This window comes from Streptosporangiales bacterium (assembly GCA_009379825.1).
In the GTDB taxonomy this organism is placed as follows: Bacteria; Actinomycetota; Actinomycetes; order Streptosporangiales; family WHST01; genus WHST01.
Map to the genome: position 1 here is coordinate 1 of WHTA01000005.1, position 56,573 is coordinate 56,573.

At 68.9% G+C, this 56,573-nt stretch carries 60 protein-coding genes and 6 pseudogenes (1 of these 66 running past the window's edge); 32 read left to right on the top strand and 34 right to left on the bottom strand.

What is annotated here, in order from left to right; translation table 11 throughout:
* From GEV07_03730 to GEV07_03740, 3 genes are all read left to right on the top strand, one after another.
* Positions 1-157 (top strand): IS4 family transposase (locus tag GEV07_03730; GenBank protein MQA01862.1); only part of this gene is annotated, 157 nt, incomplete at its 5' end.
* Positions 141-362: a hypothetical protein gene (locus tag GEV07_03735; protein ID MQA01863.1), complete on the top strand. Its 222-nt coding sequence runs from the start codon at positions 141-143 to the stop codon at positions 360-362. The genes GEV07_03730 and GEV07_03735, both read left to right, overlap by 17 nt.
* A 12-nt stretch (positions 363-374) precedes the next feature.
* Positions 375-662, top strand: a complete 288-nt coding sequence (locus tag GEV07_03740; GenBank protein ID MQA01864.1) for a hypothetical protein — start codon at positions 375-377, stop codon at positions 660-662.
* A gap of 10 nt (positions 663-672) precedes the next feature.
* Here GEV07_03740 and GEV07_03745 read toward each other — a convergent pair.
* Positions 673-1,449 (bottom strand): annotated as a pseudogene (locus tag GEV07_03745) (ATP-dependent DNA ligase).
* 185 nt (positions 1,450-1,634) lie between these two features.
* On the opposite strand from GEV07_03745, the gene GEV07_03750 reads away from it, so the two are divergent.
* The 5 genes from GEV07_03750 to GEV07_03770 all read left to right on the top strand — a co-directional run bounded on the left by GEV07_03750 (position 1,635) and on the right by GEV07_03770 (position 4,829).
* A complete protein-coding gene (locus tag GEV07_03750; protein MQA01865.1) occupies positions 1,635-2,495 on the top strand; it encodes a DUF4352 domain-containing protein in 861 nt (286 codons plus the stop codon).
* Position 2,496: 1 nt separating this feature from the next.
* On the top strand, positions 2,497-3,039 hold the full coding sequence (locus GEV07_03755; GenBank protein ID MQA01866.1) for a hypothetical protein: 543 nt from the start codon (positions 2,497-2,499) through the stop codon (positions 3,037-3,039).
* A 180-nt stretch (positions 3,040-3,219) separates the two neighbouring features.
* Positions 3,220-3,456, top strand: coding sequence for a hypothetical protein (locus GEV07_03760; protein ID MQA01867.1), 237 nt, complete (start codon positions 3,220-3,222; stop codon positions 3,454-3,456).
* Complete coding sequence (locus GEV07_03765; GenBank protein MQA01868.1) at positions 3,434-3,943, top strand: hypothetical protein; 510 nt, start codon at positions 3,434-3,436, stop codon at positions 3,941-3,943. The genes GEV07_03760 and GEV07_03765 overlap by 23 nt, the downstream gene beginning before the upstream one ends.
* 28 nt (positions 3,944-3,971) lie before the next feature.
* Entirely contained in the window at positions 3,972-4,829 is an 858-nt protein-coding gene (locus GEV07_03770) for a helix-turn-helix domain-containing protein (GenBank protein MQA01869.1), read from the top strand.
* Here the strand turns inward: GEV07_03770 and GEV07_03775 are convergent.
* Both GEV07_03775 and GEV07_03780 read right to left on the bottom strand, forming a co-directional pair.
* Positions 4,818-5,234, bottom strand: a complete 417-nt coding sequence (locus GEV07_03775; GenBank protein ID MQA01870.1) for a type II toxin-antitoxin system death-on-curing family toxin — start codon at positions 5,232-5,234, stop codon at positions 4,818-4,820. The genes GEV07_03770 and GEV07_03775 overlap by 12 nt on opposite strands.
* Positions 5,231-5,461, bottom strand: coding sequence for a toxin-antitoxin system HicB family antitoxin (locus tag GEV07_03780; GenBank protein MQA01871.1), 231 nt, complete (start codon positions 5,459-5,461; stop codon positions 5,231-5,233). Before GEV07_03780 ends, GEV07_03775 begins: the two co-directional genes overlap by 4 nt.
* Before the next feature lie 493 nt (positions 5,462-5,954).
* Here GEV07_03780 and GEV07_03785 point away from each other — a divergent pair, with 493 nt between their 5' ends.
* Together GEV07_03785 and GEV07_03790 are read left to right on the top strand one after the other, a co-directional pair.
* Positions 5,955-6,167, top strand: a complete 213-nt coding sequence (locus tag GEV07_03785) for a DUF397 domain-containing protein (GenBank protein ID MQA01872.1) — start codon at positions 5,955-5,957, stop codon at positions 6,165-6,167.
* 275 nt (positions 6,168-6,442) lie between these two features.
* Positions 6,443-6,745: a hypothetical protein gene (locus tag GEV07_03790; GenBank protein ID MQA01873.1), complete on the top strand. Its 303-nt coding sequence runs from the start codon at positions 6,443-6,445 to the stop codon at positions 6,743-6,745.
* Positions 6,746-7,192: 447 nt separating this feature from the next.
* Here the strand turns inward: GEV07_03790 and GEV07_03795 are convergent, their stop codons facing one another.
* From GEV07_03795 to GEV07_03825, 7 genes and pseudogenes are all read right to left on the bottom strand, one after another.
* Entirely contained in the window at positions 7,193-7,939 is a 747-nt protein-coding gene (locus GEV07_03795; protein MQA01874.1) for a phage antirepressor Ant, read from the bottom strand.
* A gap of 324 nt (positions 7,940-8,263) precedes the next feature.
* A complete protein-coding gene (locus GEV07_03800; GenBank protein MQA01875.1) occupies positions 8,264-8,491 on the bottom strand; it encodes a hypothetical protein in 228 nt (75 codons plus the stop codon).
* Positions 8,492-8,545: 54 nt separating this feature from the next.
* Positions 8,546-8,710 (bottom strand): annotated as a pseudogene (locus GEV07_03805) (ATP-dependent DNA ligase).
* Positions 8,711-8,753: 43 nt separating this feature from the next.
* Positions 8,754-9,143, bottom strand: a complete 390-nt coding sequence (locus GEV07_03810; GenBank protein MQA01876.1) for a hypothetical protein — start codon at positions 9,141-9,143, stop codon at positions 8,754-8,756.
* A 62-nt stretch (positions 9,144-9,205) separates the two neighbouring features.
* Positions 9,206-10,114, bottom strand: a complete 909-nt coding sequence (locus tag GEV07_03815) for an AAA family ATPase (protein MQA01877.1) — start codon at positions 10,112-10,114, stop codon at positions 9,206-9,208.
* Positions 10,115-10,125: 11 nt separating this feature from the next.
* Positions 10,126-10,386, bottom strand: a complete 261-nt coding sequence (locus GEV07_03820) for a hypothetical protein (GenBank protein MQA01878.1) — start codon at positions 10,384-10,386, stop codon at positions 10,126-10,128.
* A gap of 3 nt (positions 10,387-10,389) precedes the next feature.
* Positions 10,390-12,126: a carbon starvation protein A gene (locus GEV07_03825; protein MQA01879.1), complete on the bottom strand. Its 1,737-nt coding sequence runs from the start codon at positions 12,124-12,126 to the stop codon at positions 10,390-10,392.
* Positions 12,127-12,227: 101 nt separating this feature from the next.
* On the opposite strand from GEV07_03825, the gene GEV07_03830 reads away from it, so the two are divergent.
* The 4 genes from GEV07_03830 to GEV07_03845 all read left to right on the top strand — a co-directional run bounded on the left by GEV07_03830 (position 12,228) and on the right by GEV07_03845 (position 16,215).
* Positions 12,228-13,028, top strand: coding sequence for a hypothetical protein (locus GEV07_03830; GenBank protein MQA01880.1), 801 nt, complete (start codon positions 12,228-12,230; stop codon positions 13,026-13,028).
* Positions 13,029-13,348: 320 nt separating this feature from the next.
* On the top strand, positions 13,349-14,713 hold the full coding sequence (locus tag GEV07_03835; GenBank protein ID MQA01881.1) for a glutamine synthetase: 1,365 nt from the start codon (positions 13,349-13,351) through the stop codon (positions 14,711-14,713).
* Complete coding sequence (locus GEV07_03840; protein MQA01882.1) at positions 14,694-15,437, top strand: gamma-glutamyl-gamma-aminobutyrate hydrolase family protein; 744 nt, start codon at positions 14,694-14,696, stop codon at positions 15,435-15,437. Before GEV07_03835 ends, GEV07_03840 begins: the two co-directional genes overlap by 20 nt.
* Positions 15,438-15,450: 13 nt before the next feature.
* Complete coding sequence (locus GEV07_03845; protein MQA01883.1) at positions 15,451-16,215, top strand: 3-oxoacyl-ACP reductase; 765 nt, start codon at positions 15,451-15,453, stop codon at positions 16,213-16,215.
* Here GEV07_03845 and GEV07_03850 read toward each other — a convergent pair.
* The 14 genes and pseudogenes from GEV07_03850 to GEV07_03915 all read right to left on the bottom strand — a co-directional run bounded on the left by GEV07_03850 (position 16,202) and on the right by GEV07_03915 (position 30,601).
* Positions 16,202-17,068, bottom strand: coding sequence for an LLM class flavin-dependent oxidoreductase (locus GEV07_03850; protein MQA01884.1), 867 nt, complete (start codon positions 17,066-17,068; stop codon positions 16,202-16,204). The two genes, GEV07_03845 and GEV07_03850, sit on opposite strands and share 14 nt — an antisense overlap.
* Positions 17,069-17,610: 542 nt before the next feature.
* Positions 17,611-19,236, bottom strand: coding sequence for a restriction endonuclease subunit R (locus GEV07_03855; GenBank protein MQA01885.1), 1,626 nt, complete (start codon positions 19,234-19,236; stop codon positions 17,611-17,613).
* A gap of 188 nt (positions 19,237-19,424) precedes the next feature.
* A pseudogene (gene potA, locus GEV07_03860) lies at positions 19,425-20,530 on the bottom strand (polyamine ABC transporter ATP-binding protein).
* Between the two features lie 21 nt (positions 20,531-20,551).
* A complete protein-coding gene (locus tag GEV07_03865) occupies positions 20,552-21,340 on the bottom strand; it encodes an ABC transporter permease subunit (protein MQA01886.1) in 789 nt (262 codons plus the stop codon).
* Positions 21,337-22,206, bottom strand: coding sequence for an ABC transporter permease subunit (locus GEV07_03870; protein ID MQA01887.1), 870 nt, complete (start codon positions 22,204-22,206; stop codon positions 21,337-21,339). The genes GEV07_03865 and GEV07_03870 overlap by 4 nt, the downstream gene beginning before the upstream one ends.
* A complete protein-coding gene (locus GEV07_03875) occupies positions 22,203-23,300 on the bottom strand; it encodes an extracellular solute-binding protein (protein MQA01888.1) in 1,098 nt (365 codons plus the stop codon). The genes GEV07_03870 and GEV07_03875 overlap by 4 nt, the downstream gene beginning before the upstream one ends.
* A 69-nt stretch (positions 23,301-23,369) precedes the next feature.
* The gene (locus tag GEV07_03880; GenBank protein MQA01889.1) at positions 23,370-24,800 is read right to left on the bottom strand and encodes an FAD-dependent oxidoreductase; all 1,431 of its coding nucleotides are present in this window, start codon (positions 24,798-24,800) and stop codon (positions 23,370-23,372) included.
* A gap of 59 nt (positions 24,801-24,859) precedes the next feature.
* A complete protein-coding gene (locus tag GEV07_03885; GenBank protein MQA01890.1) occupies positions 24,860-25,432 on the bottom strand; it encodes a cupin domain-containing protein in 573 nt (190 codons plus the stop codon).
* Positions 25,433-25,557: 125 nt separating this feature from the next.
* Positions 25,558-26,220, bottom strand: coding sequence for an FCD domain-containing protein (locus GEV07_03890; protein ID MQA01891.1), 663 nt, complete (start codon positions 26,218-26,220; stop codon positions 25,558-25,560).
* 63 nt (positions 26,221-26,283) lie between these two features.
* Positions 26,284-27,651: pseudogene (locus GEV07_03895) on the bottom strand (MFS transporter).
* A 26-nt stretch (positions 27,652-27,677) separates the two neighbouring features.
* Positions 27,678-28,310: a hypothetical protein gene (locus GEV07_03900; GenBank protein MQA01892.1), complete on the bottom strand. Its 633-nt coding sequence runs from the start codon at positions 28,308-28,310 to the stop codon at positions 27,678-27,680.
* On the bottom strand, positions 28,300-29,097 hold the full coding sequence (locus GEV07_03905) for an FAD-binding protein (GenBank protein MQA01893.1): 798 nt from the start codon (positions 29,095-29,097) through the stop codon (positions 28,300-28,302). The genes GEV07_03900 and GEV07_03905 overlap by 11 nt, the downstream gene beginning before the upstream one ends.
* Positions 29,063-29,716 carry a hypothetical protein gene (locus tag GEV07_03910; GenBank protein ID MQA01894.1) on the bottom strand — a complete coding sequence of 218 codons (654 nt, stop codon included), beginning with the start codon at positions 29,714-29,716 and terminating at the stop codon, positions 29,063-29,065. Before GEV07_03910 ends, GEV07_03905 begins: the two co-directional genes overlap by 35 nt.
* 51 nt (positions 29,717-29,767) lie before the next feature.
* Positions 29,768-30,601 (bottom strand): SIS domain-containing protein, encoded by an 834-nt coding sequence (locus GEV07_03915; GenBank protein ID MQA01895.1) that lies wholly within the window; start codon positions 30,599-30,601, stop codon positions 29,768-29,770.
* Between the two features lie 113 nt (positions 30,602-30,714).
* Between GEV07_03915 and GEV07_03920 the strand changes: the two genes are divergently transcribed.
* Genes GEV07_03920 through GEV07_03930 form a run of 3 tightly spaced genes read left to right on the top strand, consistent with a single transcriptional unit; the run spans position 30,715 to position 34,591 of the window.
* On the top strand, positions 30,715-32,166 hold the full coding sequence (locus GEV07_03920; GenBank protein MQA01896.1) for a sodium:solute symporter family protein: 1,452 nt from the start codon (positions 30,715-30,717) through the stop codon (positions 32,164-32,166).
* Entirely contained in the window at positions 32,163-33,404 is a 1,242-nt protein-coding gene (locus GEV07_03925; protein MQA01897.1) for an amidohydrolase family protein, read from the top strand. Before GEV07_03920 ends, GEV07_03925 begins: the two co-directional genes overlap by 4 nt.
* Entirely contained in the window at positions 33,404-34,591 is a 1,188-nt protein-coding gene (locus tag GEV07_03930) for an amidohydrolase family protein (protein ID MQA01898.1), read from the top strand. The genes GEV07_03925 and GEV07_03930 overlap by 1 nt, the downstream gene beginning before the upstream one ends.
* Here GEV07_03930 and GEV07_03935 read toward each other — a convergent pair.
* Together GEV07_03935 and GEV07_03940 are read right to left on the bottom strand one after the other, a co-directional pair.
* Complete coding sequence (locus tag GEV07_03935) at positions 34,582-35,037, bottom strand: hypothetical protein (protein MQA01899.1); 456 nt, start codon at positions 35,035-35,037, stop codon at positions 34,582-34,584. The genes GEV07_03930 and GEV07_03935 overlap by 10 nt on opposite strands.
* Positions 34,866-35,339, bottom strand: a complete 474-nt coding sequence (locus tag GEV07_03940; protein MQA01900.1) for a TetR family transcriptional regulator — start codon at positions 35,337-35,339, stop codon at positions 34,866-34,868. Before GEV07_03940 ends, GEV07_03935 begins: the two co-directional genes overlap by 172 nt.
* Positions 35,340-35,354: 15 nt before the next feature.
* On the opposite strand from GEV07_03940, the gene GEV07_03945 reads away from it, so the two are divergent.
* Together GEV07_03945 and GEV07_03950 are read left to right on the top strand one after the other, a co-directional pair.
* On the top strand, positions 35,355-36,326 hold the full coding sequence (locus GEV07_03945; protein MQA01901.1) for an ATP-binding cassette domain-containing protein: 972 nt from the start codon (positions 35,355-35,357) through the stop codon (positions 36,324-36,326).
* 71 nt (positions 36,327-36,397) lie between these two features.
* Positions 36,398-37,149 (top strand): annotated as a pseudogene (locus GEV07_03950) (ABC transporter permease).
* Here the strand turns inward: GEV07_03950 and GEV07_03955 are convergent.
* Positions 37,139-38,119 carry a GNAT family N-acetyltransferase gene (locus GEV07_03955; GenBank protein ID MQA01902.1) on the bottom strand — a complete coding sequence of 327 codons (981 nt, stop codon included), beginning with the start codon at positions 38,117-38,119 and terminating at the stop codon, positions 37,139-37,141. The pseudogene GEV07_03950 and the gene GEV07_03955 overlap by 11 nt on opposite strands.
* Positions 38,120-38,137: 18 nt before the next feature.
* Positions 38,138-38,515 carry a nitroreductase family deazaflavin-dependent oxidoreductase gene (locus GEV07_03960; protein ID MQA01903.1) on the bottom strand — a complete coding sequence of 126 codons (378 nt, stop codon included), beginning with the start codon at positions 38,513-38,515 and terminating at the stop codon, positions 38,138-38,140.
* A gap of 183 nt (positions 38,516-38,698) precedes the next feature.
* Between GEV07_03960 and GEV07_03965 the strand changes: the two genes are divergently transcribed.
* Positions 38,699-39,109, top strand: coding sequence for a hypothetical protein (locus tag GEV07_03965; protein ID MQA01904.1), 411 nt, complete (start codon positions 38,699-38,701; stop codon positions 39,107-39,109).
* On the opposite strand, the gene GEV07_03970 is transcribed toward GEV07_03965, so the two are convergent.
* The 4 genes and pseudogenes from GEV07_03970 to GEV07_03985 all read right to left on the bottom strand — a co-directional run bounded on the left by GEV07_03970 (position 39,103) and on the right by GEV07_03985 (position 43,098).
* Positions 39,103-39,534 carry a hypothetical protein gene (locus GEV07_03970; GenBank protein ID MQA01905.1) on the bottom strand — a complete coding sequence of 144 codons (432 nt, stop codon included), beginning with the start codon at positions 39,532-39,534 and terminating at the stop codon, positions 39,103-39,105. The two genes, GEV07_03965 and GEV07_03970, sit on opposite strands and share 7 nt — an antisense overlap.
* Positions 39,435-40,619: pseudogene (locus tag GEV07_03975) on the bottom strand (oxidoreductase). The gene GEV07_03970 and the pseudogene GEV07_03975 overlap by 100 nt, the downstream one beginning before the upstream one ends.
* Before the next feature lie 280 nt (positions 40,620-40,899).
* Positions 40,900-42,345 carry a DHA2 family efflux MFS transporter permease subunit gene (locus tag GEV07_03980; protein MQA01906.1) on the bottom strand — a complete coding sequence of 482 codons (1,446 nt, stop codon included), beginning with the start codon at positions 42,343-42,345 and terminating at the stop codon, positions 40,900-40,902.
* A gap of 342 nt (positions 42,346-42,687) precedes the next feature.
* Complete coding sequence (locus tag GEV07_03985) at positions 42,688-43,098, bottom strand: MarR family transcriptional regulator (GenBank protein ID MQA01907.1); 411 nt, start codon at positions 43,096-43,098, stop codon at positions 42,688-42,690.
* 162 nt (positions 43,099-43,260) lie between these two features.
* Between GEV07_03985 and GEV07_03990 the strand changes: the two genes are divergently transcribed.
* The 9 genes from GEV07_03990 (at position 43,261) to GEV07_04030 (ending at position 53,278) form a co-directional block, all read left to right on the top strand.
* Positions 43,261-43,677, top strand: a complete 417-nt coding sequence (locus tag GEV07_03990) for a hypothetical protein (GenBank protein ID MQA01908.1) — start codon at positions 43,261-43,263, stop codon at positions 43,675-43,677.
* A gap of 655 nt (positions 43,678-44,332) precedes the next feature.
* Complete coding sequence (locus GEV07_03995) at positions 44,333-45,976, top strand: hypothetical protein (GenBank protein MQA01909.1); 1,644 nt, start codon at positions 44,333-44,335, stop codon at positions 45,974-45,976.
* Between the two features lie 14 nt (positions 45,977-45,990).
* Positions 45,991-47,226: an amidohydrolase gene (locus GEV07_04000; protein ID MQA01910.1), complete on the top strand. Its 1,236-nt coding sequence runs from the start codon at positions 45,991-45,993 to the stop codon at positions 47,224-47,226.
* 47 nt (positions 47,227-47,273) lie between these two features.
* Positions 47,274-48,218 carry an ABC transporter permease subunit gene (locus tag GEV07_04005; protein MQA01911.1) on the top strand — a complete coding sequence of 315 codons (945 nt, stop codon included), beginning with the start codon at positions 47,274-47,276 and terminating at the stop codon, positions 48,216-48,218.
* A gap of 10 nt (positions 48,219-48,228) precedes the next feature.
* Positions 48,229-49,062 (top strand): ABC transporter permease subunit, encoded by an 834-nt coding sequence (locus tag GEV07_04010; protein MQA01912.1) that lies wholly within the window; start codon positions 48,229-48,231, stop codon positions 49,060-49,062.
* A 5-nt stretch (positions 49,063-49,067) separates the two neighbouring features.
* Positions 49,068-50,093 carry an ATP-binding cassette domain-containing protein gene (locus GEV07_04015; protein ID MQA01913.1) on the top strand — a complete coding sequence of 342 codons (1,026 nt, stop codon included), beginning with the start codon at positions 49,068-49,070 and terminating at the stop codon, positions 50,091-50,093.
* A complete protein-coding gene (locus GEV07_04020) occupies positions 50,090-51,139 on the top strand; it encodes a dipeptide ABC transporter ATP-binding protein (GenBank protein ID MQA01914.1) in 1,050 nt (349 codons plus the stop codon). Before GEV07_04015 ends, GEV07_04020 begins: the two co-directional genes overlap by 4 nt.
* A 34-nt stretch (positions 51,140-51,173) precedes the next feature.
* Positions 51,174-52,541, top strand: a complete 1,368-nt coding sequence (locus GEV07_04025) for a CapA family protein (protein ID MQA01915.1) — start codon at positions 51,174-51,176, stop codon at positions 52,539-52,541.
* 17 nt (positions 52,542-52,558) lie between these two features.
* A complete protein-coding gene (locus GEV07_04030; GenBank protein MQA01916.1) occupies positions 52,559-53,278 on the top strand; it encodes an FCD domain-containing protein in 720 nt (239 codons plus the stop codon).
* A 55-nt stretch (positions 53,279-53,333) separates the two neighbouring features.
* Here GEV07_04030 and GEV07_04035 read toward each other — a convergent pair whose 3' ends face one another.
* On the bottom strand, positions 53,334-53,564 hold the full coding sequence (locus GEV07_04035; protein MQA01917.1) for a hypothetical protein: 231 nt from the start codon (positions 53,562-53,564) through the stop codon (positions 53,334-53,336).
* Between the two features lie 122 nt (positions 53,565-53,686).
* Here GEV07_04035 and GEV07_04040 point away from each other — a divergent pair, with 122 nt between their 5' ends.
* The 3 genes from GEV07_04040 to GEV07_04050 are packed head-to-tail and all read left to right on the top strand — an operon-like array spanning position 53,687 to position 56,363.
* Positions 53,687-54,127, top strand: a complete 441-nt coding sequence (locus GEV07_04040; GenBank protein MQA01918.1) for a hypothetical protein — start codon at positions 53,687-53,689, stop codon at positions 54,125-54,127.
* A 2-nt stretch (positions 54,128-54,129) separates the two neighbouring features.
* Entirely contained in the window at positions 54,130-54,948 is an 819-nt protein-coding gene (locus GEV07_04045; GenBank protein MQA01919.1) for an alpha/beta fold hydrolase, read from the top strand.
* Complete coding sequence (locus GEV07_04050; GenBank protein MQA01920.1) at positions 54,945-56,363, top strand: hypothetical protein; 1,419 nt, start codon at positions 54,945-54,947, stop codon at positions 56,361-56,363. Before GEV07_04045 ends, GEV07_04050 begins: the two co-directional genes overlap by 4 nt.
* Positions 56,364-56,372: 9 nt before the next feature.
* On the opposite strand, the gene GEV07_04055 is transcribed toward GEV07_04050, so the two are convergent.
* Positions 56,373-56,573: the 3' portion of a hypothetical protein gene (locus GEV07_04055; protein ID MQA01921.1), read on the bottom strand. It continues 927 nt past the right edge of the window; only the last 201 of its 1,128 coding nucleotides appear in the window; the start codon falls outside the window, past its right edge — the gene reads right to left on this strand; the stop codon is at positions 56,373-56,375.

The following is a 56,573-nucleotide window of genomic DNA, read 5'->3' on the forward strand; positions in this document are numbered from 1 at the left end:
AGAGATCTGGGGACACCTGTGCTGCCACTACGCAATCCGCTCCCTGATGACCCAAGCGGCAGCTCATTCCGGTCACGACCCCGACCGGGTCAGCTTCGTCGCCGCGCTGCGGATCACTCGCCAATCCCTCGCCCACCCGGGTGCCTTTCCCCCCTGACCAGCACGGCCACGCGCGCCGCGACGGTCCCGGCTGGCTCGCCTTTATCCAGCGTCTGATCGGCCGGCTCAACCCCGTACGACGCCCTCGCTCGGCACCAAGGGTCATCAAACGCAAGATGCCCAAGTGGCACGTCAAACGCGCCGTGCACGCCACCTGGCCCCAACCCCGGCATCCGCCGAAACCTTCCATCCTTCGACACTAACTGAACGGTATTGTGCCTAAGTCGTGCCCGTACGGCGCGCTCGTCGCGGTGCCGCGGGCGAGCATGCTGATCGTGCATCCGGTGATGTCGAACCGCGTGCTGCACTTTCTCCCCGAGTTCGCCGACATCGTCGTCGAGATGCACGACACTGCCACCGACGCGTGCTCGCACCGCACCTACTGGTGGGCCGACGACCAACTGCTCGACGTCCCCGTCTGCCCCGCCTCGGAGCACTCGCACACCCGCATCGAGATCCCACCTGAGTACGACGATCTCGTCCGTCGCCTCCCGCGCAAGTGAAGCACGTGGGTCAGGCGTCCCGGCGGCGTTCGCGGGCGCGTCGCTTGCCTTCGTGCATGGCCTGCACCCGCGCCACGGGGATGGCGTGGCCCTCCTCGGTCAGGTCGCTGCCCAACCGCTGCGGGGCTGGCATCAAGTCCAGCCACGGGTCGGCCGCGGCTACCAGCTCGGCCGCCGTGTGCACGGTGAAGTCGCCGGGTGCGACGGCGTCGAGGTCGTCCCACGCCACCGGGAACGACACCGGCGCACCTGGTCGCACCCGCGGGCTGTAGGCCGCGACGACGGTCGCGCCTCCGGCCCGCGTGGAGTCGAGGAACACCTTGTCGCCGCGGTCCTCCCGGATGAACGCGGTCGTCGCAAGGTCCGGGTCGAGCCGTTCCGCACGCGCGGCCAACGCCCGGGTCACCGCGGCGATGTCCTCGACCGGCGCGTCCGTGTCCACCGGCACGAAGATGTGCAAACCCTTCGCCCCGCTGGTCTTCACCACGCCCGCCAGGCCGGCGTCGCGCAACGCCTGCCGCACCAGCGAGGCGGCGCGCACGGCGAGGTGGAAAGAGTCACCGGCAGGCGGATCGATGTCGAGGACGAGGTGCGTCGGATGCTGCCACGCAGCGGCGCGAACCAACGTCGGATGATACTCGACGGCGCGCTGGTTCGCGAACCACAACAGGGTGCGCCTGTCGTCGCAGAGGGCGTAGTGCACGTCGCGCTTCGAGCTCTCCGCCCACAGCGACATCGTCCGCACCCAAGACGGGGTGTACTTCGGGACGTTCTTCTGCATGAACGGGTAACTCTCCTCTGACAGGGATTTGACCTGCATTGACACCGCATCGCAGGTGGCGGTGGTGAGCCCGTTGGTGAGCCAGTAGGCCGCGTGGTGAGCCACAGCACCAGACGCCGGTCCCGGGGCGGAGGGTCCTCTCCCCGGGGCCGGTCCAAGAGGACCCGAGGACCCCTGATCGGAGAACACCCATGTCTCATCAGTACCCGCACCACATGCCGCCCGAACCGCCGATGCACCACCAGGTCGCCCGGCCGGCACCCGAACCGAAGAACGGGCTCGGCGTCGTCGCGCTCGTCCTCGGCAGCACCGGCATCGTCTTCGGCCTCATTCCGCTGGCCTGGATGCCGGCACTCGCGCTCGCGGTCGCCGCCGGCATCCTCGTCATCTTCGCGTGGCTGCGGATCGGCCGCCGCCGCGCCACCAACAAGGTCGTCACCAGCATCGCGTCCGGCGTCACCGCCGTCGCGATGGCGCTGAGCCTCTACGGCATGTACGTGTTCATCGACGCGTTCGGCCAGCTCGGCGAAGACCTCGACAACATCGGGAAAGGCAAGCAGGCGACCGCCGCGCCGGCGAAGGACAAGCCGAGCGACAAGCCCAGCGAGGACGAGCCGTCCGGCCCGCCGACCGACGAGCCGGAGGCCTACGAGATGGGCGACACCGTGTTCATCTCGGCCGACGATCTCGACGACACCGAGGCATCGATCAAGGTCGGCGGGCCCCGGGTCCGCACCACCCCGATCGACTCGTGGTCCAGCGCGCCAGCGAACGGCCAGTTCGTGATCTTCACGGTCAAGGTCAAGTGCGAGACGGGCCGGTTCGATCTCGCCTCCGACGACTTCTACGTCCGCACCAAGGCCGGCGACCGGTACGACAGCGAGGACGGCAACGCGTGGGAGGCCACGTCCAAGGAGCAGATCTCGTACGAGGAGGTCAACGCCGGGGAGCGGAAGAAGGGCCCGCTCGCGTTTGACCTGCCGGTCGAGCACGGCGAGCTCGTGTACGACCCGAACTTCGAGGGCAAGCCAGTCGCGGTGTGGAGCTTCTGACATGCGCGCGCCCCTCCTCCTCGCGGCAGCAGCGCTCGCTGCGATCCTGACCGGGTGTGCCGGGCAGGCACCGGCCGACGAGCCGACCACACCGCCGGCCACGTCCCGGCCAGCGACCACCGTCACGGAGACCGCGGAACCTACCCACACGCAGCGGCCGCCGCTGGATCCGACGGAGACCCGCGACGTCAACCACCCGAAGTCCGAGATCCGCGCCGACGCGGAGGTCGAGCTGGGCCACTTCCAGGCCGATCGATGGGGCAAGGCGTGGGACGGGCTGACCTGGCAGTCGCGGCAGGTGATCTCCCGCGACGCCTGGGTGGCATGGATGTCCGCGTGCGACTTCGACTACAGCGGCATCAGTGTCGGCCGCGTCCAGACCGGCAACGACCTCGCCGTCGTTCGGTGGGTCAAGCCGGACGGGTACACCGACATGCTGATGCGCTACCAGCGCGACGCCTGGCGGCTCGAGCTGAACCGCGGCACCGTCGAGTACATCGAGTCCGGTGTCGACCTCGCCGCGGCGTGCGACACGGCGGAGTGATGGACGTGTCCTGGCGCACGGCTGGTCGTTAGCCAGGGCACTGAGAGCCCCTTGCCAACCCGGCCCGGTGGGGGGCTCTCAACTACTCCATGGTCCTTCGCTTGACGCGGCGCGGTCCGTCGTCGGACTATCACGGGACGCGCACAACCCACCGGCGCGTACTCGGGTGAGGAGATGACCATGGCGATCCGCTTCTACGGCCAGGACCCGGACACTGATGGCGGCCACTGTGCGTCCGTGTCGGTCGACGACAACGGCGACTTCCTGTTCGTCGCGCCGCGCGTGACCGACGAGGCGAAGCTGCGGGAGATTATCGCGCACAGCCCGATCGCTGATCACGAGGCGGCCGTGCGGATGCCGGCACGGATGGCACACATCATCGCGGAGGCAATGCGTGGCGGTACCCCCGTTCAGTGAGCTGCTCGCCAGCGCGACCCGCTCGGCGATCCACCTGGAGATGCGCGACGCGTACGTCCCGTCGGATCCGTCGTTCATCGCCTGGCAGGGCGGCCCGCCGTACGACCGGACCGAGCGTGAGCGGGAGTGGCATGCGCTGATCGGCGGTGCCGTGGCCCGCGGCGTCGAGGTGCGGCGGGCCCGGGTCGTCTCCGAGCCGCTGGCACCGTACATCCGGTTCGAGCACTCAGTCACCGACAGCATGAACATCGCCGCCGGCGAGCAGGTCCGCTGGCTGCCCCGCAGCCGCACGCTCGACCTGTGTCTGCCGGGGCTGGACTTCTGGCTGTTCGACGACCACACGATGCGTGCGCACCACTTCTCTGGGGAGGGGGAGCTCGTCGAGGACGAGCTCGTCACCGACCCGCAGGTGATCAAGCACTGCGCCGCCGCGTTCGAGGCGGTATGGGATCGGGCGATCCCGCATGAGGACTACCGCCCCGCCTAACCGCGCGCCGGCGCGGCACACTGGGGCGATGTCCTCGCCGTCCTCGTCAGCGCAGGCCGCGCTGCGGGCGCTCGCCACCCAGCTACGCGAGATGCGAAGCGACGCCGGCCTGACCGGGCAGGGACTGGCGACCCAGCTGGGCTGGCACCGCACCAAGATCAGCCGGATCGAGCACGCGGCCCGGCCGCCATCGGCGCAGGATGTGCGCGCCTGGTGCCGGGCGTGTGATGCCGAGGACCGCGCCGACGATCTGGTCGAGGCACTGCGCAGCTACGGGGACGCCTACGTCGAGTGGCGGCGGCTACAGCGCACCGGGCTCCGGCGGCTGCAGGACTCCTACGTGCCGCTGTACGAGCGCACCCGCCTCCTGCGGGTGTACAGCTCCATGGTGGTGCCCGGCCTTGTGCAGACCCCGGAGTACATCGCCGCCGTGTTCGATGTGGTCGGCCGGCGCCGCGGCACCCGTAACGACGTCGACCAAGCGGTCGAGGCGCGGATGGCGCGCCGCCGAGTCCTGTACGAGGGTGACCACCGGTTCGGGTTCGTGCTTGAGGAGTCCGTGCTGCGTTCCGGGCTCGGCGGCCGCGACGTGATGGCCGGCCAACTGCAGAACCTGCTCGAGGCGATGGCGCTGCCGTCGGTGTCGCTGGGCATCATCCCGGCCAGAGCGGACAGGCCACAGTGGCAGCTCGAGCAGTTCACGCTCTACGACCACGAGCAGGTCGAGGTCGAGCTGCTGTCCGCGCGGGTGACGATTACCACGCCGAGCGAGATCAGGCTCTACGCCGACGCGTTCGAAGACCTCGCGGCAACGGCTGCCTACGGTGCGGCCGCTCGTGAGCTGATCACGGCGGCGATCGTTGAGCTTGACCAGTCAGATGCCTAGCGCAGGGTCGTCGGGGTATTTGATCGGTTGCGCCCATCCTTCCAGGCGAGCGGTGACCTCCCCGTCTTCCTCGTCTGTGTACCCCTGCGCTACGGCGAGAGCTAGGGCGATGATGTCCTCAGGTTCAACTGCCAGGAAGTAGCCGTTGAACAGGTAAAAGGTGTGCGTCGCAAGGACGGCAGTGCGCTTGTTCCCGTCAGCGAACGCGTGGTACCTGATCAAGGCGGTGAAGAGCGCAGCGGCTTTGCTGTGGATGTTCGGGAACGCATCCTGCCCACCCGCCGAGGTCTGGCAGCGCATCACCGCTGCCTCAAGCAAATCTTCCCTGACACCCGCAAGGTCCGACGCCGTGACCTCTCGGTCGTGAAGGCGCCGGACCTCATCCGGGGTCAGGTAGACGGTCACAGGTCACGCAGCTTGTCGAGCGCGATCCGGTGAGTCTGCTGTCCATGCTCGGCGGCGGCGTCGAGCATGGCCGTCCTGCCCTGCTCCTTCAGCCATTCAGCGACCACACCGGTCACCGTCTCGTTGATCGACTGGCTGGTGAGGAAGGCGTACAGCCGGAGTTGCTCGTGCAGCTCCGGGGGAAGGCGCAGGGTCAGCGCTTGTCGTTCGCTGGTCTGCAGTGCCATAGCTACCACTCCTCTCAGATGCCATGGTGTCATGACACCAAGATTACGTAAAGGTGTCCGTGGTCACCCTGACCTCACGCCTACGTGGGGTGACCTGTCGCCAGCAATTCGGCTGGCACACTTTGGCACACTCATGGATCCGCGCTGCTCAGCGGCCATAGCGTCCTGGGCCATGAGGGGTCACGACGGGATAGAGCCCGCGCGCCGGATCGCGGCGGTCGAGCAGGCGCAGGCGTGGCGGGCGGAGCTGACACCCGCGCAGACCGCGGTCATGCAGACGCTCGACGACGCGGTGCGCGTCGGGGACGTCACCCCGAGGACGCGGCCGAGATCGAGGCCGTGATCCGTCGCGGCCACGTACACGGCGCCAGGAAGCGGCTCACCAAGGCTCGGCGACGCCACGCGTCGTCGTGACGGGCGGGGCCGGGCGTGCCGGAACCCCGAGCCGGCCCCGGTCCCGCCCTATCGCCCCCAACCGAGAAAGGGACCCACCATGAAGGATCAGCTCTACGCCCTGCCGGTCGACGACCTGGAGTGGCGGAAGTCGAGCTTCAGCAACCCGGACAACTGCGTCGAGGTCGCGCACCTGGCCGGCGGCGCCGTGGCGCTGCGGGACTCGAAGAACCCCGGCCGCGACCCGCTGCGATTCACCACCGGCGAGTGGGACGCCTTCGTCAGGGGCGCCCAAGCCGGCGAGTTCAGCTGACACAGACCCTCGGCAGGGGTGATCGGGACCCCTCGGAGCCCCTGCCGAGGCCGCCGCCGGCGGCGTTTCGCAGCACTGACTATGCGTAGACGTAGCGGCGGCCTGTGATCGCGGTTCAGCCGCTATGTGCGCAGCGGAGTGCCTCGGGCGCGCACGGTCCGTGCTTGACAGGTTACGAGCGCAGCCCGATCAGATTCGGGCTATTAGTTGAAAGCGAACATTCAAGGCGATCTGGACCCCTGTCGTCGGCCTCAGATGTAAGCAGGGATTGCGGCATGGACCTTGTCACGACTTCCCCCGCTAGACTTCCAGAAGATGACGCCGTGGAGCCGGCGGTGATGCTGGAGCGCGACCGGATCGCGTCGGAGCTGACTGCTCGGTTGGTGCACCGAATGTATGCGGTGGGCCTGACGCTGCAGCGAGCCTCTCAGCGCGTCGAGGATCCGGAGGTCCGTGCCATGTTCGCGACAGCGGTGGCCGAACTCGATCAGGCGATCGCCGAGATCCGCAAGATCGTGTTCGACGTCCCGACCGCGACGGCCAACTGGGCCGAAGAAGGTCGCAGCCGGGGAGCTTGACCGGAGTCGAGTTTCGAATTTATGTTCGAATTGTGAAGTTGGCTGACCACCCTCCTCGATCATGGCCGGTTCCGCAGACCTATCAGGAGTCCAGGCGACCGTCCCGCAGTGCTGTGTACGTGAGCTTGCCCGAGGGGCGAGTCGAGGGGCAGCTGCTGCGGTGGCTGCGCAGCGACCGGCACGGCTGGTACGGCTATCTCCATTGGGAGCGCCAGGGGATGTTGTACACCGAACCGGTTCCCGCCACCCGGCTGGAGCCGTGGCCGATGCGGTCCGGACAGTTGGCCTGACCGGTGGTGCCCGCCGCCGACGTATGCGGCACGTACGGCGACGGGGCAGGGGCGAGTGTACGTGGCCTTTCGCGGTCCGCGTCGCCGGTTATCCACAGACGTTGCCCACGTGCGTCAGGCCGTGGCGGTCAGTCCCTTCCGACGCTGCTGCCACAGTTCAACCACGAGGTCGACGCCCTTCGGCGTGGCGTACGCGACAGGAAACGCCCGGCCGTTCCGCTGCTCGGTCTTCACCTCGAAGTGGCCCGAGTTCTGGTGGGGGTGTCCGCGGCATGTTCCGGCGGCCGCCGGAACTAGAGACCTGCTTGCGGAAGAGGTTGATCTCCACGAGCCAGTTGGTGAGTGTCTGCACGTTGCTGTCGAGGATGTCTGCGAGTTCGGTCATTCCGATCAGCCCGTCGGCATTGCAGTAGGCGTCCCACTTGGTTGCCTTCGGCTTGGCGACTTCGAGCTCAGCCGTGACGGCGCGCTCCCGCTCGAGCGCTGCGACGTAGCGCCGAGCCATCTCGAGCTCATCGATGGGCTTCACGGTGGCAACTTCGGCTTCACGCGTCTTGATCGCGAAGTAGGTCTGGGCCGCCGCAACCGGTGGCTTGTTCGGGTCGCCGTTGAGCGCAACCAGGTAGGCTCCGTAGCGACTCAGGCGACAGTCACGGCGCGACGCGCCGCCGGTACCTTCTTCCTGGAACCAGGAAGAAGGTTGGTCAGAGTAGGTTCCACTGTTCTCCGAGGCGCGGATGGCCCGGCCAATCGCAACCTCAAAATTCTCCCACTTCGTGTAGCCCATCAGGGGCTGCATCTCGCGGGCAGACCACCACTCACCCTGCTCGTCCTCGTGGTGGATGGCGTCGAACTGAGAGCCTGGGGTTTCGTCGCCCCCGGTAAGATCGATAGTGTTACTCACGTCAAGCCTTTCTCCGCAAGGTCTTGGCCAGGCCCCCGGACGCTGGTACGTCGCGGGGGTCATCTCGTCTGTCGAACGACTGTTCGACCCGTGACCCAGCAAGAGTACCCGGCCTCCAGGACAGCGCGGACCCTGGCACGGCGAAAGCGCCCCCGCCACCGGTGAAGGTGACGGGGGCGATTCAAGCTGGTTCGGTCCGCGCGGCAGCGCTTCCGCGGAGCGCCTTCGGTTCCCGACTCCCGGGGGATACCTGGGCGCCGCTTACAGACCGGCGGTTACCACGATCCGGGGATGAGCTGGTGAGATAACCACGGAGTCAGCGTACTATCCGAGGTCGGCGACGACCGTGATCGTGAAGTTGCCGTCCTCGGGATGGGTGAGGGGGCCCGGCTGGGTCTCGACCTCCCCGAGGTACGTCTCACCGGCCACGAACTTTCCGGCGCTGTAGTCGCTGGTGGCGAGTGTGAACGCGACGATCCGGCGCGTGGGCGTGGTCCCGTCGGTGAAATCCTCGATCGTCCCGGCCTGGTCGATGATCAGGGGGTCGCCCACTCGGTGCGCGATGAGCACACGTGCGGACGTGACAGCCGACAGGTCACGACGCAGCACCCGCACAACGGACAACGGCCGGTCGCGCAGCTCGCCGAGGATGCGGTCGGCGACGGCATCCAGGTAGTCGACCAGGTCGCGCTTGGTCGCGCCCGCGTCCTTGAACAGCGGTTGGTCGAGGTTGGTCAGGGATACGCCGTCCCGCGTCTCCTCGGTACCGATGGCCGCCGCCTCCCCTCTCGATGCCCCTGGGTGGCCGCCGTGGTCAGGTCAGCCCGGGCGCGTGGCCGCCGGCCCTGGAGCCGTCGCCGCGGTCGCGGTCACGCAGCTGCGCCTGGGCACGATCGGGATGCCTGTCGCTGCCGCGCCGGGTCGCCGCATCGTCGCGTGCGGCGACGGCCGGTTCCTCGGTCACCATCCGGTAGAAGGCCTGGGACGCGGCGTCCTGGCTCGCCGTGCGGTGCTTGACGTCCTCTCGACCGCCCTTCACCTCGCCCATGACGTAGTTGCCGGACTCCAGATCCCACCGCAGGAACAGCGTGCCGTCGGCGTCGGGACGCGGGCCCCAGTGCTCACCCTCGATCCAGTAGCGGCTGCCGGGGCCGTGGCCCGCCTCCTCGCGTTCCTTCTCCCACGCCAACAGATCGGCGTGCATCTGAGCCACGTTCATGGTGCACAGCCCCTCTCGTGTGCTCACAGTACCGCGACCGGCCGACGTCAGAGGTCCAACAGCTCACCGAGTTCGGCCAGCTCACTCCGGTCGGTCAGGGCGCCGGGGAGCAACGGGATCTCGACGGTCCCCAGCTCATGGAAGCTGGCGCTGATGCGGCTGCGCATCTCGTCCTCGTGGCCACGCCTGGCCGCGAGCAACCCGTGTTCGCCGGCCGGCAGCACCCGGTTGACGAGCACCGCACCGAGCGGGATACCCGCGTCGGCGAGCGCCTGTGCCGTCCGCTCGGTCTCCATGATCGGCAGCCGTTCCAAGGCCGTCACCAGATGTACCAAGGAGTCGTCGGTCAACCGCTTCGCCAGCCGGGCCATCCGCCCACGGCGTTCCTGCAGGCGTTCCAACAGCGGGTCGGTTGCCTGCTGCGTCTCGCCCTCCATACCGGCGACCATCTGGTCCGCCGAACGCGCTCGTTTGCGTTGCGAGGCAAGTCCTTCGATCCACGGGGTGAGCAACGCCGGCAGGCTGAGCAACCGCAGCATGTGTCCGGTGGGCGCACTGTCCACAACGAGCCTGTCCCAGCGCGACGGCACCTGCTCGGCCAGGTCGTTCACCCGGTCGAGGAGAGCCGCTTCGACGGTGCCAGGGCTGGCCGCCGCGCGCTCCAGATGGCGGCGTACGGCCGGCATGATCTCGCGCGGCAGCGCCTGCTCGGCGTCGGCGACGATCTGCTCGATGCGCTCCCCCGCCTTCGCCTCACCGCTGATCTCCGCCGCCCACAGGCCGGCCGCCACCTCCTGCGGCGCGTCGCCGAGCGCCACCTGCAGCGCGTCGCCTAGGGAGTGCGCCGGGTCGGTGGAGACGACGAGGGTGCGGTGTCCCTGCTGCGCCCAGCGCAGGCCAAGGGCAGCCGACAGCGTCGTCTTACCGACGCCGCCCTTGCCGCCGATGAACCGCACCGCGGGTCGGCTCAACAGCAGACCCCGGGATCACCGAAACTCTCCTGCCCCATCCGCTGGTGCCACGCGTGCAGATCAGCGACGAGGTACGGCACCAGGTCGAGCGTCTCGTACGCGACCGGGTTCTCCACGCCGAGCGAGTCGAGCAGCACGAGCGCGCGGAACGTGTCGTGCTGCCGGCGCGCCTCCCTGCGTACGCCCTGCCGCCACCTGGCGACGAACACCGCATCGTGCCACGCCTCCAGCCGACGCCACGCGGACCGTACGTCCATCGGCTACTCGCTGCTCGCGCCGGTGTCCTCGACCACGTCCTCGGCCTCCTCCTCGGCACCGCGAGACTTCGCCGCCGCGACGAGCGCGATCGCCGCCTCGATGATCAGCCACACGGCCAGCACGAAGATGATCGCGTCCAGCGGCGCGAGCACCCACTGCTGCTCCGCGATGAAGTTGCGCAGGTTGAGGACCAGCGCCCACGTCGTCATGACGAGCAGGAACACCAGCGGCACGAGCACGGCGATCGGGTTGCGCCGCCGCCTCGTCACCCACACTGCGATCACCGAGAGCGCCAACCCGGCGGTCAGCTGGTTCGTGGTGCCGAACAGCTGCCACAGCACGCCGAACGTGTAGCCGGCGTCGCCACCACCTGGCAGCAGCGCCATCACCAACGGGAGCACCACGGCGATCACCGTGGCGAGGGTGAGGTTGCGCGCGAGCGGCCGGAGGCCGATGATGTCCGCGATCTCCTGGATGACGTACCGCTGCAACCGCACACCGGTGTCCATGGTGGTGGCGGCGAAGCTGACGACCACCACCGCGGCGAAGATCACGCCCATCGTCTCTGGCACACCGAGGTTGCCGGCGAAGGAGCCCACCCCGTTCACGAAGTTCCCCACCGCGCCTCCGGACGCCGTGGTGAAGTCCGCGTACAGCTTCTCCCAGTCCGCCGTCACGGCGGCGACACCGGCGGTGCAGGCCAGGATCGAGCCGAGCGCGAGCGAGCCTTCGCCGACGGCACCGAAGTAGCCGACGAACCGCGCGTCGGTCTCCTTGTCCAGCTGCTTGGACGTCGTGCCCGACGACACCAGGCTGTGGAACCCGGAGATCGCCCCGCAAGCGATCGTGATGAACAAGAACGGGAACCAGCTCGGCGACCCCTCGGGGACGTCGTTCACGGCCGGTGCCACGATCCGGTTCATGCCGACGATGATGCCGAGCAGGATGATGCCCAGCGCGATGAACAACTGGTGCGAGTTGATGTAGTCGCGCGGCTGGAGCAGCACCCACACCGGCAGCCTGGACGCGATGAACGTGTAGATGAAGAGCAGTACCACCCAGATGTTGCGGGCCTGTTCGATGCCCATCGCCTCGGCCAGCGGCTCGACCGAGATCGGGAGCATCTGGCCGAGCGGGATGGTCAGGTAGAGCACCACCACGCCGACGATGGACGGCACCAGGGCGGCAGTGCGCCTGCGGTAGATGTACTGGCCGATCCCGATCGCCAGCGGGATCTCCAGCAGGATCGGCAGCACGGCACCGGGGAACGCGACGAACAGGTTGCCGATCACGACGGCGAAGACCGCGTTCACCAGAGTCAGCAGGAAGAAGATGATCAGCAGGAAGAGGGTGCGCGCCCTGGCGTTGATGACGTCCTTCGCGAGCGTGCCGATGCTCTTCGCCCGGTGCCTGACCGACACGGCGATCGAACCGAAGTCGTGGACGCCGGCCGCGAAGATCGTGCCGAGGACGACCCAGATCAACGCCGGCAGCCACCCCCAGAAGACCGCGGCAGCGGGACCGACGATGGGCGCGGCCCCGGCGACCGACGTGAAGTGGTGGCCGAAGAGCACGTGCCTGTTCGTCGGCAGGAAGTCGACGCCGTCGCGCATGGCGTGCGCGGGGGTGACGAACGCCGGGTCGAGACCGTAGACCCGCTTGGCCAAGTAAGCCGAATAGAACCGATACCCCAGGAAGTAGACAACTGCGACGATCAGCGCCACTACGAATGCGGGCATGACACACTCTCTCCACAGGCAAGGAGCGGGGAACCTGCCGCCTGGACGAGGTCTTTTGTTTCGCGCAGATTAACTCAGAACCGCACTCCCGGAGAAGGATTTTGGCCGATGTGATCACCGCCTGGCGCCGCAGCCTGGTCGGCGAGATCTGCTGGACCACGGAGCGGGAGCGTCCCGGGGTGCTCGCCGCGGTGCCGTTGCTGCACGAGGGGCTGCCCTGCGTCGCGCTCCCGTACGCGCTCGCGGAGCGCGTCGATCGGCTACGCGCCGCGACCTCGGCCGCCTTCGTCATCACCGATGCCACCACCTCGACACAGCCCGCAGCCGCCGCAGTCGGCCCGGTCGAGGTGGTCGACGACTTGGACGGCGACTGGTTCACCGAGGTCCTCCTGCCACAGGAACTGGTGAAGCACCCGCCGTCGCGCACCTACGGCGACAGCCCACTGCTGCGCCGGGAGAACTGGTGGTGGTTGCCGCGGATCGTGGTGCGGCTGCGCAGCATCGAGCGGGTGGTCGAGCTCGCCGGCCGCGACGACCCCGCCAGGGATGCCCTGCTGGTCCGCGACGACGGCAGCGGGCTACGGCTGGACGTCGTCGCTCCGGCGAGCTCGGCGGACTGGTCGCGCCCGCGGTTGCCGCTGTCCTCACGGACCGGCGCGCTGCGCGGCGACGGCGCCCACGTGCTGGCCTTCGGACACGCGTACACCGTCGACCTGGAGCGATGGGAGACCTGGTCGGTGCGGGGCACCCTGCGCGGCGACGAGCTCGTCGTCACCGACAGGGACGGAACCCCCGACGGCGATCTGCAGCCGCTGCGCCTTGGTGAGCGGCTCAGGCGGCAGCGTGCGCTGGAACGTGCCTGCCGCCGCGGCATCAGCGCGGCCGAGCGGCGGCGACGATGACCCAACCATATCTCGCCATGTGAGACACCTGGGTCGCCTCCGACTCGACCAACCCGGGCATTCGGGGTAGAGGTTGAAGGAGGGGGTCATGATGAGCAGCTCGGATTTCGACCGCGAACACCGCACCCAACACCCGCACGTCGAGCCCAGCGTCAAACCGATCGTGGCGACGGTCGTCGTGATCGTCGGCGCGTTCCTGCTGATGATCACGATCTATCTGCTGGCTACCAACTTCGGCTGAGCCGTACGTCACTCGTCGTTTTCGCGCCGCCGCACCTCCGCATACGCTGAGCGCTGCACACTCAGCCACGGAGGTGTCGATGAAGCGGACTGACGCGCCGATCACGGTCGACGAGCTACGCGAGCTCGTGGACGCCGGCAAGGTCGACACCGTACTTGCGACCATCACGGACATGCAGGGACGGCTGCAGGGTAAGCGCTGCTCGGCGCGCTACTTCCTCGACGTGGTGCTCGCCGAGAGCGCGGAGGCGTGCAACTACCTACTCGCCGTCGACGTCGACATGAACACGGTGGCCGGGTACGCGATGTCGTCCTGGGAACGCGGCTACGGCGACTTCGCGCTCAAGCCGGACCTGTCGACGCTGCGGATCGTGCCGTGGCACGAAGCCACCGCGATGGTGCAGTGCGACCTCACGTGGGAGGACGGCAGCCCGGTGGTGGCTTCGCCCCGCCAGGTCCTGCAGCGACAGCTGGCGCGGCTGGCCGAACGCGACCTGGTCGCGTACGCGGGCACGGAGCTGGAGTTCATGGTCTTCCGCGACACGTACGAGGAGGCATGGCGCAACGGCTACCGCGAGCTGGAGCCGGCGAACCTCTACAACGTCGACTACTCGATCCTCGGCACCGGCAGGATCGAGCCGCTGCTGCGCGACATCAGGCTGGGCATGGAAGGCGCCGGCATGTACGTCGAGTCGGCGAAGGGTGAGTGCAACCTCGGCCAGCACGAGATCGCCTTCAGGTACGACGAGGCCATGCGCACCTGCGACAACCACAGCGTCTACAAGACCGGCGCCAAGGAGATCGCGGACGCCGCCGGCACGAGCCTCACGTTCATGGCGAAGTACGACGAGCGGGAGGGCAACTCCTGCCACATCCACGTCAGCCTCCGCTCCACCGCGGGCGAGCCGGTGCTCGCTGGCGACGGCGAGCACGGCCACGCGAAGCTGATGCAGCACTTCATCGCCGGCCAGCTGGCCTGCCTCGCCGAGTTCACGTACTTCCTCGCGCCGAACATCAACTCGTACAAGCGGTTCGTGCCTGGCAGCTTCGCGCCGACAGCGATCGCCTGGGGGCTGGACAACCGCACCTGCGCGTTGCGGGTCATCGGCCACGGACACTCGCTGCGGGTGGAGAACCGGGTGCCTGGCGGCGACGTCAACCCGTACCTGGCCGTAGCGGCCATCGTGGCGGCCGGCCTGCACGGCATCGAGAACGAGCTGCCGCTCGAACCCGCGCTGACCGCCAACGCGTACGAGTCGGACAAGCCGCACGTGCCGAGCACGCTAAGGGAGGCGGCCGGACTGCTCGACGACAGCAAGGTGGCGCGCGCGGCGTTCGGCGACGAGGTCGTCGACCACTACCTCAACGCGGCCCGCGTGGAGCTCGCGGCGTTCGACGCCGCGGTGACCGACTGGGAAAGGTTCCGTGGCTTCGAACGGCTCTGAACCCCGCGCGGCACGGCGGCCGCTGATCGGACTCCCCACGTACGGCGAACGCGCCAGGATGCTGGCCTGGGAGACCGAGTTCGCCATGCTGCAGCGCACGTACGTCGACGCGGTGGCGGCCGCGGGCGGCGTGCCGGTGCTCCTGCCACCGGTCGAGCACGGCGCCACCGAGGCGCTCGACGCGCTCGCCGGGCTGGTGCTCACCGGCGGCGCCGACGTCGACCCTGCCAGGTACGGCGAGGAGCAGCACGCAGAGACCGCCGGCTTGCGGCCGGACCGCGACAGCTGGGAGCTCGACCTCTGCACCGAGGCCCTCGCACGCGACCTGCCGGTGCTCGGTGTCTGCCGCGGGCTGCAGGTGATGAACGTCGCCCTCGGTGGCACGTTGACGCAGCACCTGCCCGACGCCGTCGGCAACGACCACCACCGCCCGCAGGTAGGGGTCTTCGGTGGTGTGCGGGTACGGCTGGCACCTGGCACTGGGCTCGCCGAGCTGCTCGGCGGCGAGCTTGCCGTGCGGTGTCACCACCACCAGGCGATCGACCGGCTCGCGGCCGACCTGACGCCGGTGGGCTGGGCGCCTGACGGCACCGTCGAGGCCGTCGAGCTGCCGACCCGCAGGTTCGCGCTCGGTGTGCAGTGGCACCCGGAAGAGGACCGCGACGACGTCAGGTTGTTCACCGCGTTGGTGACCGCAGCCGCCGAGGTGCAGAAGTGTCCCTGAGTACGGAGGATCGATGAATCGGTTGGAGAATCAGGTCGCCGTCGTCACCGGTGGCGGCAGCGGCATCGGCCTGGCGACGGTCAAGCGGCTGGCCGCCGAGGGCGCGCGCGTGGTGGTCGGTGACGTCGACGACGCCGCCGGCCAGGCGGCCGCGGACGAGGTCAAGGGGACGTACGTCCACGCGGACGTGACGGACGCGACCGACGTCGAGCGGTTGTTCCGCACCGCGCACGAGACCTACGGCTCGGTCGACGTCGCGTTCAACAACGCGGGCATCTCACCGCCGGACGACGACTCCATCCTGACCACTGGCCCGGACGTCTGGGCGAAGGTGCAGCAGGTGAACCTCACTTCGGTGTACCTCTGCTGCCAGGCGGTGCTCCCTTACATGCGGGAGCAGGGCAAGGGCTCGATCATCAACACCGCCTCGTTCGTCGCCGTGCTCGGCGCGGCCACCTCGCAGATCGCCTACACCGCGTCCAAGGGCGGGGTGCTGGCGATGTCACGGGAGCTCGGCGTGCAGTTCGCCCGGGAGGGGATCAGGGTGAACGCGCTGTGCCCCGGCCCGGTGAACACCCCGCTGCTGCAGGAGCTGTTCGCCAAGGACCCGGAACGGGCACAGCGCCGGCTCGTGCACGTGCCGATGGGCAGGTTCGCCGAAGCGGACGAGATCGCGGCCGCGGTCGCGTTCCTGGCCAGTGACGACGCTTCGTTCGTCACTGCGTCCACGTTCCTCGTCGACGGCGGCATCTCCAGCGCGTACGTCACACCGGAGTAGGTGGCCCGTGCTCGACCCTGCGCAGCATCGGCGCCAGCCGGTCGAGGTCGTCGCCGAACGGGATGCGCTCGTCCCACCAGGTGGCGCCCGCCTCGGCGAGCGCCGCGACCTGCTCACCGCCGCTCGGGTCGGTCGGCGTGGTGCCGCCGACCACGACGTCGAACGGTAGGTCCGTACGCCCGGACGCCGCACGCTGGTCGTCGACGTAGCCGACCAGGTCGCGCACCTCGGCCACCGGTGGCACGACGCCCTCCTCGGTGTCGGTGAGCAGCGGGATCACACCGTCCCACCGGGCGGCCCGCCGCATCGGCGGCTTGTTCGGCCACTTGCCCGCCACCCAGACGGGGACCCGCGGGCGCTGCACGGGCGTCGGCACGCACAGCACGTCGTCGAGAGTCACGTGCTTGCCTCGGTAGCTGGCCGGCTCCCCTGACCACAGCAGTGCCAGTGCGTCGAGCCCCTCGTCGAGGTGTGCGGCGAGCACTCTCGCGTCGGTGGGCTCACCGAACCGGCCGAACTCGTCCTCGATCGGCGCACCGAGGCCGGCACCGAAGACCATCCGGCCGCCGGTAAGCCGGTCGAGGGTGATCACCTCACGCGCCAGCTTTATCGGCCGCCTGCGGGCGAGCGGGGTGACCATGGCGCCGAGCTTGATCCGTTCGGTCGCCAGCGCCGCCGCGGTGAGCAGCACCCAGGGATCGGCGAGCTCGCGCGCCTGCGAGCGCTCGTGCAGCACGTGGTCCCACACCCACAGGCCGTCCCAGCCGGCCTCCTCAGCCCGCCGGGCGAGGTCGGCGACGGCACGCGGGTCCTGGAAGTCCCCGAAGTTCGGGATGTTAACCGAGTAGCGCATGCGAGCATCCTGTCAGCCCGCTGCGACACCGCTACGGGGACTGCTCGCCCGGCGTGGCCGCCGGCCGCGACTCCACCCGGGTCCAACGGGTTGTTGACACCCGTGACGAACCCGCGTTGGAGAACGAGCTTGGCCTTGCCACCCAACCCAGTCACCAGTCGTGGCCGGAGAGTGACGCTCAACTACCACTCCCTCTAGTGGTCGACGGCCGGTCATGTGAGCGGTCGAGCACCGAGAAATCACCCCGGACATGACACTGCCCCACCAGGAGACGGGGGAACACCTGGCGGGGCAATGCAGCTAAAGCTTATGCCGAAGGTCCCGAGGTTGTGCACCAGTGGTCCCACAACTCGTCCGCGGATGACGACAGCCAGTCACCAAGCTCGGGGAACGTAGCAGAAGATTGCACGATGAAAGCTTTAACCAATCGGTCGATCGAAACGCAAGCGATTCGCATCAAGGCACGGGCGGCTTTTCGCCTCTCGTAACCGGCGAGCAACCAACATACGGCATGTTGGTTTATAGCCGGCCGGGCGGCGCGGCTAGAGCTGGCCGAGGAGATGGTCCCTACGGGCCACCAGCACGTCCAGCGAGGCGCTCGCCGACGGCGGGCCAGGCACCGCCTTGCGCACCTCGACGTGCAGCACCGCGTGCGACTGTCCCGTACGAGCCGCCACCTGAGCCACCAGTGAGTTGATCTCCCTGCGCACCACCTGTGCCTGCTCCCACGCCGGCGGCGCCTCCGTCTCCGCGGGCGCATCGGCCGCACCCGTGCGCTTCCTGATCTCCTGGTCGCGCTGGGAGAGCAGCATAGCCGTCTGTTCCGGGGAGAGCAGGCCGGGCAGCCCCAGGAACTCCTCGTCCTCCTCCGACAGCTCCTCCGGTGCCCAGGTCACCGCGCGACCGCGGTGCAGTACGTGCGCGAACTCGGCCTCGGCGTCGAGCGCCTCGTGCTCGGTCTGGTCCGGCTCCCGCTCGGCCGGCGGCAGCGGGTCGAGGTCGTCGCCGCTCGGCTCAGGTGGCGGGATGACGTGGTTGCGTTCGTCCTCCAGCTCGGCGGCGAGTGCGAGCAACGGCCGCACGGCGGGCAGGAACACCGTAGCGCTCTCCCCCGGCCGCCTGGCCCGCACCACCCGGCCGACCGCCTGGGCGAAGAACAACGGTGTGCGGTACGACGTCAGCCAGGCGAGGCAGGCGGCACGCGGCACGTCGACGCCCTCGCTGATCATCCGCACGCAGACGGCGATCCGTTGCCGGCTTTGGGTGAAGTCGCGGATCTTCTGGTTGGCCTTCGCGTCGTCGGACAGGATCAGCTCAGGCTTCTCGCCTGTCACCCGTTCGACGATCTTCGCGTACTCCCTGGCCGCGTCCTGGTCGGAAGCGAGCACCAGGCCCGCGGCGTCCGGCATGCCGTGGGTGCGCAGGTGGGTGATCCGCTCGTCCATCGCGGCGAGCACGTGCGGCACCCACCGGCCCCGCGGGTCCAGCGCGGTCCGCCAGGCCTGCTCCTCCGTGCGCTTGGTACCGGACTCCGACAGCGACGCGGAGATCACCTCGCCGGCACTGTTCCGCCATCTGGACACACCGGTGTACGCGGCGAACACCACCGGGCGGACGACGCCGTCGGCGAGTGCCTCGCGGTAGCCGTAGGTGAAGTCGGCCGCACTGGTCAGCCCGCCTTCACCCTCCTCCTCGTACCTGACGAACGGGATCCGTTCGTCCGGCCTGGTGCGGAACGGGGTGCCGGTGAGGGCGAGCCTGCGGGTCGCCGGGTCGAACGCCTCCGCGACCGCATCGCCCCAGGACAGACCGTCACCCGCATGGTGGATCTCGTCGAGCACGACCAGGGTGCGCTTGTTGTCCGTGCGGGCCCTGTGCAGCATCGGAGCCGACGCGACCTGGGCGTACGTCGTGACGTACCCCTGCACGTCGGAACGCACCGGACCCACCGAGTTGCTCAGCGCGGGGTCGAGCACGATGCCGTCGTGTGCCGCGGCGTCCGCCCACTGGGTGCGCAGGTGGTCGGTCGGGCACACCACGATCACGCGTTCGACCCGCCGGGAGCCGAGCAGGTAGCTGGCGAGCGTCAGCGCAAAGGTGGTCTTGCCCGCACCAGGCGTGGCGGTGACCAGAAAGTCTTTCCCCTCGTGCGCCTCGTAGGCAGCCATCGCCGCTGCCTGCCACTGTCGAAGCGGTCGCACATCGGTACGGTCACGAGCAGTGGTGGTGTCGAGCACGGTTCCCTGTTCACTTCACGGCGGACATCGAGCGCGAGGACGAGCCTACGACGTCGCACCGACGGCACCGAACGGTGGCCGCGGCGCGTCGACGACACCCGGTGTGAGGATTCCGACGCTCAGCTCGCCAGCGTCAGCGAGTCCTCCACCCGCCACTCCACGACGACCTCGTCGTCGACCGCGAAGTCGGCCCACGACTCGCCCGGGTGACAGAGCACCGTCACCTCCCCGCCGTTGGGCAGGAGCACGATGTACTTGCGGAACGACCCGAGGTAGAGGGCGTTACCCACCCTGCCGGTCAGCTCCACCACCCCGGGACGCCCGCGGTCCGGGTCGTCGAGGGCACGCAGCCGCACGCGCTCCGGACGCACCACGACACCGGCCTCGTCCACAGATGCGGAACCGGCGATCTCCCGCACCGGGATGTCGAGGTCGTCGCCGGTCAGCCTGGTGGAGCCGTTGGCGCCACTCAACCGCCCGGTGAAGATGTTCGACTCGCCGACGAAGTCGGCGACGAACAGCGTCGCCGACGTCTCGTAGAGGGTCTCGGCGTCACCGATCTGCTCGATCAGGCCCTCGTTGTAGATGGCGATGCGGTCGCTCATCAGCAGGGCTTCCTCCTGGTCGTGCGTCACGTAGATGACCGTGATGCCGGTCTCCGCTGCAGCCGCATGACCTCCACCTGCAGCCGTTCGCGCAGCTTCTTGTCGAGCGCGCCGAGGGGCTCGTCCATCAGCAGCAGGTCGGGACGGAACACCATGGCCCGGGCGAGCGCCACCCGCTGTTGCTGACCACCGGAGAGCTGGCGGGGCTGCCGCTTCTCGTACCCGGTCAGGTGCACCATCTCCAGCGCCTCGCCGACCCGCTTGCGCACCTCGTCGCGCGGGGTCTTGCGCATCACGAGCGGGAAGGCGACGTTCTGTTCCACGGTCATGTGCGGGAACAGCGCATAGTGCTGGAACACCATGCCGAGGTTCCTGTCCTGCGGCGGGTCATAGGTGATGTCGTTGCCTTGCAGGCGCACCACGCCCGTGTCGGGTGTCTCGAAGCCGGCGACCATCTTCAGCGTGGTCGTCTTCCCCGAACCTGACGGCCCGAGCAGGGTGAGGAACTCGCTCTTGCGCAGGCTGATCGACACGTCCTCTACGGCAACCGTGTCGCCGTACTTCTTCGAGACGCCATCGATCTCGAGCGCAGCCGCACCGTCGCTGTCAACGGTTGGCATCGATGTGTTCACTTCGGCTCCCTACAACGATCGGTTCACCCGACGACCGAGCACAGCGACCAGCACGAAGAGGACCACGGTGACGACCGTGAGCATCGTGGCGACCGCAGCGATGGCCGGATCGACGTAACTGCGTACCTGTTCCCACATCACGACGGGCAGGGTCTTGGCGACCGGACTGGTCAGGAAGATCGCGATGACCAGCTCGTCCCACGAGGTCATGAACGCGAACAGCGCACCCGTGACGATGCTCGGGCGCACCAACGGCACGATCACCCTGAAGAAGGTCTGCGCCGGTGTCGCGCCGAGGCTGCGCGCCGCGAGTGCGAGATCCCAGTCGATGGTGCACAGGCCCGCGACCACGTTGATGACCACCAGCGGCAGCGCCAGGGTCGTGTGCGCGATCACCAACCCGGCGATGTTGCCGGTGATGTGCACCCTGCCGTAGGTGAGGTACATGCCGAGCGCGATGACGACCAACGGCACGATCATCGGGCTGAACAGGAAGGCGTTCACCGCTTTGGCGAACGGGAACTTGCCGCGTACCAGTGCGATCGCCGCCATGGTGCCGAGCACCGTCGCGAGGATCATCGTCAGCACCGCGACCTGGAGGCTGGTAGCAAGTCCGTTCAGCCACGTGGCCGAGCCGAGGAAGCTCTCGTACCAGCGGAGGCTGAAACCCTTCGGCGGGAACGCGAGCAGGCCACCACTGGTGAACGAGATCCCCACGACCACGAGGGTCGGCAGCACCAAGAGCACGCCGAGCACCGCCGCGAACAGCCGGACGTACCAACGGGGGCTGATCTTCATCGGTCCCCCTCGTATCCGACGATGCGACCGACGGGGACGAACCTCCCGATGATGCCGAGCACGACGAGCGTCACCACGAGCAACAACACACCGATCGCGCTCGCCAACCCGAACTGCAGCAGCGGGCTCACCTGGCGCACGATCAGCTGACCGAGCATCTGGTCCTTGGGACCGCCGAGCAGCTCGGGCGTGATGTAGAACCCGATGCTGAGCACGAACACCAGGAAGCAACCCGCGACGACGCCGGGCAGCGACAGCGGCAGGTACACCCGGAAGAACGCCTTCAACCGCGACGCCCCCAACCCGAGTGCTGCGGGCATCAGGGTCTCGTCGATCCGCCGCATGGTCGCGTAGGCGGGCAGCACCATGTACGGCAGCAGCACGTGGCTCATGCCGATCACCGTGCCGAGCGTGTTCTTCACCAGCTGCACCGGCGAGTCGATGATGCCGAGCGCCAGCAGCGCGTTGTTGATCACGCCCTCGTTGCCGAGAATCGTGGTCCACGCGAACGTACGGACCAACAGGCTGGACATGAACGGCAACAGCACAAGGACCGTGAGCACGCCGAACCACCGGCGTCCACCCAGGTGCATCACGTACGCGTACGGGTAGCCGAGGACCAGGCACACCAGCATGATGATGAGCGAGATCTTCAGCGTCACCCACAGCGACCGCAGGTACAGCGGAGTCTGGGTGAGGGTCACGTAGTTCTGCGGTCCCGGCTCGGTGACGCTCATCACAACCATCTGGATGAGCGGTACCAGATACGCCAGCACCAGGAAGACCAGCGGTACGACGAGCAACCACTCCGCGCCGAACCGGAACTTGCGCCTTCCAGGCTTCGCTGTCGCGACCGCAGTGCTCACGCCGACCGCCAGGACTGGAACTTCTCCTCCACCTTGTTGAGGTTCTTCGCCCACCACTCGTCGTCCAGCGCCAGCGCGGTGTCGGCGTGACTGGTCGGCAGGAACGGTTCGGTCTTCTTGTTGACCTTGTCGACCGCGTTCACGTTCGGCGGCCCGTAGGCGATGAAGTCGGAGATGCGCGCGCTGTTCTTCTCGTCGACCATGTACGCGGCCAGCTTCATGGCCGCCTCCACGTTCGGCGCGTCCTTCGGGATCACCAGGTAGTCGGCGGTCAGGAAGTGCTGCTCCCACATGATGTCGACGGGCGCGTCCTCCTGCGCGTACGTGTACACGCGGCCGTTCCAGCTTGTGCCCATCACGGCCTGACCGTTGGCCAGCATCTGCGCCGACTGCTCACCGGTCTCCCAGTACGTCAGCTGCGACTTGATGGTGTCGAGCTTCTTCAGCGCGCGGTCGACGTCCAGCGGGTAGAGCTCGTCCGGCTTGACACCGTCGGCAAGCAGTGCGACCTCCAGCGTGCTGCCGTTGTTCGCCTGGCTGGCGACCGAGCGCTTGCCGGGGAACTTGTCCAGGTCGAAGAAGTCCTCGTACTTCGTCGGCTTCGCGCCGTCGAACTTGTCGGTGCGGTAGCCGATCACGTTCGAGTAGGTGATGACGGGCACCCGGAAGCCGGTCGTCGTCAGCTTCTCCGGTTGCAGGTCCGAGCAACCGAGCTGCTTGCAGTCGAGCTTGGCGAGCTGCTTGGTCGTCGGCCCGAGCCCGTAGTCGGCTCCGGTGTCTAGAGGTCCCAGGTGACGTTGCCCGACCGCATCATCGCTTCGAGCTTCGCGTAGTCGGTCGGCGAGTCCTGGATCACCTCGATGTCCGGGTTCGCCTTCATGAACGGCTTGATCCAGGCCTTCTCCTGGGCCTTCTGATACGAGCCGCCGTAGCTGGTGAACGTCACCTGACCACCGCCGCCACCGGATCCACACGCGCTCAACAAGCTGCCGCCGAACGCGAGACCGCCCGAGGCGAGCATGGCCCGTTGGAGAATCTGTCGCCTGCTGTACGTACTTGCCATGTGTGTCACTTCCCTTCGTAGCGACCTGCAGCCCCCGTCGAAGTGATCGGCACCGGCGACCATGGAACGGTTCGGCCGCGTGCCCGGTGCCGGGATAGCTTCAATGCCGTCCGGTGATGCGATCCGCGATGCGCGCGGGTAACGCAGTGCCTGCGCTGCCACGGTCCTCGAGGCGGTCGGCAAGGTGGTAGAGACCGTAGACGGCGTGCACGCCGGCCCAGCGCAACGGCTCCGGCTCCCACCGCCTGACTTGACGCCCGACCCACGGCAGCCGGGTCAGCTCGGTGTCGCGGCCGAGCGCGAGGTCTACGAGCGTGCGTGCGGCGAGGTTCGTCGTCGTCACGCCGTGCCCGACGTAGCCGCCGGCATAGCCGACGCCGGTGGCCTGGTCGTAGCCGACCGTCGTGCACCAGTCGCGGGGAACGCCGAGCACACCGCACCAGGTGTGCTCTATCGCCCTCGCCGGCACGGCAGGGAAGTGTTTCCGTAGTGCCTGCACCAGCTGTTGCACCGTGCGCGGTTGGGTGCGACCGTCCTGGTCGGTCCGCGAACCGAACCGGTACGGCACGCCGCGTCCACCGATCGCCACCCGGCCGTCCGCGGTGTGTTGTGCGTACGTGTACCCGTGTGCCACGTCGCCGAGCAGCTCGTGGCCGGACCACCCGATGGTCGACCACGCCGCGGCATCGAGCGGTTCAGTGATCACCATGGCGCTGTTCATCGGCAACCAGACCCGACGCTGCCCCTTGATGCTCGCGGTGAACCCCTCTGTGCAACGGAGCACGACGTCCGCGTGGACCACACCGCGCGTCGTTACCGCGGTGCGAGGCAGGATCTCCGTCACCGGCGTGTTCTCGAAGATGCGCACACCGAGCCGTTCGACGACCTCCGCGAGGCCGCGCACGAGCTTCGCCGGGTGGATCCTGGCCGCGTGCGGGCTGAACATCGAGCCCACGGCGTTCGGTATCCGCATCCGTTCGGCCGTCTCCTTGGCGTCGAGCAGCCGGACGTCCTTCTCACCCTTGCCCCACTCGCGATCCGCGGCGACGCCCTCCTGTAGCCGGGCGAACTGCGCGCGGTTGGTGGCCACGTGCATCAGCCCGCTCTTCACGATGTCGGCGTCGATCCCCTCGGCACAGGTGACGCCGATGATCTCGTCCACCGCCTCGATCATCAGCCGCTCCATGCGGGTCACCGCGGAGCGGCCGTGGGTCTTCGCGTACCGCTGCCTGGAACCGGCCAGCTTCGCCGACATCCAGCCACCGTTGCGTCCGGACGCGCCGAAGCCGGCGAACTCCTTCTCCAGTACGACGACGTCGAGATCGGGTTGCGCCTGCTTCAGGTAGTAGGCACACCACAGCCCGGTGAAGCCGCCACCGACGATGGCGACGTCGGCACGCAACGGCGCGTCGGTCAGTGCCGCACGCGCATCCGGCCGGCCACCGAGTGCCTCGTGCCAGAACGAGACCGCACCGTTGACCGGTGGGTCCCCGACCGCGCTCGTCGGCCCCGAGACGACATCGCTTCGCACCTGGCTGCTCCCTCCGTATCACAACAAACGGTCGGTCGGGTGGTTGCCGCTCGACCTCCTCACTCGAACGTCGGTGGCGCGACCAGCCACAGCACCTCGGCCACGGTGTCACCGTTGTTCGCCGCGCGGTGCGGGGTCGCCGTCGAGTACTCGATGCTGTCGCCCGCCGACATCTCGAAGACCTGGTCACCGAGCCACACCGTCACGTCGCCGCATACCACGACGAACAGCTCCTGGGCGTCGCCGTGCGTGTACTGCTCGCTGCCGGTGGAGCCACCGGGGTCGAACTCCGCGGCGTAGGCCTCGAGGTACTTCAACGGACGTTGCGACAACAGGTACTTGCGTGCCGACGGCTCCGTCGACAACAGTGGACGCTCGCTACGGCGCAGCAGGCGGGGTCGGTCCGCCCCGTCCTCCACGAACAGGTCGGCCATGGTGAGGCGCAGGCTCGAGGCAACCCGCCGCAACGCGCTGATGCTGATGTTCACCCGTCCCCGCTCCACCTGGCTGAGGAAGCCGGCGCTCACCCCGGACTCCTGGGCGAGCTGGCGCAGCGAGAGGTCACGGGCCCTGCGGTAGGTGCGGATCCGCGCACCCAGGGCCTGTGCGTCCGTCGATTGGGCAACCGTCATCCGCTCGCACCTTGGTAAACATTTGTTTTACACGAAGAATCAGGCGTTTCGTTCGGATGAGGGTAAGCGCTCACCCAGACCCTGACAACCCCTGCTACGTCCGGGTCCTGATGCAGGCCAGAGCGTCAGGCGGTGCTCGACTCGATGTTCGCGATCATCGTCTCCTCGACGTACGTCAAGCGCTCCACCATCGACGCCCTTGCGGCGTCCCACTCGCCGCGGCGCATCAGCCGGACGAACTTGCGGTGGTTCTTCAGCTCCCTCGGCCAGTCGGACGGCTGCTCCACCACGGCCAGCAGCGGCCGTAGGTCCCGCAGCAGCTCCGCGTACATCCCCACCAGGCGCTCCGACCCGGTCATCCGCACCAGCTCCAGGTGGCACTGGAGGTCGGCCGCCAGGATGCTCGGCTTGTCCTCGGTGCGCATGGCGTCGGCCAGTGCGGCCACCCGCTTCTCCACCGGGCCGAGCGGGTCGCCCGTGGACTCCTCGGCGGCGCTCACGGCGGCGAACTCGATCCACCTGCGGGCGCGGAAGATGTCGGTGATCTCGTCCGGGCGGAGCCTGCGGACCTCCCAGCCACGACCGTTGTCACGGCGCACCACCAGCCGGTCCTTGCGCAGTACGAGCAGCGCCTCACGTACGGTGCTGCGGGCCACCTGCAGGCTGTCGGCGAGGTCCAGCTCGCGCAGTCGCGTGCCCGGCGGCAGGGTGCCGTCGAACATCCGGTCCCGCAGACCGTCGGCCACCTGCTCGACCGCCGAACGCCGGTCGAGGCGGAGCGACTCCACCGCTACCCCCTTCTGCCCGTCCTGGTGCCCTTCGCCGCCAGCTTAGGGCGTGGGGCGGCAGCGTCAGGTGCTCCGGTCGCTCGCGGTACCCGCAGCGGCGCCGCGGGTGGCGGACGCCTCGGCGAGCTTCAGGTGCCGGGTCTCCGGTGCCATGAACCACGACACGACGGTGCCCACGACGCCGATGCCCGCCGCGATGAGCAGGGCACCGCGCACACCGAGTGCCTCCGTCGTGCTCGGCAGCAGGAACGTACCTGCCGCGGAGCCGAGCCGGCTCATCCCGGTCGCCACCCCCATGCCGGTGGCGCGCAGCTCCGTCGGGAACAGCTCGTTGGGGTAGACGACTGCAGACTGCTGCCGGCGGCCTCGGAGACGTGGTACAGGATGAACAGCGCGATGGTGATGGCGGCGATGCTCGGCGGGACGATGCTCAGCGCAGCGAACGCCGCCGTGAAGATGACGAACGTGCTGAGCAGCAGCAACCGGCGGCCGATGGCGTTGACCGCCCACACGCCGAACGCGATACCGAGGATCGGGAACAGCATGATGAGCACACTTCCGCCGAGCTCGTTGGTCACACCGAACGACTCGAGCAGCTTGGGCTGGTAGGTACGTACGGCGAACGACGGTGCCACCTGGCAGATCCAGAAGACTGAGCAGAACACCAGCGGGCCACCGTAGCCGCGGCGGAAGATGGTGACGATGTTCGCCAGGCCACTGCCCCGGGTGCTGGTGCGGTGCTGTGCTTCCGCCACCATCGCATCGAAGTCGACGTCCGGCCCGAGGCACTTGCGTACCACCTCGCGCGCCTTGTCCACCCGGCCGGCGGAGACGAGCCAGCGCGGCGACTCGGGTACGCCGATCCGCAACAACAGGAAGACCAACGCGGGCACCCGTCGCCAGCATCCACCGCCAGGCGTCGTCGCCGAGCGCCGACATCGAGTAGCCGATGACGAAGCTGAGCGCGTAGCCGACCCACCAGGCGAACACCAGCCCGGAGAGCACCGGCCCACGCATCCGGCGAGGGATGTACTCGGTGGCGATGGCCGTGGCGATCGGGTAGTCGGCGCCGATGGCGAGGCCGATCACCAGTCGGATGAGGAACAGCTGCCATCCCTCGGTCACGACGAACTGCAGCAGTGAGCCGACAACGAACACGACCAGGTTCATCACGTACATGCCCTGGCGACCGAACCGGTCGGTCATCGGCCCGAGGATGAGTCCGCCGGCGAAGAGCCCGATGAGCGCGGAGCTGGCGATCAGGCCTTCCCACAGCGAGCTGAGCTCGAGGCCGGTGGACAGGGTCGGCAGTGCCACGGCGATGATGCCGAGCAGGTAGCCGTCACAGAACGGACAGCCACCGGTGACGAACGCGACCTTCTTGTGGAATCGACTGATCGGCAGCTCGTCGGCCGGGATCAGGTTGGACATGGGGACTTCTATCGACTGCCGTTCCTCTAAACGGCGGCACCTGCCAGCGCCCCCTCGCGCACGGCGTCGCGCAACGTACGTGGCGCGACGCAGTCGCCGACCGCGCGTACTTCGAACTCGGTGTCCGCCCCGTCGAGCTCGCGCAACAGGCCGGTTCGTGACGCGGCGATGCCTGCGAACACGACGAGCGACCCGTCGACCGTCACCTCGCGCTTGGACCAGACGTTGCGGAACCGCAAGCCGTCGCCGGAGTCGGGCAGCAGCTCGGTGTCGTTGACCGCCTCGACGCCCAACGCCGTCAGCGTGCGCCGCAGGAACGGCAGCTGGGTGGGGTTGACGTCCTGGCACGGTGCCTGCAGTGGCGTCACCAGGCGGACGCGCGCGCCGCGTTCCGCCAGCTCGACCGCGACCAGGCCGCCGCGGATGCCGGCGTCGCGGTCGTAGACGACCACCGACTCGCCCTCGGGTACGTCGACGGCTCCGTCGAACACCGCGACGTCGGTGACGCATCGCTGACCGCCGGCCGGGTCGCGCGGTGCCGTCGCCTCCGCGCCCGTCGCCATGATCACGACGTCCGCCTCGGCCGCCCGCAGGGTCGCGGCATCGGCGGGGGTGCCGAGCGACACCCGTACGCCGAGGTGGTCGAGCTCACTGGCCAACCAGTCCACGTGCCTGCCGAGATGCGGCCGGTGCGGTGACTTGCGCGCGGTGGTGATCTGCCCGCCGAGGGCCGGTACCGGCTTCGAGCAGCGAGACCTGGTGGCCGCGGGACGCCGCCACCCGCGCGGCCTCCATGCCGGCCGGGCCACCGCCGACCACGACGACCCGCCGCGGCGTGGTCGCACGCTCCGGCCGGTCCAGCTCGTCGTGACCGAGCACCGGGTTCACCGCGCACTTGACGGTGAGGCGCTGGTAGCTGCGCCCGATGCAACCGTCGTTGATGGCTATGCAGGGCCGCACCCGGTCGAGCTCGCCCGCGGTGAGCTTCGTGACGATGTCCGGGTCGGCCATGTGCGCCCTGGTCATCGCGACGAGGTCGCAGTCACCGGCGGCGAGCGCCTGCTCGGCCTGCTCCGCGTCGAGGATCCTGCCGGCACACAGCACGGGCACCGACACGACGTCCTTCACCGCACGGGCCAACGGCAGGTAGCAGCCGCGGTCGAAGGTGTCCGGCGGCACGGTCCCCGCCTGTGTCTCCAGCGTGGCGCCGGTGCCGCCGCTGATGTCGAACAGGTCGATCGCGCCGAGCCCGTCCAGGTACCGGGCGATCTCGAGCATGTCGTCGGGCCCGAGACCGATGTCGTCGGTCAACGGGTCGCCGGTCATCCGTAAGCCGACGAGGAAGTCGGACGGCACGGCGGCGCGCACCGCACGCACCACCTCGGTGCCGAACCGCATCCGGCCGGCGAAGTCACTGCCGTACACGTCGTCGCGCCGGTTGACCACCGGGGCTCCAGAACTGCTCGATCAGCTGGCCGCCGAACGACGTGATCTCCACGCCGTCCCAGCCACAGCGGTGCAGCCTGACCGCGGCGTCGGCGAACGACGCGACGATCCCGTCGATCTCCGCGACGGTCAGCTCGTGCGGCACCTCGCGGCGGGCCGGCTCCGGCACCTGCGAAGGCGCGAGCAACGGCTGCTCCGTCGTCACCGAGCTGCCGCGCCTGCCGACGTGGTTGGCCTGCGACATGATGACGGCGCCGTGCCTGTGCGTGGCCGCCGCGAGCTGGGTCAGCAGCGGCTCGTTCTCCGGGTCCCACAGGCTCACCCGACCGTGGATGGCGCCGGCCTGCGCGTGCACGCTCGCGGCACCGAAACAGATCAGCAGACCCACGCCGCCCTCCGCCCTGCGGGCGAGGTAGTCGACGTACTCCTTGGTGAGCCGACCGTCGTGGTCCCAGTTCAGGTTGTGCGCCGTCACCGTCACCCGGTTGCGGAGCTGCTTGCTGCCGACCTGGAACGGGCTGGTCAGCTGGGGGAAAAGAGCCACGGCGGGACACTCCTTCCAATTGAGTCCGACAGACTGACAGTCGGACTCAATCGGGTCCAGGCCCGTCTCAGCCAATGGACAGCACGGACTGTCAGGAGAAGGGCGAAGAAGAGTGCCAGGATCGACTCAGTCGGGGAGGTCGAACAGGCCCATCCGGGCCCACACGGCTTCGGTGCGTTCCACGCCCTGCCTGGCGTCCTCGCCACCGAGCCTGGTCAGCTCGGCGAGGATGCCGTGCACGACGGCCATCGCCGGGGTCAACGAAGGGAACGAGCTGACGCCCTCACTGGGCACCACGACGACGTGGTCGGCCAGCTCGGACAGCGGTGACATCCGCCTGTCGGTGACGACGCACGTGCTCACCCCCCGCTCGTTGGCGATCTCCGTCGCCTCGAGCACCTGCCTGGGCAGCCACCACAGGCTGAAGGTGACCAGACAGTCCTCCGGCCGCATGCGTGCCACGGTGTTCGCGAGATGGGTGCCGAAGTGGCGCTCGAGCTGCATCTCGCGCCCCATGGTGGTGCCGATGTGCACGAGCTGCAGCCCGGGTGCGGCGAACGTGCCTGACCCGACGACCACCGTCTTGCTGGCCGCGTCGATGGTCGCGGCGACGGCCTGCAGCGCCTCCACGTCGATGGTGGCGGCCAGCGTCTCCAGGTTCTCGATGTCGCGGCGGATCGCGTCGATCGCGGGCGTCGCTACGGCGGCGTCGTGCTCCGCGTACACCTGCCGGGCCGACAGCGAGGCGAGGTAGCGGCTGCGTACCTCGAGCCGCAGCGCCGGCCAACCGCTGAACCCCAGCTGCCTCGCCGTCCGCACGACCGTCGCGACGTTGACGCCCGCCCGGCTAGCGAGCTCCGCGGTGGACGCGTACGACGCGAGATGCGGCTGGGTGGCGAGGACGTCGACCACCCGGGTGGCCGCAGGACCGGTCGTCGTCGCGGCCGCCAGGTCCGCTATCCAGCGTTGGACCGACACCGAACCCCTCCGATCGATACAACGACTATTGCACAGCGAGGGTTAGTGATGTAACCATTGCGGCGCGGGGAGGCCGGGCACAGCGGAGGCAGGCCATGCAGACCGTCCACATCATCGTTCTCGTGCTGTACCTCGCCGTCATGGTTGCGATCGGCGTCTACTTCACCCGAGGGAGCAAGGTCGCAACCGGCGACGACTTCATGTTCGCCGGACGCCGGCTACCCAACATCGTCATGATCGGCACCCTGCTCGCCACCTGGGTGGGCTCAGGCACGATCATCGGCGGCGCGAACTTCGCCTACACGTACGGGCCGTTCGCCGGGCTCATCTTCTTCGCCGGCACACCGATCGGCATCCTGGTGCTCTTCTTCGCCGCGGCGAAGGTACGTGCACTCGCCAAGTACACGGTGCCCGAGCTGCTCGAGGCGCGCTTCGGCCCGACCACCCGGATGGTCGGCGCATTGGTGATCCTGCTCGCGTACGTCGGGATCATCGCGTACCAGCTCATCGGCGGTGGGTACGTGATCAGCTTGGTCACGCCGCTGTCCACCGGGCAGGCGACCGTCGCGCTCGCGGTCCTCGTGACCTTCCTGGCGATCGGTGGCGGGCTGTTCAGCGTCGCGTGGACCGACTTCCTCTCCGCGATGGTGATCGTCTTCTCGCTCGTCGTCAGCGTGCCGATCGTGCTCGCGGCGATCGGTTCCCCTGCGGACTACCTGGCCGAGCTGCCGGAGACGTCGCAACAGCTCACCGGCGGCCTCAGCGGGCTGCAGCTGCTCGGCTTCTTCCTCCCGTTGCTGCTGCTGATCCTCGCCGACCAGAACATGTACCAACGCCTCGCCGCGGCACGGGACGCGGGAACGGCGCGCAGCTCGACCGTCGGGTTCTTCCTCGGCAGCTTCCTCATCATCATCCCGGTCGCCCTGCTGGCCGCTGCGGCGTCGGTGGTGCTGCCGAACCTGGAGGACGCGGACACCGCGGTGCTGTCACTGGCGTCCGAGGGCATCGTGCCCGCGGTCATCGGCGGCCTGCTCCTCGCCGGCGCGCTGGCGTTCATCGTGACCACCGCGACGTCGTTCATGCTGTCCGTCGGCGGCAACCTGCTCTACGACTTCTACCTGCGGTTTACGAAGCGCGAGGTGTCGGACCACTCCAGGCTGCGCCTGCACCGGCTCGCGGTGCTGCTCGTGGCCCTGTGCGCGTACATCCTCGGGCAGTTCTTCCCCACGGTCCTCGAGCTGCAGATCCACTCGTACACCATCTACGGCGTGGGCATCACCCCTGCGGTGATCGGGATGCTGTTCTGGCGGCGGGTGACCACGGCGGGCGCACTCGCCAGCATGATCTCCGGCGCCGCGGCCGTACTCATCTGGGAGTTCCCGCTCGGCAAGCCGATGGAGCTGAACTCCGTGCTCATCGCGCTGCCGATCTCCGTGCTCGCCCTGGTGGTCGGCAGCCTGCTCACCAAGCCCGACGAGCAGCGCCAACGCGCTGTCGAAGAAGCAATCAACGAGCACACCCAGCCAACGGGAGGAAGCACGCGATGACGACGGACGACCTCGTACTCTTCGACAACGCATCGGTGCTCGACACGGTGGCCGCCGAGCTGCTGCCGGATCGCCGGGTGCTGGTACGTGGCTCGGACATCGTCGAGGTCGGCGGTCGCGACGTCACCGCACCCGAGCAGGCACGCACGTACGACCTGCGCGGCAAGACCCTCATGCCCGGCCTGGTCGACGCGCACGTACACCTGATCGCCGTTACCGCCGACCTGGCCGCGCAGGCGGAGTGGTCGCCGGCGTACGTCACCGCCAGGTCGGCGGTGAAGCTGCGCGAGACGCTGCTGCGTGGCTTCACCACCGTCCGCGACGTCGGCGGCGCCGACTACGGGCTCGCCGACGCGGTGGCCGAGGACCTGATCGCCGGCCCCCGGGTGCTGTTCGGCGGGAAGGCGCTCTCGCAGACCGGCGGGCACGCCGATCTGCGGCACCGCGGGAAGGTCGAGTTCGACCAGCACCGGTGCTGCCCGCACATGGGCGTCGTCGTGGACGGCGTGGACGAGGTGCGCCGGGCGGCCCGCCACCAGCTGCGCACCGGCGCCGACCACATAAAGATCATGCTCTCCGGCGGCGTCGCGTCGCCGACCGACCGGGTGGACTCCACCCAGTTCTCCGTGGACGAGATCCGCGCCGCGGTGGAGGAGGCGGAGGCGGCCAACCGCTACGTCACCGGACACGCATACACCGCGCGGGCGATCAACCGCGGGCTCGCGGCCGGGGTGCGCTGCATCGAGCACGGCAACCTGATGGACGAGAGCAGCATCGAGCTGTTCCTCGAGCACGACGCCTTCTACGTGCCGACGTTGGTCACGTACCACCAGCTCGCCGCGCAGGGCCGCGAGTACGGGCTGCCTGAGGAGAGCTTCCGCAAGGTCAGCGACGTGCTCGAACGCGGGCTCGGCGCCCTCGAGCTCGCGGACAAGCGCGGGGTGAACGTCGTGTTCGGCACCGACCTGCTCGGCGGCATGGACGTACACCAGCTGGACGAGTTCCGCATCCGCGCCGACGTGCAGCGGCCCGCGGACATCGTCCGTTCTGCGACCGTCACCGCCGCCCGGCTGCTGCAGCTGGAGGACCGCATCGGTCAGGTAAAGCCGGGCGCCTGGGCCGACCTGCTGGTCGTCGACGGCGACCCGTTGACCGACCTCAGGGTGCTCACCGCACCCGAGGACCGGCTGCAGCTGGTGATGAAGGCCGGCCGCGTCTACGCCGACCGGATCGGCTGATGGCTCTCGTACTCCGCGGCGGCCTGGTCTGGGACGGCCTCGCCGGCGAGCCTTCCGCACTCGACGTCGTGCTGCACGACGACGGCACCATCGGCGAGGTGTGCCCCGCCGGGGGCGCATCAGTCACCGACGACGACGTCACGGTCGAGCTCGACGGCGCCTACGTGCTACCCGGACTGGTCGACAGTCACGTGCACCTGGTCTGGTCAGGCGACCCCGACCCGGCACGCGTCGTCGACGAGGAAGGCGAGCAGCTCACCGTCGTGCGTGCGGTCACCCACGCGCAGCGGCAACTGGCCGCCGGCATCACGACCGTGCGCGACCTGGGCAGCAACTGGGACGTCGCCGTGACGGTCGCGAAGGCAATCGACCGCGGGATCTGCGCCGGGCCGACGGTCATCGCGTCCGGCCGCACGGTCATCATGACCGGCGGCCACGACCCGTTCTGGGGGATCTTCAGCGACGGCGTCGACGCCGTCACCCGCGCCGTACGCAACCAGGTCAGCATCGGCGCCGGGGTGATCAAGACGGCGGCGACCGGCGGTGCGTACGGACAGTCCGAGGGCGAGGAGATCGGCCAGAGCGAGCTCAGCTACGAGGAGCTCGCGGCGCTCGCCGCGGAGGCGCATCGCTTCGGTCGGAAGGTGGCCGCGCACGCCCTCGGCACCGAAGGCATCCGCAACGCGGTACGGGCCGGCGTGGACACCGTCGAACACGGCGTCTGTCTCACCGAGGACATCGTCGACACCATGCGCGCGCAGGGCACGGTGCTGTGCCCGACGCTCGCCACCTACCGCACGCTCGCCGCCGGCGACGGCATCCCCGATTACGCAGCGGCGAAGGCGCGCAGTGTCGTCGACACACACAGGGAGAGCTTCGCCATGGCGCTCGACGCGGGCATCCCGATCATCGCGGGCACCGACGCCGGCGCGCCGAACCTCCCCCATCCGTGCCTGGTCGACGAGCTAGAGGTGCTGCACGAGTACGGCATGCCGGTGCTCGACGTGCTGCGCTCGGCCACCTCGACCGCGGCGAGCGCGCTCGACCGGGAGGACCGTGCGGGCGTCGTACGCACGGGCGCGCCTGCCGACCTCGTCATCGTCACCGCCGACCCGTTCGCCGACCCGGCCAACCTCCGCCGGGTCTGGGGGGTCGTACGCGGAGGCGGCTTCACCCGTCACCCCTGATCCTCGATCTGGACGGCGAAGCCGTCCAGGAGGCGGTCGAGGCCGTACCTGAAGTCCTGCATGCCGTCCTCGTCCGGGATCTCGAACACGCCCGCGGCCAACACCTCGGCGAGCAACGGGAACCGCTGCTCGGTCACCACGGCAGCGAGCGCCCGCCCATAGGCGGCGCCGAACTCCTGCTCGTCGATGCCCTCCGCACGCGCCGCCGTCGCGGCACCGAGGAAGATCTGCGCGGAGCCGTGCACGTAGCCGGTGAGGGTGAGCAACAGCCCCATCATGTCCGCGTACGACAGGCCGGTACGTGCCAGCGCGCGCAGACCGCGCTCGGTGAACGCGACCCGGTGCGGCCCCAGGACGCGCCTACCAGCTCGGCCTGCAGCAGCCAGGGGTGCTCCCGCAGCCCGGCGAAGTAGTCCATCGCCCACTCCGCCAGCGGCGTGCGCCAGCCGTCCGTCGAGCGGTCCTCGGCGCGGCCCGCGATCGTCGCGTCGATCATCAGCTCGGCGAGCACGTGCTTGCCAGGCACGTGCCGGTACAGCGCCATGGTGGTGAAGCCGAGCTCGGTGGCCACCCGCCGCATGGTCACCGCGGCCAGGCCCTCGGCGTCGGCCACCTCGATCGCCACCCGTACGATCTCGTCCACGCCGAGCGTCGGCTTCGGCCCGCGGGTGCGCCGGCCGCCGTCCCCCCAGAGCAGCTCCAACGCCTTCGTCGGGTACGTATCGCCGCCGTCGCGGTCCGCCGTCATCACCGATCCCCGCAGTTGACACACACCGTACTGGCGGAACAGCTGCGCAAGAGCTACGGCTCCACGACTGCGCTCGACGGGCTCGATCTCGCCGTCCCCGCCGGGCAGGTCTACGGCCTGCTCGGTCCCAACGGGGCCGGCAAGACCACGGCGGTGCGCATCCTCGCCACCCTGTTGCGCTTCGACGGCGGGCGCGCACGCGTGGCGGGGTTCGACGTAGCGCGCCGGGCGGACGAGGTACGCAGCCGGATCGGCTTCACCGGGCAGCAGACCGCGGTCGACGAGACGTTGACCGGCCGGAAGAACCTCGACCTGGTCGGCCGGCTGCACCATCTCGGCGGCCGCGCCGCCCGCCGCCGCGCCGCCGACCTGCTCGACCAGTTCCGGCTGACGGACGCGGCGGGCAAGCAGCTGAGGAACTACTCCGGTGGCATGCGGCGGCGGCTCGACCTCGCCGCCAGCCTCGTCCGCCCGCCCGAGGTGCTCTTCCTCGACGAACCGACGACCGGGCTCGACCCGCGGAGCAGGAACGAGGTGTGGCAGGCGGTGCGCGACCTGGTCGCCGGCGGCACCACCGTCCTGCTCACCACCCAGTACCTCGACGAGGCCGACCAGCTCGCCGGCCAGATCGCCGTCATCGACCACGACCGGGTGATCGCCGAAGGCACACCGGACCAGCTGAAGACGAAGATCGGCGGCGACCAGGTCGAGCTCGTCGTCGCGGACGCGGCCGACCTACCCATTGCCGCGGCGATCGTCGAGCGGGTGTGCGGTGACCCGCTCGAGCTGCAGCCCGCGGTCCGCAGGATCACCGCACCCGCGGCCGACCGGGTCGGCACGCTCGTCCGGCTCGTGCGGGCGCTGGACGGCAGCACCATCGGAATCGAGGACGTCGGGCTGCGCCGCCCGACCCTGGACGAGGTGTTCCTCGCCCTGATCGGCCAGCGCGCACACCACGACGACGAGCAGGGGGCGGCGGCCCGATGACGACCACAGCACCCGCGTTCCCCCGCACCGTCGCCGGACGGGCCCGCTGGGCGGTCTCGGACAGCCTGGCCATGGCACACCGCAACCCGCTGCGCCTGGTGTACGAACCCGAGGAGGTCGTCCTCGCGCTGCTCGTACCGGTGATGATGGCGCTGGTGTTCGGCTACGTCTTCGACGACGCGATGTCCGGCGACCCGGCCACGTACCGCGAGTTCCTGCTACCGGGGATCTTCGCGCAGACCATGCTGTACGGCATCGCAGGCACCGCTACGGGCGTCGCCACCGACGTCCAGCGCGGCGTCGTCGACAGGTTCCGCTCGATGCCGACGGCACGGTCGGCCGTGGTCACCGGCCGCAGCATCGCCGACATGCTCAGGGGCATGGCCGACGTCGCGCTGATCATCGGCTGCGGGCTCCTCATCGGCTGGCGCTGGCACGACGGGCTGCTCTCGGCCGCCGCGGCGATCGGGCTCATCCTGTTGCTGCGGCTCGCGTTCACCTGGGTCGGCATCTACCTCGGCCTGGTCGTCCACACTCCGGACGCCGCGTCGCTCGCGGTCTACCCGGCCGCGTTCCCGCTCACCGTGCTGTCGAACGTGTTCGTGGCACCGGAGCAGATGCCGCCCTGGCTCGGCGCGATCGCGGAGTGGACCCACTGACGGCGACGGTCGCCGCGGCGCGCGACCTCTTCGGCAACCCAGGCTTCGCGACCGACTCCTGGGTGGCCGAGCACTCGCTGCTACTCGCCGTCGGCTGGCCGGCCGCCCTGCTCGCGGTGTTCGTCCCGCTGTCGGTACGCAGGTACCGCAAGCTCAGCCGCTGAGATCGGCAGCGGCCGCCCAGGTCGCGCGGTCGATGACGTAACGGACGAACGGCGCGTCGTCGTGCTCGCCTTCGCGCCCTTCGACCAGGCCGCGCCGGCGGAGCTCGCCGGCGTAGCGCATGCCGAGGCGGTCCATCACCGCCTGCGACCGGTGGTTGTGCCGTTCGGTGAACGCGATGACCTCGTCCGCCCTGAGGTCGTCGAACGCGAACCGTAGGCCGGCCCGGCCGATCTCCTGCGCGTAGCCCTGTCCCCACAGCCGCGGCTGCACCACCCAGCCGACCTCCAGCTGGCGGCGACCGTCGAGCTCGACGTACGACAGCCCGCCGCGGCCGACCAGGTCGCCGGTGCCGCAGTCGTACGCGATCCACTTCTGCACGCCGTCGCGCGCCCACTCGCGACCGAAGGTCGCCGCCCGCTCCTCGGCCTCCGCGGCCGTCCACGGGTGCCCGTACCACTCGGCGACCTCAGGGTGCTCGTGCAGGCGGTAAAGGTCGCCGGCGTGCTCCGGCCCGATCGGGTCCAGCCGCAGCCGGTCGGTGAGCCGCAGCCGTACGGCCTTCGCGACGATGTCGCGCAGCCGGCGGTCGCCGTCGGTCCTGCCGACCATCAGCAGCTCGAGGTCGTCGGCACCCACCCACGCGCTCGCGTCGTGCTTGCCCTGTTCCAACCGCGGTGCGGCCAGGTCACCGGTCACCTCGACCAGGTAGTCGACCTCACGCCTGCTGACGTCGCCGTCGAGCTGCCACTCCCAGTCGGCGACCACCGCCTCGACCCGCCGCAGCCGCCAGCCGGTCTCCTCCTCCACCTCCCTGGCCAGCGCCTCCCGCGGCGACTCGCCAGCCTCGACGTGCCCGCCGACGATGTCCCAGGTGTCCGGCAACAGCCGTCGCGTCGCTGTTCGGTGGTGGACGAACACCTGGTTGCGCGCGTTGCGGATGAGGGCACCAACACACCGGACGTCGGCCATGCAGGCACGGTAGCGGACCTAGCGCACGGTCATGGTGAGGAACCGGTCGACGTCGATCAACCGGAGCAGCTGACGCTCGACCGGCCGGACGCCGCGGCGTTCCTCGTCCCGGTAGAGCCGCGGCTCGGCGAGCCGGACGGTACGACCACGCTCCTGCAGCTTGCACTGCCCTGCGGCCAGCACGTTCTTCACCCAGTCGGTGTCCTGGCCGTAGACGAGGGCGAACAGGTAGCCGTCCGCGGTCCGGAACACCCACACCGGGGTACGGAAGGTGCGGCCGCTCCTCCTGCCCCGGTGCACGATCACGCCGAACCCCGGTACCCACAGCAGGACGTGCCGGTTGAGCCGGTTGAACGCGACCCGGTTCAGCTGCGCGACCACCTTCGGGATCGGCATGCTCGCCACTGTACGCCGCCTGCATGGCGAAGGCCCCTCACCGGCTGGTGCCTGGTGAAGGGCCTTCGTAAGCAGTGATCTGCCGTGCACCAGGTCTGATGCCGACGCCCGCCGGTTGGTTCCACAGCGACCGTGGAACGTCTGCCGGCGGACACGCGTCAAGTCCGCGGAGGTGCAACGACGTTGCCGATTCATCAGCCAGTCGCCAGGGAGACCCTCGTACGCCGCGTGCAGCTCGCCGCCGCCGGCACCCCGCACCGGATCAACCCGACCGCCTCGGGGTTCGACCTCACCGTCTACGCGCCGGACGGCGCATCAGCGGCCGCGCCCGGCACCGGCCGGGCCAAGGTCGTCCACCACGTGCACGTCGACGAGCTGGCCGGCACTGTCTCGGTCACCGACGAGGTCGGCCGAGCAGGCCGTCGGGAACCGCTCGGGTTCGGGGTTTCATGGAGCGCCAAGCGGGGACGCAGGAAATCGCTGCGGCTCACCCTCGGACCGTCCGGCGCGCGGGCGCGGTCGTTCGACCGGCAGGCCGGTCGCCGCATCGTCCTCGAAACGGCCACCGCACTCGGCTGGCACACCAGCTACTGACCCGAGGTCGGTGTCGGAACGCCGGGCTGCCAGGGTGCCGGCACGGCGGGCTGCTGCCACGGGACCATCGCCTGGGCCTGCGGCATCGGCTGCGCGGGCGGGTCGGGCCGTGGGATGCGGTCGAGCTTGTCGACTTCCGCGGTGCGGGCGTCCAGGACGGATCGGAGCTGGACCTGGGCGACCCGGGCGTACGTCCTGACGTACTCGACCTCGGGGGTCGGCTCGGTGTAGCCGCCGGGTTCGGCGTGCGGGAGGTCGCGCGTGGACTGGACGGCCGTCTCGTGGGCCCGGTGCAGGATCTCCCTGTACTGCTCCCGCGCGGTGGTCACCAGGTCGCGCGCGTACGCCTCCGCTTCTGCGACGGCGTTGTCGGCGGACTGCTGCGCCCGGCTGAGTAGCGCGACCGCGCGGAGGCTGACCTGCATGCGGATGTCGTCGTCCGTGGTGTCGCTGCTCTGGTAGAGGCGCTCGTTGTCCGCCCTGAGCCGAGCGACCGTGTCGCGCAGCGAGTCGCATTCGGCTTGGGTCGCAGCGAGCCCGTGGACCCGCACACCAGCACGGTGCGCTCCGGCGAGGCCGCGCGGGTGGCGGCAACCGAACCCACCAGACCGCGGCTGCCCGGATACGACGCATCGTCGGAGACGACCGGGGTGTAGTCGAACCAGGGCCGGGCCGCCAGCTGGCTCAACAGCCGGTGCTCGTACAGGTTCCACGGCAGCCTGGCACCGTGGAACAGCTGCACGCGCGGCAGGGCTCCGGTGGCCGCCCAGCTCTGGTCCAGTTGCTCGACCACTGCGCGCAGGGGTGCCAGTCCGGTGCCGCCGGCCACCATCAGCACCTCAGAACCGGCGTCCAGGTCGGCAGGGGTGAGCCGGGCACCGATCGGCGCCCCCATCCGCACCTGGTCGCCGGGGTTGAGCCACCGGGCGATCGACGTGCTGACCTGGCCACCAGGGATCAGCTGGACGTGCAGCTCGACCGTGCCGTCGTCGCGCGGGGCGTTGGCCGGGCTGTAGTAGCGCCACAACCTGTTGGGGATCTCCATCGCGAACGACTGGCCGGGCTGGTAGTCGAACCGCTGCTCGGGGCGCAGCTGCAGCACGCTGACGTCCAGGGTCCGGCGCTCCACCGAGACCACCTCGGCCCGCCACCACGGCGGCTCGCTCTCCTCCGCGCGCTCGGCGGCCGTCGGCATGACCTTGGCGATCAGGCCGTACGCCTCCGCCCACTCGGTGGCCAGCTCCTCCGTCCACGCCGGCCGAGGAAGTGCTCCAGCGTGGCCAGCAGCGACGCACCGACCGCGGGATAGTGCTCGGCGACGACGTCGAACCGCCGGTGGTCGCGGCCGAGCTGCTCGATCAGCGGAGACACCTCGCCGAGCCGGTCGACGTTGCTGACGACCTGCCCGAGCGCACGCACGAGCTTGTCTCGCGTCGCCGGATTTCGCCACCAACGCCCAGCTGTCCTGCAGGGCACGGGCGCCATGCCGCCAGCCCTCGGCGACGGTCACGATGTCCTGTTCGGTGCCCGCCAGCGCCTGGATCACGCGGTCCACGACATCCGGCGGCACGTCCGCCTCGCGTAACACCGCGACCAGGTGGTCCACGACGGCGGCGAAGTCGCTCGGCCTGATCGACAGGCCGGCATGCGCATCACGACGCCGCCCATGTCGACGCCGGTGAACACGCCCGCCAGCCGCTCGTCGGTCCGCTGTGATCCCCCGGACGCGATCCCTCAGTGCCAGTTCGCCCCGAACGCCCGCAATGAGATCAGCGCACCGTCACGGACCGCTACCCCCTGGCCGGCGGCCGGATGAAGAACGCCGCGCCGATGGCGAGCAGCGAGAGCACTGCGGCGACCAGGAAGGCCGCGTGCACACCACCCGCGGTCTGCGCCACCTTGGACACGCCGTCGGCGCCGAGGCTGGCCGCCCGCACGCTCATCACCGTCACGAGCAACGCGACACCCGCCGCACCCGCGAGCTGCTGGGTGGTGGCGAAGATGGCGCTGCCGTACGAGTAGAACCGCGGCTCGACCGCGCCGAGGCCGGCCGTGAACAGCGGCGTGAACAGCAGGGCGAGCCCGGCACAGAGCAGCAGGTAGAACAGCAGCACGAACCAGAACGAGCTGTCCGCGGAGAGCAGCGTCGCCGACCAGAGGGCCGCACTGGTAGCGGTCGCGCCGGGGACGAGCAGCGGCCGTGCACCGAACCGGTCGTACAACCGCCCCACCACCGGGCCGAGCAACCCCATCAGCAGCCCGCCCGGCAGCAGCACCAGGCCGGTGACCAACGGCTCCAGCGACAGCACGTCCTGCATGTAGATCGGCAGCAGGACGATGACGCCGAGCAGGGTCATCATCATCAGGCACATCAACCCGGACGCCGTGGTGAACGTGCGCGAGCGGAAGGTACGCAGGTCGAGCAGTGCCCGGTCGTGGCGCTGCAGCGCGAGCTGGCGCGCGACGAACGCGACCAGCCCGAGCCCGCCGACCACGAACGGCACCCACAGCGGGATGCTCGACTTCGCGTCCGCCGCGTGCCCGATGCTGCTCAGCCCGTACACCAGCCCACCGAAGCCGAAGACGGACAGGATGACAGAAAGCACGTCGATCGGCTCCCTGGTCCGTTCGCCGACGTCGACCATCCGGCTGACGCCGAGCACCGTGGTGAGCAGGGCGATGGGCAGCACCAGCCAGAACACCCACCGCCAGCTCAGCGCGGCGAGCACTATGCCGGAGATGGTCGGGCCGATGGCCGGGGCGACGGCGATGACGATGGAGATGTTGCCCATGAGCGCACCGCGGCGCGCCGGCGGCACCAGCGTAATGACGGTGGTCATCAGCAACGGCATCATGACCGCCGTGCCGCTGGCTTGCAGGATCCGTCCGCCGAGCAGCACCGCGAAGCTCGGCGAGATCGCCGCGACCAGCGTGCCGATGGAGAACAGGGTCATGGCCGCGAGGTAGAGCGTCCGGGTCGGCACCTTCCGGATGAGGAACCCGGTGATGGGGATGATGACCGCCATGGTCAGCAGGAACCCCGCAGTGAGCCACTGCCCCACGCTGGCGGTCACGTTGAGGTCCTTCATGATGACCGGCAACGCGACGCTCATGATGGTCTCGTTGAGCACCACGACGAAGGTGGAGACGAGCAGCACGCCGATGACTGTGCGATCACGCGCGCTCAGCTTGGTTGACTGCGCGCCTTCGCTGGGAGCCGGTTCGGGTACGCGCAGGTCGGTCTGTTCGGTCACTCGGCTCCCATACTCGGCACGTGGCGGACAAGGTGGCGAAGCTTCAGCGTACGGGGAGGCAACGACAAAAGCCGCCGAATTGATCCCTGCGCACCGGCCGCGAGCGCCGGGCCGCGACGCTCCCCCGCGGCGACGGCACGACCTGGCCGCTACCGCGAAGAAGCCTTCCTGACCTGCACGGATCCCCGTCCGGGCGGCGCCTCGACCGCTGCCGGCTATGCCGGACAGCCGCGGCGGGCGGTGCCGGCGGCCGTAGCGGGCCGGCGCTACGCGGACAGCGAAACCTGCCGGTGGGTCGACGCGTAGCCGGCAGGTACCGCACAGCTACCCGACCGGGTCGTCGGCCGCCATCCCGCGCTCGTAGGCAAGCAGCGTGTCGACGAACATCCGCCGCTGCGCAGCCGTCAGCGGCGCGAGCGCGGCGCGCCAGGCATCGGCGCCGCGCGCCAGCCAGCCCTCGATGGCCGGCAGCCGGTCGTCGGCGATGCTCACGATCTTGCGCCGCCGGTCGGCGTCGTCCTCGCGGCGCTCGACGACGCCCTTACGGCTGAGGTCGCCGACCATCAGGCTCACCGTCGTGGGCGCAACCTCCAGCCTGGCCGCCAGCTCGTTGACCGTCATCGGGCCGTCGAACAACAGGTACGACAGCAGGGAGAGGTGCCGCGGCGCCAGCGCGAGCGACTGCAGCTCGTCGGGAACGGGGGTTCGCTTCAGCCGCCCGATGACCCGCGGCATCAGCAGCAGCAGCCCGCGGATTGCGTCGTCGACGCTCAGCCCTGCTCCCTTGTCCCGCTTGCCGTCTGTTGACACCGCACCACTCCAGATATACGTTTACTATCAAAACTATTTTGCTTTACGTGCAAATCACCTTGGTCATCCACACTAGTAGGGGTCGCCATGCCGCACGTCACCGTCCACCTGTGCGAGGACCTGCTCGACGACGACTCGTCCCGCGCGATCATCCACCACCTGACCGAGGCCGTCGCCGGCGTGGCAGGCGGCTGGGCACGTCCGCTCGTCGTCGTCGAGCTGTTCGGTGTGCCCCGCGCCCACTGGGGGCTCGGCGGCACCCCGGCCGTCGAGCACGTCGCCAACGTGACGCTGGCCGTGCGCGACCGGGCGTTCGACGACTCCGTCATCCCCGACGCGGCCGCCAGGTTCATCGCCGCGATCACCGACGGCATGCTGGCCGCACTGGGCGAGGGGATCCGCAAGAACCTGAACGTACTGACCCTCGGCGTACCGAGCGGCAGGTCCGGCGTCGGCGGCGAGGTCGCCACTTGGGACAGCACCACCCCAAGCCCCGTGCCGTGAGTGGAAGCACGCAAGTGCGGATGACTTCGGGCAACCGGCCCATCGTGCGTTACTGGTTGGTACTCGGAGCATCAATCACCGACGGTGACGGGAAATACCGGCTCTTCCGGCACCGGCGTTTCCACCTGACGTCGCACACACGTCTCCCCTTCGCGGCAGTGCGGCGAGGCATCGCGTGACGATTACCGGTGTGGCGACAACGTGCGCTACGCCCTTTACGCAGGTGATCGCGTAACCCGTTGCGCGATCACTGTGCCGGCGCGCCGAGCGTCGCCCGATCGCCGAAACCTGCTTGTAAACACTGACCTTCGACGCCTCGGTCGGGGCACTCGTCTACCCATCGACGGAGTCTCGGGTCGACCCTTGACACGGCAGCTATTAGATCCAATCCTTGACGAATTGCTCGGTCCAGAGGGAACCGAAGTCGGTCCCCTCACCGCACTTGCGTATCGCCGACGGAGCTGGTTCGCGCTCCTGAAGGGATTCCGCATGCTCGATTCCCGCTCTCCCGCCCTCCTGCAGCGCTGATCCTTCGATAGCCAGCTACCAGAACTGAACCCCCCAAGTAGGCGCAACGAGAATTCACGGCCGCAACAATGCCGGATCCTGAACATTCGATCGTTCGGGCAGCAGCCGTGAGGGAAGGACCCCCTACATGCGTCGCGACAGCCTCCCCTACCCTCTTCCGGACCAGCCGCAACCCGGTCACCATCCATCTCGCCGGTTCTTCCTGCAAGGCACGGCCGGCGCGGTCGCCCTCGCGTTCGGCACCGGCACGCTGACGGCGTGCGGTGGACAGTCGACCAGCCAGGACGATGGCGGCGGCGCACCAGGCAAAGGCGGCGTCATCGACCTCGCCATCAATACCGACGTACCGACGGTCGACTGGACCAGCTCGACGGCCACGATCACCCGAGCTATCGCCTGGCACATCTTCGAGCAGCTCTTCGCCTTCGACAAGGACTACAAGCTCAGGCCGATGCTCGCCGAGGGCTACGAGGTCAGCGACGACGAGCTCACCTACACCATCAACCTGCGCAAGGGCATCAAGTTCCATGACGGGGCGCCGCTCACCGCAGAGGACGCCGCGGCATCCATCAAACGCTGGGGAAAGATCTCCGGCGGCGGCATCCTGACGCTGGAGTACATCGACGAGATCAAGCCGGCCGGCGAAACCACGCTCGAGATCGTGCTCAAGAAGCCGTTCGCCCCGCTCATCCCGAACCTCGCCGACGTCAAGCAGTCGCTCATCGTCATACCCGCCAAGGCCGCCGAGGATGCGGGCACGGAGCCGCTGGGAGACAAGCACCTGATCGGCACCGGCCCGTACAAGTTCGTCAGTTGGTCCCGCGGCCAACGGATCACCCTGAAGCGCTACGAGGGATACAGCGCAAGGAAGGAAGACTGGGGCGGACTCACCGGCAAGAAGACCGCCTACCTCGACGAGATCAAGGCCAGCGTGGTCAAGGACGCACAGGTGCGCCTCAACCAGCTGCAGACCGACCAGTCCCAGTACTCCATGGAGATCAGCCTCGACGTCTACAAGTCGATGCAGTCGACCGAGAACGTCGAGCCCGTCATCATCGACTCCAACGCATGGCTGGCAGTGATCTTCAACAAGGCACGGCCACCGTTCGACAACGTCAAGATGCGGCAGGCCGCGAACTTCGCGGTGAACAAGAAGGACGTCGGCAAGGCCGCCTACGGCAGCGAGAAGTTCTGGAAGATGGACGGCTCGATCTTCTTCCCCGAGCAGGAGGACCTGTACACCACCGAGGGCACCGACAACTACGACGCCCACGACACGGCGAAGGCCAAGCAGCTCCTCTCCGAGGCCGGCTACAAGAACGAGAAGCTACGCCTCCTCGTCACGAACCTCTACCCGGACCACTACAACGCCGCCCAGGTCGTCGTGAAGCAGCTGAAGGAGGCCGGCTTCAACATCGACATGCAGGTACTGGAGTGGCCGACGCTCTTGACCAAGCGCGAGGAGAAGGACGCCTGGGAGATGTTCATCACCTCGTTCTCGCCGTCGTTCGACCCGACCGGCGTCATCTGGATGCTGCCGGACTGGCCGGGTTGGTACGAGAGCCCGAAGATGAAGAGCACGCTGGACAAGTGGAGTCGTGCCTCGTCGGACTCCGAGAAGCAAGACCTCCTCGTCGAGATGAACGAGATCACCTACTCCGAGGTGCCGCTCGTCAAGCTCGTGAACAGCGCGACCCTGCACGGGCGCAGTTCGAAGCTCAAGAACTACGAGGCCTGGATCGACGTCCGGCTGTGGAACACCGGGCTCTGAGAGGAGAGGCCTAGATGGCGTCAGAAAGCGCGGCACCGGCAACCACCTTCAGCGTCGACGAGGCGAAGACGTATCTCGAGCTGTTGCGTGGCCATGCCACGGAGATCGAGACCGAACTGGTCGACGTGAGCCATCGGATACACGAGCACCCCGAGGTCCGGTTCCAGGAGAACTTCGCCAGCCAGCTGCTGACGGAGAAGCTGCAGGAGCACGGCTTCGCGGTGGAGAACGGTGCCGGCGACCTGCCGACCGCGTTCCTCGGCAAGTACACCAACGCCGAACACACCGAAGGCGCACCGACCATCGCGATCTTCTGCGAGTACGACGCATTGGAGGGCATCGGGCACGGCTGCGGGCACAACATCATCGCCTCGTCGGGGCTCGGCGCCGCGATCATCGTGAAGCGCTGGCTCGAGGCCAACCCCGACGTGCCCGGCAACCTCCTCGTCGTCGGCAGCCCGGGCGAAGAGGGCGGCGGCGGCAAGGTGTTCCTCATCGAGGCAGGATGCCTGGAGGGGGTGGACGCCGCGATGATGATCCACCCCGGCGGCAACAACAACGCGCGTCGCACCGGCCTGGCGAGGATGCTGCTCGAGATCGAGTTCACCGGGAAAGCCGCACATGCAGCGGGTTCACCCCACCTGGGTGTCAACGCGCTCGATGCCGTAAACCTGACCATGGTGGCCATCGGTCTGCTGCGTCAGCAGGTCAGGGACGACTCGCGGATCCACGCCATCGTCGCCGACGGCGGTCAGGCGGTGAACATCATCCCGGAGCACGCGGCCATCCGCGCGTACGCGCGCTCGCCGCAGAGCGACTACCTGAACGAGCGGCTGTTGCCTGCAGTGGAGAACTGCGCGAAGGGTGCGGCCCTCGCCACCGGCACGACCGTCGACATCAAGTACCCGCTGCCCGCCTACCAGGAGATGCGCAGCAACGACACACTGGTCGCTCTCTCCGAAGCGAACCTGGCAGCACTCGGGCGGCAGTGCGAGTACGAGGACAACACGCATTCGGGTTCGACCGACATGGGCAACGTCAGCCACGTCGTACCCTCGATCCACCCGCACATCGAGCTGCGGCCCGAGCTCACCATGCACAGCCGCGAGTCTGCGGCTGCGGCTGCGTCGCCCGAGGGCGACAAGGCGGTGATCGACGGAGCACTCGAGCTCGCCATGACGGCAGTCGAGCTCTACGCGCAGCCGGACCTCCTCAAGGCGGTCACGGTGGCCTTCAAGGAAGGTCGCTGACGCATGGCTGGGCGGCGTAGCGCGCCGGGTGCGGCGTAGGAGCGGCCGTGACGGCGTACATCATCCGTCGGCTCTTCGCGATGATCCCCGTGCTCATCGTGGTGGGTGTGGTCATCTTCTTCCTGATCCACCTCACCCCGGGCGACCCGGCGGCGATCATCCTCGGTCCGTCCGCCGGGCCGGAACAGGTGGCGGCGCTGCGCCGCGAGCTCGGCCTGGACGCACCGCTGTTCGTGCAGTTCTTCACCTGGGCCGGCCAGGCGCTGACCGGGAACCTCGGCGAGTCGATCTACGCGCACCAGCCGGTCACCGAGATCATCGCCCTGCACGTGCCGCCCACGATCAGCCTGACGGTGCTGTCGTTCATCTTCGGCATCGTGATCGCCATCCCGACGGCGCTCCTGGCGGTCTGGAAACGGAACACGCTGCTCGACTCGGCGTTCATGTCGGTGTCGATCCTCGGCGTCTCGATCCCGAACTTCTGGCTCGCGCTCGTGTTGATCCTCGTGCTCGCCGTCCAGTTCAAGGTGCTCCCCGTCTCCGGGTATGTGCCACTGGAAGAGGGCGTGTGGCAGTGGTTCATCCACCTGCTGCTGCCTGCGCTCGTCCTGGCCGTACAACAGGCGGCGCTCATCGCGCGGATGCTCAGGGACGGAATGCTCGAGGTCATCCACCAGGACTACATCAGGACGGCGCGCGCGAAAGGACTAGGCGAGCGGCCGGTCCTCACCAAGCACGCGTTCCCGAACGCGATGATCCCCACGGTGACCGTCATCGGGGTCAGCCTGGCGAAGCTGCTCGGCGGCGCTGTCGTCACCGAGCAGATCTTCGTCATCCCCGGGCTCGGCAACCTCCTCGTCGACTCCATCGCCAGGCGCGACTTCCCCGTCATCCAGGGCGTGATCCTCTTCATCGCGCTGATCTACGTCGGAGTCAACCTGCTCGTCGACGTCGTCTACGGGGTCCTCGACCCCCGCATCAGGTACGACTGAGGGCGGCCGCATGTTGAGTGGGATCGCTACGTTCCGCCGCAACCGGCTGATCGGTCTGTCGGCCGCCGTCGTGCTGTGCCTGCTCGTGGTCGCGGCCGCGTCCGCGTCGCTGTGGGTGCCGCACGACCCCACCGCGATGGCGCCCGCGGACCGGCTCAGCGGGCCGTCGGGCGAGTACTGGTTCGGCACGGACAACTTCGGCAGGGACATCTTCAGTCGCGTCGTCTTCGGCGGTCGCGTCTCGCTGATCGTCGGCCTGTCCGTGGCCGCGCTTGCCACCGTCTTCGGCGCCGTCGCCGGGTTGCTCGCCGGCTACTTCCGTCGGGTCGACGACGTGCTGATGCGCGTCGTCGACGGGTTGATGGCCTTTCCGTCCATCATCCTGGCGCTCGCCCTGGTCGCCGCGCTCGGCGGCAGCCTGACGAACGTGATCATCGCGCTCGCGGCCACCACTTGGCCGATCATGACGAGGGTGGTCAGGTCCTCGACACTGCAGCTGCGCGAGCTGCAGTTCGTCGAGGCGGCCGTGGCGACGGGGACCAACAAAGTGGACATCCTCGTACGGCACATCCTGCCGAACGCGCTGACGCCGATCATCGTGCAGGCGACGTTCATCTTCGCCGAGGCGGTGCTCGCCGAGGCCGCCCTGAGCTTCCTCGGCCTCGGCATCAAACCACCGACGCCGACGTGGGGCAACATCCTCGGTGAGTCGAGGAGCTACCTCACCATCGCACCCTGGTACTCGATCTTCCCCGGGTTCGCGATCGTCCTCACCGTGCTCTCGCTGAACATCTTCGGCGACATGCTGCGCGACATCATGGACCCACACTCGGGCAGGCGGTGACGAACATGGCGATGCTCGAGGTCGACAACCTGAAGACCTACTTCGACACTCCCGAAGGCGTCGTACGCGCCGTCGACGGCGTCAGCTTCTCCCTGGAACCCGGCCAGACCCTCGGCATCGTGGGCGAGTCGGGCAGCGGCAAGAGCGTCACCGCGCTCTCCGTGATGCGGCTCAACCCGTCGCCGCCCTGTTACCACCCGGAAGGCGAGATCCACTTCGAGGGCGAGAACCTGCTGAAAGCGTCCGAGCAGCGGATGCAACGGGTCAGGGGCAACGACATAGCCGCGATCTTCCAGGACCCGATGACCAGCCTGAACCCGGTGTTCACCGTCGGCGGCCAGATCGCCGAAGCCATCCGGGTGCACCAGGACGTCACGAAGACCGAGGCGCGGCAGCAGGCCGTGCAGGTGCTGCGCGACGTCGGCATCCCGAGCCCGGAGACGCGGGCGCGCGACTACCCGCACCAATTCTCCGGCGGCATGCGGCAGCGGGCGATGATCGCCATGGCGCTCGGCTGCAACCCCAAGGTGCTCATCGCGGACGAACCGACGACCGCGCTGGACGTCACCATCCAGGCCCAGATCCTCACGTTGATGGCGGACCTACAGGAACGCCACGGCACCGCGATCATCATGATCACGCACGACCTGGGTGTGGTCGCGAAGCTCGCGGACAAGGTGATGGTGATGTACGCCGGCCGCGCCGTCGAGTACGGCCCCACCGACCCGGTCTTCTACGACCCACTGATGCCGTACACCTGGTCGCTGCTCAAGTCGCTGCCGCGGCTGGGGGCGGGCAAGGCGCCCCTGCACCCGATCAAGGGCCAGCCGCCCAGCCTGATCAACCTGCCCACCGGCTGCAGCTTCAGCCCGCGCTGCCCCGCTGTGCGCGACCAGTGCCACGAGATCGACCCGCCGCTCGAGGAGAAGCGGCTCGGCCACTCGGCGGCCTGCATCCTGTCCGCGGACGAGACCGCGCGGAGCAGACGGGAAAGCACCGAACAGCAGGACGCGGAAGGACACGCGCTATGACCGCCCCGGGGGTCGGCTCCGACCTGCTCCAGGTCAACGGCCTGAAGATGCACTTCCCCGTCAAGGCCGGCGTGCTGCGCAGGACGGTCGGCCAGGTGAAGGCCGTCGACGGCGTCGACCTGACCGTCCGCCGCGGCGAGACGCTCGGGCTGGTCGGCGAGTCGGGTTGCGGCAAGAGCACGTTGGCGCGCTGCCTGCTGCGGTTGCTGCAGCCAACGGACGGCGAGGTGCTCTTCGAGGGCGAGGACATCCTTCGCTACAACGCGAAGGAGATGATGCGTGTCCGGCGCGACATGCAGATCGTCTTCCAGGACCCGTACGCCTCGCTGAACCCGCGGATGTCCGTAGGACGGATCATCGGCGAACCGATGCGGGTGCACGGCACGGAACGCGACAGGAGGCGCAAGGTACAGGAACTGCTGGAGATCGTCGGGCTGAACCCTGAGCACTACGACAGGTACCCGCACGAGTTCTCCGGCGGCCAGCGCCAGCGGGTCGGCGTCGCACGTGCCATCGCACTCAACCCGAAGCTCATCATCTGCGACGAGCCGGTCAGCGCCCTCGACGTGTCCATCCAGGCACAGGTGATCAGCCTGCTGAAGAAGCTGCAGGACGAGTTCGACCTCACCTACATCTTCATCGCCCACGACCTCGCGCTCGTCGAGCACATCTCGGACACCGTTGCCGTGATGTACCTCGGCAAGGTCGTCGAGCTGAGCAGCGGCAAGCAGCTGTACGCCGAGCCGCGGCACCCGTACACCAACGCGCTCATGTCGTCGATCCCGGTGCCTGACCCGGAACGGGAGCGGGAGCGCGTCCACATCGTGCTCAGCGGCGACGTGCCTTCGCCCATGAACCCACCGAACGGTTGCACCTTCCACACCCGGTGCCCCCGTGCCGAGGCCTACTGCAGTGAGAACGTACCCGCGCTCGAACTGCAGGAGACCGGCGGCGCCGCACCGCATCTGGCGTCGTGCTTCTTCCCCGTGCTGCCCGGCCAGCGGGCGGACGAGGCGGCGCCAGTCACCACGGACGACGAACCCTAGGAAAGGCCGACACGCGAACACGAAAGACGGCTCGATGACCACGACACCAGAAGCGATCACCGTCGCACTCACCGGCGACAGCATCATCACCCGCCGGGTCCCGGCCGACCTGGACGAACCGACGAGACGACTCGTCGCGCTACTCCAGCAGGCGAACGTCTCGTTCACCAACCTCGAGGTCCTGCCGAACGACTTCCAGGGCTACCCGGCGGTGGAGAGCGGCGGTACGCATCTCGCGGCACCCTCGTGGGTGCTGGACGAGCTGGTGGCGATGGGCTTCGACCTGTTCGGCTGCGCCAACAACCACGCGCTCGACTACAGCATCGAGGGTCTGTTGGCCACGATGCACGAGCTGGAACGGCGTGGCCTGCCCTACGCGGGGGTCGGCCGGACACTCGCCGACGCGCGGATGCCCGCGTACGTGGACCATCCGAACGGCAGCGTGGCCATGCTTTCGTGCACGTCGACGTTCGCCAAGAGCCAGGTCGCGGGCGAGCAACGTCCGGAGATGCAGGGCAGGCCGGGACTCAGCCCACTGCGTTACCAAGCCGTCTACGACGTGACCCCGGAGCAGCTCAGCCAACTGCGCAAGATCTCCGCCGACCTCGGACTCGACCGGCAACAACAGGAGCTCATCGACATGGGCTTCGCGTTCGCGCCCACCGATCCGGAGATCTTCCAGTTCAAGGAGGCGAATCTCCGCACTGCCGGTCAGCTGGACGCGAGCTTCCGTGCCGCCGACCACACCGCGGTTTCTTCCACGCCGCACGAGGGCGACACCGACGCCCTCACCACGTGGGTGCGCGAGGCACGAGCACGCGCGGACGTCGTCATCGTCAGCCTGCACAGCCACGAACAGGGCGACGACAAGGAGGAGCCGGCGAGCTTCGCCAGGGACTTCGCCCGCCGGATGATCGACGCCGGCGCGGACGTCGTCGTCGGGCACGGACCACACCTGCTGCGTGGCATGGAGCTCTACGACGGCAAGCCGATCTTCTACAGCCTAGGCAACTTCATCGGCCAGAACGAGCTCGTGCAGAAGCTGCCGGCGGACTCCTACGAACAGTTCCGGGTGGACCCCACGCAGACACCGAGCGCTGTCTTCCGTTCCCGCACCGACAACGACCGCAGGAGCTTCCCTGCGGACGCACGCTTCTGGGAGACGATCGTGCCCGTCTGCCGGTTCTCCGGCGGCGAGCTCGTCGGCATGGACCTGACGCCGGTCTCGCTGCGGCACGGCGAGCGGGCGTACCGTCGTGGGCGTCCCCGGTTGGCCATGGGGGCGGAGGCCGAGGCCATCATGTCGCGATTCCACCGACTGTCCGCAGCGCTCGGCACCGAGGTGTCACAGTTCCCGCCGCTCGCGCAGAAAGTCGTTGCGGGCGCCGGAGGAGATCCGTAGAACGAGGCGCACCTGTCATGGTTGTCGACGAGTCGAACAGCAGAGCCGCTGCCGAACCGGCCCTGGCTCGCTCGACCGGACCCAGACAGACATCGCTGCGCGCGGCGTACGACTATGTAAGGGCGGCGGTGATCGACGGCACCCTCACACCGGGTTCGCGGATCACCGTACGCCCGCTCGCCGAGCACCTACGACTGAGCCCCACCCCGATCAAGGCCGCCCTCGCGACCCTGGAGCGTGAGGGGTTCGTCGTGTCCGTCCCGCACCGCGGGTACTTCGTACCCGAGGTACGCACAAAGGACCTGCTGGAGATCTACGAGCTCCGTGAGGCCGTGGACGGCATGGCCGCCCGCAGGGCGGCTGCGGCACCCGACCACGTCATCATCGCCGACGAGCTGGAGAAGCTCCTCGAGCGGCAACGCACGTTCGTGGCCGACGGCGACCTGCAGACGTACGGTGAGCTGGATCTGCAGTTCCACCAACTGATCTGGGAAGGCTCGGGCAACCTGCGGTTGCACGCCATCGCAGATAACCTCATCGCCCAGGTCCGCCTGGGCAACCGGCTGTCCGCGCAGGTGCCCGGCCGCCTCCCGGTGGCTCTCGACGAGCACGAGGCGATCCTCACGGCCATCCGCCGCGGTGACATCCGTGCCGCCGAGCGGCACATCAGGCGGCATGTCCGCGAGTCGGGCGCGGCGCTACGGCGGTACGCCCGGTCCAGGCGCGGGCCCGGGTAGCCGGCACCCGGGCGACGTCAGCAGATCCAGATGCGTGCCTTCGCGCGCGGTCTGCTCAGCCACCTTCCTCTTGCAGCCGTTGGCGGAGCATCTCCTTGCCCTGGGCGCCAGCCTTCCTGTTGTTGTGCTGGATCTTCCGGAACCACTCGGCGAGCTCGGCGTCGTTCTGTTGCTCCGCGTCGGCGATGTACGTCTCCATCCGCCACACGTTGTGCAGGGAATCCTGGACAGCGGAGAACAGGTTGTAGTTCTTGTCCTTCACCGGGCTGCTCGGCTTGTCCGCCATCGGTCGCCTCCTCCGATACGTAGTGGTGTCTGCCTTGCACACGTCCTGCTACCCGCGCCGAGGTCGTTTACCCATCACCCGGGCTGGGTAGCCGTGCCCCACCGAGCAAAGGAGGTCACGTCGTGGAACCGGCCGCATTGATCTTCCTCGCGACCGGCATCGTCGTGGTGGCCGTGGTCGGCTGGCTGATGATGTTGACCGGCCGCAGGTACGTCGGCGGCGCAGGGGGTGCGGGTAGCAACGTCGGTTCGGTCGCCGGGCTGTTGGCGGTGGTGTTCTTGTTGGTGACGCTCGGCATCACCGCGCTGATCACCGTGCTGCCTGTCGGCGACGGCGTGTCGGGATACCTGGTACGGCTCGGCATCCTGCTGGTCGTTCTCGGGTTGGTCTACGGCGTCTTCGTCGGTGCGCTCGCCCGGCGTCGCGAGGTCGCCATCACCGAGGCCGCGCTGGCGGAGGCACAGGAGCAGGAGAAGCCACACGAGCCGCCCTCCAACCCCAGCGTGCCGACGCACTCACCGAGCTACCTCCCACCGAGCGGGCTGCCCGGCGACGGCACGTGACCATGACCGGCACGCAGAGGGAGGCGACCGCCGAGGCAGCCGGTTCCCGCGGCCGGCGCTGGGCGACGGTCGCCACCCGGCGCTTCGGACGCCGCCTCGCGATCACGGACCTGACCGCCGCGGTCCACGCGAGGACCATGGGCGACGGCGCGGACGTCGTCATCGTCCCAGGGCTCGCGGTCTCCGCCTACCTGTACGAGACCCAGGAACGGCTGGCGGCCCTGGGCCGGGTGCACCTGTTGGAGCTACCGGGTGTCGCCGGCGGGCGCGACGTGCCCGGTACACCGACGCTGCGGGACGACGCGGCGGCCGTCACGGAGTGGTTGCGGACAAGACTTCGGCGGCCCGCCATCGTGGTCGGTCACTCGTACGGGACGCAAGTCGCCGTACGAACGGCGGCCGCCGACGACACGTTCGTCGCAGGTCTTGTCCTCGCCAGCCCCACCGTCGACCCGCGCTACCGGTCGCTGCGGCGGCTGTTGTGGGCCTGGCGTGCGGACGCCAGGACGCACCCCGAGGGGCTCGTCGAGGTCAACCGCCCCCAACAGCGACGGGCCGGTCTCGGCCGCGTCTGCGCGATGGGGGTATCGATGCTCGCCGACGCACCGGAGCGGTGGCTGGCGCAGGTCGCGGTGCCGCTGACGGTCATGGTGGGCAGCCGCGACGCGCTCGGCACCGAGGCCTGGGGACGGCGACTGACGGACCGACCGAACGGCAGGTACGTGCGCGTCGAAGGTGGTACGCACACGTTCCCGTTCGAGTGTCCCGAGGCGTTGGTGCGTACGGTTCGAGTCGACATGGGAAAGGACACAGAGCAATGAGCACCCTGGCACCAGAACGCGCGGTGGCGAGTTTCGACTCGGCAAGCGCGTTCCTCCGAGTTACGGCGCACGCCCTGCGCGGCGAGAGCTTCCCCCACCTCGGGCGGGGCCGGCTGCGCGCGTTGCCGACGCGCTACTCCACGCTGCTTCCACGTACCGTGCGCCGCACTGCGTACGGCGTGTTCGGCGGCGTGGACGGGATCCCCGCGCGCCGCCTCGGCGACGTCGACATGGAGACCGTTGCGCAGTGGGTGGTCGAGCACTACGGCGAGGACAGCTACCCCGGCGTGGTCATCGGCTCCCCGAACGGCGCTGCTGCGCATCTCTGCGCCGAGACCGGGATGCCGTTCCTCCCGCAGACGCTGCTGATCCCGGTGCGTTGGGAGGGCAACGACCCCGACCACGGGATCGAGGCGATGGAGCGCGGCAGGAGGATCGCCGGTCCGCTGCTCGAGAACAACCCGGGGATCGTGCTGCACCACATGCACGACGGCAACCAGGACCGGCTGATGATCCAGCACATGACGTACTTCCGGCTGAAGTGGCGCCAACTGCCTGCGGCCTACGAGCGCTTCCTCGCGGAGCGCCTCGCACCTGAGGCGCCGATCATCTTCCTCGCCGACGACTCCACCTGGCCGACGACCAGGATCGACGATCGCCACTTCTTCCAGGCAGGCGCGCGCGGCGGACTCAACGCCAGCGAGTACACCGAAGGCTCCCCGCGGGTCGCGAGCTACTTGCAGGAGCACGGTTCTGCGCACACCCAGTTCCAGTCACCGAAGCCGGATGGCGTGAGCGCGGAGGCCGAATGGGGGTTCGACGCCAGGATCGCGGACGACATCAGCTCACGGGCCAGCGAGCTGTCGCATCCGGTGGTCACCATGCACGTACCGGAACCGCAGGCACTGTCGGGACCCACCGCACGCCTGCTGCGGCAACGGTTCAGGGACGCAGGCGCCGACGGCGACCGGCTCGTCGTCGAGTCGTTCCTCATGGTCGACCCGGTAGAGGTACGCAGGAGCGGTTCTGTGCCGTTCTGGAGCTACTTCCCCGTCGAGGAGTCACTGACCCACTGCGCGGAGCACGTCGAGCGCGCTGCTCGCGCCGGCGACCCGTACCGGGACGTCGACGTCCTGCTGTTCCCCCACGGGGTCGCGTCGGTCGGCGCGACCAGCCCGAAGGACTGGGCGGAGCGGCTACGCGACCACATCAGCGGCAAGGTGCGGTTCGTCTCCGGCACTCCAGAACGTTGGCCTGCGCACTTCGACGCGCTGGCGAAGTACGGCACTGCGCTGGGCCAGCTCGCCGACCAACCACAACCCGGCGAGCGGCTGCCGGTGGAACAGATGCTGGAGCGGGTCGCCGGTGACGCCGTCCGCCTCGACTCCCTGCCGGAGCGCTTCGCGAGGCGGTGACCCGCCCGGTTACCCGTGCGCCTGTGCCGGGTCGTGCGAGTAACGCAGCAGGGCCGCCACACCGTCGCGATGGCCGATGCTTCCCGGTTCCACGAACGCCAGGTCGGCATCGGTCGTCGCCGCGGCACCGACGAGCGCGGCGGTAGCCGGCACCTCGACCTGGTCGGTCGCTCCCATCTCGGCGAGCGCGGCGGCGTCGCGGGCGAGCAG

Bases quoted from the DNA above. Each gene is read 5' to 3' on its own strand.
- GEV07_03755 (MQA01866.1), top strand. From the start codon at position 2,497: ATGCGCGCGCCCCTCCTCCTCGCGGCAGCAGCGCTCGCTGCGATCCTG.
- GEV07_03825 (MQA01879.1), bottom strand. From the start codon at position 12,126: ATGCCCGCATTCGTAGTGGCGCTGATCGTCGCAGTTGTCTACTTCCTG.
- GEV07_04050 (MQA01920.1), top strand. From the start codon at position 54,945: ATGAGCACCCTGGCACCAGAACGCGCGGTGGCGAGTTTCGACTCGGCA.
- GEV07_03985 (MQA01907.1), bottom strand. From the start codon at position 43,098: ATGCCGCGGGTCATCGGGCGGCTGAAGCGAACCCCCGTTCCCGACGAG.
- GEV07_03855 (MQA01885.1), bottom strand. From the start codon at position 19,236: ATGGCTGCCTACGAGGCGCACGAGGGGAAAGACTTTCTGGTCACCGCC.
- GEV07_03885 (MQA01890.1), bottom strand. From the start codon at position 25,432: ATGACGGTTGCCCAATCGACGGACGCACAGGCCCTGGGTGCGCGGATC.
- GEV07_04035 (MQA01917.1), bottom strand. From the start codon at position 53,564: ATGGCGGACAAGCCGAGCAGCCCGGTGAAGGACAAGAACTACAACCTG.
- GEV07_03920 (MQA01896.1), top strand. From the start codon at position 30,715: ATGCAGACCGTCCACATCATCGTTCTCGTGCTGTACCTCGCCGTCATG.
- GEV07_04025 (MQA01915.1), top strand. From the start codon at position 51,174: ATGACCACGACACCAGAAGCGATCACCGTCGCACTCACCGGCGACAGC.
- GEV07_03750 (MQA01865.1), top strand. From the start codon at position 1,635: ATGTCTCATCAGTACCCGCACCACATGCCGCCCGAACCGCCGATGCAC.
- GEV07_04020 (MQA01914.1), top strand. From the start codon at position 50,090: ATGACCGCCCCGGGGGTCGGCTCCGACCTGCTCCAGGTCAACGGCCTG.
- GEV07_04030 (MQA01916.1), top strand. From the start codon at position 52,559: ATGGTTGTCGACGAGTCGAACAGCAGAGCCGCTGCCGAACCGGCCCTG.
- GEV07_03770 (MQA01869.1), top strand. From the start codon at position 3,972: ATGTCCTCGCCGTCCTCGTCAGCGCAGGCCGCGCTGCGGGCGCTCGCC.
- GEV07_03850 (MQA01884.1), bottom strand. From the start codon at position 17,068: ATGCGCTACTCGGTTAACATCCCGAACTTCGGGGACTTCCAGGACCCG.
- GEV07_03780 (MQA01871.1), bottom strand. From the start codon at position 5,461: ATGGCACTGCAGACCAGCGAACGACAAGCGCTGACCCTGCGCCTTCCC.
- GEV07_04000 (MQA01910.1), top strand. From the start codon at position 45,991: ATGGCGTCAGAAAGCGCGGCACCGGCAACCACCTTCAGCGTCGACGAG.
- GEV07_03960 (MQA01903.1), bottom strand. From the start codon at position 38,515: ATGCCGATCCCGAAGGTGGTCGCGCAGCTGAACCGGGTCGCGTTCAAC.
- GEV07_03995 (MQA01909.1), top strand. From the start codon at position 44,333: ATGCGTCGCGACAGCCTCCCCTACCCTCTTCCGGACCAGCCGCAACCC.
- GEV07_03845 (MQA01883.1), top strand. From the start codon at position 15,451: ATGAATCGGTTGGAGAATCAGGTCGCCGTCGTCACCGGTGGCGGCAGC.
- GEV07_03970 (MQA01905.1), bottom strand. From the start codon at position 39,534: ATGCAGGTCAGCCTCCGCGCGGTCGCGCTACTCAGCCGGGCGCAGCAG.
- GEV07_04015 (MQA01913.1), top strand. From the start codon at position 49,068: ATGGCGATGCTCGAGGTCGACAACCTGAAGACCTACTTCGACACTCCC.
- GEV07_03790 (MQA01873.1), top strand. From the start codon at position 6,443: ATGGACCTTGTCACGACTTCCCCCGCTAGACTTCCAGAAGATGACGCC.
- GEV07_03990 (MQA01908.1), top strand. From the start codon at position 43,261: ATGCCGCACGTCACCGTCCACCTGTGCGAGGACCTGCTCGACGACGAC.
- GEV07_04045 (MQA01919.1), top strand. From the start codon at position 54,130: ATGACCGGCACGCAGAGGGAGGCGACCGCCGAGGCAGCCGGTTCCCGC.
- GEV07_03865 (MQA01886.1), bottom strand. From the start codon at position 21,340: ATGAAGATCAGCCCCCGTTGGTACGTCCGGCTGTTCGCGGCGGTGCTC.
- GEV07_03955 (MQA01902.1), bottom strand. From the start codon at position 38,119: ATGGCCGACGTCCGGTGTGTTGGTGCCCTCATCCGCAACGCGCGCAAC.
- GEV07_03930 (MQA01898.1), top strand. From the start codon at position 33,404: ATGGCTCTCGTACTCCGCGGCGGCCTGGTCTGGGACGGCCTCGCCGGC.
- GEV07_04010 (MQA01912.1), top strand. From the start codon at position 48,229: ATGTTGAGTGGGATCGCTACGTTCCGCCGCAACCGGCTGATCGGTCTG.
- GEV07_03925 (MQA01897.1), top strand. From the start codon at position 32,163: ATGACGACGGACGACCTCGTACTCTTCGACAACGCATCGGTGCTCGAC.
- GEV07_03785 (MQA01872.1), top strand. From the start codon at position 5,955: ATGAAGGATCAGCTCTACGCCCTGCCGGTCGACGACCTGGAGTGGCGG.
- GEV07_03820 (MQA01878.1), bottom strand. From the start codon at position 10,386: ATGGACGTACGGTCCGCGTGGCGTCGGCTGGAGGCGTGGCACGATGCG.
- GEV07_03940 (MQA01900.1), bottom strand. From the start codon at position 35,339: ATGACGGCGGACCGCGACGGCGGCGATACGTACCCGACGAAGGCGTTG.
- GEV07_03835 (MQA01881.1), top strand. From the start codon at position 13,349: ATGAAGCGGACTGACGCGCCGATCACGGTCGACGAGCTACGCGAGCTC.
- GEV07_03810 (MQA01876.1), bottom strand. From the start codon at position 9,143: ATGCACGCCGATCTGTTGGCGTGGGAGAAGGAACGCGAGGAGGCGGGC.
- GEV07_03760 (MQA01867.1), top strand. From the start codon at position 3,220: ATGGCGATCCGCTTCTACGGCCAGGACCCGGACACTGATGGCGGCCAC.